Raw genomic sequence first — 57671 nt, 5'->3', positions numbered from 1 at the left:
GAAGACCCGAAGCTGGAACAGCTATATTTCGGAGGGGGCACACCGACGCTGCTAAATGATGTTCAGTTAAGCAGTATCTTAAAAGAAATTCAACAAAATTTTAACCTGATAAAAGACGGTGAATTCTCAATTGAAATCGATTCACGGCAAATGCCTGATCTATCCATGCAGGCTTTGAAAGAAATAGGTTTTAATTGCGCGATTATCGGCGTTCAGGATTTCGATGATCATGTGCAACAGTCCGTCCATCGCGTTCAGACAGAGAATGCCACGTTGCTTGCAATCCGTGACGCTCAACAAGCCGGTTTTAAAACGATAAGAACGGAATTGATTTATGGATTGCCCAAACAAACTGTAAAAAAATTTGAATACACGCTGGGAAAAATCATAACGGCCGACCCGGATCAAATCAACTTATTAAATTACCAGCACCTGCCAGAAAAATTTAAACCGCAACAAAATATAAATCCGGAAGATTTACCAGACATAGAAACTGCACTGGAAATGCTTTTGCTCGCTATTACCCGTTTAACGGCAGCAGGGTACCTGCACATCGGTATGAACCTGTTTGCAAAGCACGATGATCAACTGATCATTGCACAACGCCAAGGCCGGCTTTACTACGGTTTGCAAGGTTATTCGATCTATCCTGACAGCTACCGGGTCGCATTGGGAGTTTCGGGAATCGGCAGTATCGGTCCGGCTTTAAGCCAAAATGATTGCGACCTGCTGCAGTATTACAGCAAACTGGAACACAATATTCTGCCGATCAGACGCGGCATCGAATTAACTCCCGACGATTTAATCCGGCGCTCTGTCATGCAAGCGCTTATTTGTCATTCCGTGCTTTCATTTGAATCGGTGGAAGCGTATTTCCCCATTGAATTCAAAAACTATTTTGCTACAGAATTAGCAGAGCTTATTGTTTACGAACAAGCGGGCTTGGTCACGCTAAATGATCAGGAAATTACAGTGACGCCCAAGGGGCAATTAATGATAAGCAGTATTTGCGCGGTTTTTGATAAGTATCTGCGCGCTGTGCAACAACGTAAAAACCGCTCGATACCCATTTGAAATTTACCTGAGAATCGCTGGATTCTCAGGTAATTTGGAATTATTTGACTTGGCTATTCGTTAAAATATATTCAGCCAAACGGTCGGCAGATTCACCCTGAATATTCTTAAATGCCGGCATTCTCATACTGCCCGATTGAAATTTCTTGATAATTGCATCCTTATTGGCCACTTTCTCGCTTAATACCATTGCCACATTAGCGCTTAAAGGCTTATGGCATTCTGTACAAGCAGAGCTAAAAATCGTTTCTCCGGATGCATCTTTTGGCGGAGTATAGTCTTTGCTTGCGCCACAGCCGGCTAAAATGAATAGCGCCGATATCGTTAATGCAAAATTTAATTTTTTCATTCCCTGACTCCAGTTTATTTACTTCAATAAAAATACCGGGAGTAATCCCGACCCCTACTTGGTTGCTTATAAAATTTATCAGCTCCGCGCTTTAGAAGACCAACCATACCCAGTATCATAACAGCTTGCCAAACAAATGTTTTAAGACAGTTTCCCGGCATCCTAAGGTCATCCGGTGTAAATAAGCGCATTCAGCATTACTTACAAATCAAACACAATCAATGGGATAACGCATATTTGCCGAAGCTGCCAAACCGATTGAGGTCTCAGTTTCAATAGCATTGTTCACGTTAAGTGTAATTCTTAACAATTTCTTAACATTTCCCATGTTATTGTGCGCAGCAGTTCTGAATTATTATTAATTTAGGCTCTTCAATTTTAATAACAATTAATGGCAATAGCATCATTTACGTTAAGTGTAATTCTTAACAATTTCTTAACATTTACTATGCTACTGTGCGCAGCACTGTAGTAAAAGAATGGCAAAATTCTTTTACTACAAAAAATCAAGTGTTACGCTAAAAAATGAGGTTAGCAACCCGCTATCATCAATATAATAAGAAACAGTTGCATGCAGTAGAGTTTTTTCATTGGTAACATAACGTTAACAAATATTTTAGTAAAATCACATTGCATTAATAGGGAGATTGCATGTTTAAAAAGATAAGTACTGTTATTTTGTTGTCTGCACTTGGCTTGTCGCTGAGCAATCCAGCTGCTGCTGACGCTACGGCGGAAGACTTTGAAGTGTGGGGAGGTATTTTCTCACAAGGTAATTTTGGTTTCGTGAATCCGCAAAACCCTGAATTGAAAAAATTCAGATGGTGGATGGAAGGACAAGGCCGGTTTGGTAATGATGCTACGCAATTCTCGCAATCACTGATCCGTCCGGGCTTAGGTTATGCGCTAACCGATAAGATGGTAGCGTGGGTCGGTTATGCTTGGGCACCGACTGCTGAACCATTGGCACTAAAATCAGGACATCCATTCAACGAACACCGGATCTGGGAGCAAATAACCTGGGCGGATAATTTCTCGTTTGGCCGATTGTCATTGCGTAGCCGCTTCGAGCAACGCTTCTTTGATCATAATGCACCGCTTCCAGGTGCAAATGATGTAGCACATCGGTTCCGCCAATTGGTCAAATTGGCCGTTCCATTGCCCCAAGTCAATCCGAATTTAAGCTTCATTGTTCAAAGCGAGTTGTTTATTGCCATGACGACCATTGATAACAATCCGGGCTTTATTTCCCGCGGCTACGATCAAAACCGGGCATTCGTCGGATTGGGTTACAAAATCAATCAGTATGCGACCGTTGAAATGGGTTACATGAACCAATTCATCAACAGACCGCATAGCAAACGTCCGGATCAAATGATGCATAACTTTGTAGCCAGCTTGTTCCTGAACTTCTAAGACACACTAGTGATGCTAAGCAGTTAACACCTAGTTTGTATTCAAATGACCGGTTAATTTTCCTAACTTCAGGAAGTTAACCGGTTAATTTTTTCCGCAGTCACTGGATTGTATACGCGGATAAAAAATCTCGCTCTTCGTTTCGATTTTCCGCATTGAATATCAGCAGACACAAGAAGTAGTAACTTTTTCTTCGCATTCCATTACTATACTGCTCCTTTTCGACCACTCACAAAGTAACACATGCAAGATTTTAAGCCAGGCCAGCGTTGGATCTGCGATGTCGATCTGCAACTGGGATTAGGTACGGTGCAAACCGTCGAACACCGGATCGTCACCATTCTGTTTAAAGCAACCGGTGAAACCCGTTCATACGCCAAACAATCGGCGCCGTTGACGCGGGTCATCTTCAAATCGGGCGATACCGTCAGCAGTCAGGATGGCACCGCCATCAAAGTCACCGGCATGATCGAACGCGATGGATTGATTGTTTATACCGGTACCCATGCAGACGGCAGCCGGGTTGAGCTGGCCGAAGACCGGCTGGCACCGCAGGTACGATTGAACCGCCCGTCCGAGCGCCTGTTCACCGGCCAATTCGACCAGGACAAATGGTTCCGCATCCGTTATCAAACGCTGCTGATCCGCAACCGGCTGGCAAATGCCCCACTGTATGGACTGGTGGGCACGCGCACCAGCCTGATTCCGCACCAACTGTATATTGCCCGCGAAGTGGGCTGCCGTTTTGCGCCGCGCGTGCTGCTGGCCGACGAAGTCGGATTGGGCAAAACCATCGAAGCCGGTCTGATTTTGCACCAGCAATTGCTCACCGAGCGTGCCAAGCGCGTGCTCATCGTGGTGCCGGAAACCTTGATCCACCAATGGCTGGTGGAAATGCTGCGGCGTTTCAATCTGCAATTCAGTATTTTTGACGAAGAGCGCTGCTTGTCGCTGGAAGCAAGCGATGAAGACGATGAAGATGAGGAAGACGGCAACGGCAAAGAAAGCGAAAACGCCGAAAATCCGTTCCACAGCGAGCAACTGGTGCTGTGCAGCCTGCATTTTCTGCGGCAAAATCCGCAGCGCTTTCAGCAAGCGCTGGAAGGTCGCTGGGACTTACTGGTGGTCGACGAAGCGCATCATTTGCACTGGTCGCCGCAAGCTGCAAGCCCGCAATACGCCATGATCGAGCAATTGGCGGCGCGTACCCCGGGCGTGCTGTTACTGACCGCGACACCGGAACAATTGGGTAAAGCCAGCCACTACGCCCGCCTGCGCCTGCTCGACCCGCACCGTTTCAGCAGTTTTTCCGGATTTGTCACCGAAGAGCAATCGTACGAACCCATCGCCCGTGCCGTCGAAGCGTTGCTCGAAGGGAAAGACTTGACCGGAGACAGCCGCCAATTGATCGCGGACACGCTTGACCCGGCCCAAGCCCAAGCACTGCTGGCGGAACTGCAAGACCAGCAAGCCCGGAATAAACTCGCGGAATCATTGCTCGACCGGCACGGCACCGGACGCATTCTGTTCCGCAACACCCGCGCGGCGGTTAAGGGGTTTCCCGCACGCAAGCTGGTTGCCAGTCCGCTGCCGCTACCGGCAGAATACCTGCCATTCCTGGTAACATTCGAAACTACGCCTCTGTCCAAACCGCAATTGCTGCTATGCCCGGAACTGATCTACCAAGTGCGATGCGAAGACGATCAGCCGTACTGGAGCGAAATCGACCCGCGCGTGAATTGGTTGATTGCCACGCTCAAGCGGGTGAAACCGGAAAAGGTGCTGGTCATTGCCGCCAACGCGCAAACCGCGCGCGATCTGGCGCAGGCGCTGAAAGAAACCACCGGGCAATTTATTCCGGTATTCCACGAAAGCATGAGCCTGATCGAACGCGACCGTGCTGCGGCGTTCTTTGCCGACAAGGAAACCGGCGGCCAAGTGCTGATCTGCTCGGAAATCGGCAGCGAAGGCCGCAATTTCCAGTTTGCGCATCATCTGGTGCTGTTCGATCTGCCGCTCAACCCCGATCTGCTCGAGCAGCGCATTGGCCGCCTGGACCGCATCGGCCAGACCGACACCATCCAGATCCACGTGCCCTATCTGGAAAACAGCGCGCTGGCGGTGATGTTCCATTGGTATCACGAAGGCTTGAATGCGTTCGAAAAAACCTGCCCGGCCGGTCAAACGGTGTTTGTCAAAGTGGAAGAGCAGCTCATCGCCGCGCTGCATCAACGCCAGACCCAAGCCGAGACATTGGCCGGATTGATCGGTGTGACGCAAACGGCGCACCGGGAATTGAACGAAGCACTCGACCGCGGGCGCGACAAGCTGCTCGAATACAACTCGTTCCGGCCCATTGCAGCGGAACAGCTCACGCAAGCCGCACGCACGCAGGATAACGATCCGCTGCTACCGCAGTACATGGAAACGGTATTCGATTGCTGCGGCGTGCATATCGAAGACCACCGCAGCGGCAGCTTTTTGATCGAACCAAGCGAACACATGAGCATGCCGTTTCCCGGTTTGCAGGACGAAGGCTCGGTCATCACCTACGCGCGCGAAGTGGCGCTGGCCAACGAGGATATGCACTTCCTGACGTGGGAACACCCGATGGTCACGCACGCCATGGAACGGATTCTGAGCCACGAAAACGGCAACGCCGTGGTGGCCATGCTGAAACACAAACGCGTGCAGCCCGGCACCTTGCTGCTGGAAACGCTGTTTGTGCTCGAAGCCAGCGGACACAACGTGCAACAAAGCAACCGCTATTTACCGCCCGCCGTAATCCGCATTGTGCTCGACGAACACGGCAGCGGCGACTATCCGTTCCTGGACCACGACTCGGTCAATCAACACCTGCAACCGGTCGCAACCGGCATCGCCAAGCAAGTGATCCAATTAAAAGAAGACGCCATCCGCGAGCTGCTAACCGCCAGCGAACAACAAGCCAGCGCCCAAGCCCCGCAACTCATCGCCGCAGCCGAAGCGCGCATCCGGCAAACCTTCGTTCCAGAAATCGAACGCCTCAAGGCGTTACAGCAAGTAAATCCGAACGTGCGCGATGAAGAAATCCAGTTCTTTGAACAGCAATTGCAGCAACTGACCGGCGCGCTGAAATCCAGTAATCTGCGGCTTGATGCCGTAAGAGTGATTGTGGCGACTTGAAACAGACAACGATAAGATGTTGGGGGGATGTAAATTACATAGTAATTCTACATTTTCTATCTTAGTTTTTACCCGATTCTGTGATTTCTTCCACCACATTATATATGTTACTACTGGTAAGCCTGAGCCAGATGCATTAGAAGCAAACAGATCTGCCCCAGGATAGCACTGACAATTAGCATCATTGAAATGGCTGCTTCCGGCTAATAGCGGACATTTAGGCGCAGCGGCTTCTGTTTATTAAAGCTTAAATTCAGGGAAGGCTTTAAGGGCAAAATCTCCTACCATTGAAGAAAATAGTTCAAGAATCTCGATTTTTGATTTTCCTGCAGCTGTTACTTCAATAATCTCATTAAACGATAGATCAACAACATAATTCTTACGTGGATTAAGGAGCGTTACACTTTTCCATTCGAGAGTATTCTGCTCAATAGCGGAAGCATAGCTAAGCAACCAATACATTAAGACTTGCCTATAATCGGCAGATCCAAAATTACTACTTGAACATTTTACTTCAATAAGAGTTTGCCCTAGTGAAAAATCACCTTCTCCAGATGCAATCCATTGATATCCAGGTACCCTAGGAGAATGGATTAACTCATATTCAGGAGCGTTTAATTTCATATAGTGAAGCATGGCAGCAAGATTATTTGCGACATGTTCAGCAATCTTTCTGTCGGTTGGTAAAATTTCATCGGGTAATTGCGCATCAAAGTGACGACGCTGCCTTCGAATGGCGATATGTAAACAGTCATCCCAATCTGCTTCAGGAAGTCCATTTAGAATTTGTTCGCCTCTTGCAAAGGCAATCTCGAATAACATGGCTTTTTGAAGTATGCTGGACTGCACATTATCTTCAGAGAGGGCTTTTAAACCAGGAAAAATTACTGCTTTTTTGTTGAAATAAGCAACAGTACCCTGTGTCAACTGAGGAAATATAACATCAAAAATTCCCGGAATATCGCGTGCAACAGTGCGTGGGTCTTTCATCGGAAAGCGGCTATATACCATTTGCAGCCCATTCTTCATAGAGTTTGCAAAAAGTAAGCTTATCATCTTGCTCAATTCCTAATGCCCAAGCTTTCGGTAATGATAATTTAACTTGAGAACGTGAGCGTCGACCTTCATCTCCTAAATCTGCAAAAGCTAGCCATATTATGCGCTGCTCCTCTGTGCCAAGGGTATGCCATCGATTTCTAAGAGTAATAAACTGTGGACGATCTTTCCAGATACGCCAGCAATCTATGCATGCTCGTTTAACGGATTCCGATTTTGCAGAATCGTAGGTTCCAAGTACAAATTGCGCTCTTTTTTCAGTTCGCTTAAATCTGATAGTCTTGAGGTAGTGAAGACAATTTGATTCAGCCTGTAAAAGATGAGAGGAATGAATGGGAATCTGATCGAGCATTTCATCCAGCTCATTAAAGATAATATCGTTGTCATTATCAGAGCGAACGGCAGCAACGCCACGCATGATCGTCGACCAAGAAGCTCTGAATGAATGTAAGTTTTTTGAGTTTAGTAAGGTTGCACAAAGTTGAATCGCAATATTGGGAGAGTGAAATTTTAATGTCCGCCCAATTTGAGCCACCAAAAATGTGTCAGGCTGGGCCTTTCTCAGTTCTAAGTTCAGCAAAGTTTGAATATCCAAACTTTTTACAGTTTCCCGAAGCGCACTATAATTTTCATCAGGAGAATCAGAATATGGGTCAAAGTGTAAGTCAATCTCCCTTAAGGCTTTACTTTCATCATCAGTTACCCCTAACTGAGTATTGATGTAGTCCTTATAGTGCTTAGCATTTAGAATGGTCGTTTTGGATTTATTCAATGATAATCCGTAGTCGGCTAATGCATGAGATAAGATCGATAGAGCACGGTATGCATCCTCCTGTGACTTTGTAATAAGTACAAAATCATCAACATAACGATGCCAAATTATCTCTCTATCACTTAACATTTGATCAATTGACGACATTAGCAATTCCGCAAGTATTCTTGCGCATTGTCCACCAACAGGAAGGCCGAAAGAACGACCAGAGGCAAACTTACTCAAAAGTCGATCAATTTGAACAGCAACCGTTGAGTTATTGGAGAATAAATCATTGATACAATTTTCAAGGCGGTGATGATAAATATGTTCATAGAAACTGGAAATATCAGTTTGGACAATAACAGCACCATCATTCTTTAATGCTTTGTCGGCAAGTGTAGCCTCTCTGTAAGCACGCCATGATTTATTACGATCAAATAATCCCTCTTGGTCTTGAATATAACGATAGGAATGTGCGCGATCGCTACGGGATGGCTCATGCTTCTCTGCGATAGCGACACCAAGGCCATTAAAATATATATTCCAGAAGGGATGAAGCTTAGTTGTGATGCGAAATCCTGCAGGGCCTGTAGGAACAAGTAACCGCTCAGAAAAAATTTGTAGGGCATTAATTTTTTTTGCCGCTTCTTTACGATCTTTACTGTTTACTTCACAGAAATATTTATATGCCATTTTAGCAAGATCATCTTGTTTATCTTTAATAAAGCGATTGTCCATATCGAATGGAAGCGTATCATTATCACCGTGGGCGCCTATATCTGCTGCTGCGCGCTTAAAATGATCTAAACTAACATCAGGCATATAAATTTATTTCCCTCACGATAATTTTCCTTGAGCATTTCTGTACTAACACTCCACAGGCATCAAAGTAAGCTATGGGTCGAATACAGTCAGATTAAATGGAAGCTATTTCGAGTAGTTCTTTGAGTGCGGACATATCATGCATTTGCCATTATGGATAGGATGTCACGGCATTGTCATCCCGCGTCAGTAAATACATCAGCTTGGGATGAATAAAGAGTTTTTCGCGCCCGATGGTTCTTTCCTCAAGTACACCGATGTCTACCAGCTGTTTGAGATAGCGTGAAGCGGCTTGGCGTCCGGCAATGTTTTTTTCAACCAGGTTCTGAATCCGGCAGTATGGCAGATCGAAGATCAGATCGACCAATTCGCGGCTGTAGATTTTCGGTGCTCTCTGTTTCACATGTTCAATTGTGAATCCCGAGAGGGTACGGATTGCGGCGATCTTGGCCGTAGTCCAGTGCGCTGTGTCTTCGATGCCTTGCAGCAAAAAGACAATCCACGGTTCCCATGCTTGGTTTCGCGTGATATCGAGCAGCAGGCGGTAATATTCGGTTTTGTTCTTGATGATGTAGCGGCTGAGGTAAAGAATCGGCAGCGTCAATAAATCTTCCTGGATCAGAAACAGGCTATTCAGTACGCGTCCGGTGCGGCCATTGCCATCGGTGAACGGATGAATCGCCTCGAATTGATAATGCCCAACCGCCATGCGGATCAGCGGATCGATTTCGCGTGTTTCGTGCAGGTAGCGTTCCCAGTTGGCTAATTTGGCGCGCAGCAGGTCTTCCCCTGCGGGCGGTGTATATATCACTTCACCGGTGGCTTTATTTGCCAGTGCTGTTCCTGGTACGCGCCGCACCTGCATGTCCATGCCCTTGATGCGCGTGCATACTTGTTCTGCGGTGCGGGTGTTCAGCGGGTGCTGCTTTAATGCCTGAAACCCTTCCAGCAGTGCACTGCTATAGCGCAGGGCTTCGCGTGTAGCTGGGTCGGCATACTCGTTTGCGCTTTGAAACTGAAATAGCCGGTCCGTCGTTGTGACGATGTTTTCGATTTCCGAGCTGGCTTGGGCTTCAAGCAGCGGCAGGGCATTGATCAAAACGCCCTGATTGGGAATGAGTTCAGCAGCTTGTTTGAGTTCTGCCAGTGCTGCGCGGGCCGCGATGCATTGCTTCAGCACCGTGCGTGTTTCCAGCTCGGCTGCGGGAGGCAGCAGCGGTAGGTCGTTGTATGGTTGATCCGGACACCAGGCAATCATGGTTTAATTTTTGCATTTTTGCGACACGCCGTCAGTTTATGTCGTTCGCAGCGACAGGTCAACTCAATATGTCGCAAATTTCCGGTTTTTGCGACATATCGATTAAACGTTGAAGCGGAAGTGCATCACATCGCCGTCCTTGACGATGTATTCCTTGCCTTCGAGGCGCATTTTTCCGGCTTCCTTGGCGCCTTGTTCGCCGTTGTAAGTGACAAAGTCGTCGTAGCTGATGACTTCGGCGCGGATGAAGCCTTTTTCAAAATCGGTGTGGATGACACCGGCTGCCTGCGGAGCGGTGTCGCCTTTGTGGATGGTCCAGGCGCGGACTTCTTTGACACCGGCGGTGAAGTAGGTTTGCAGTCCGAGCAGTTCATAGCCTGCGCGCACCAGGCGATTGAGGCCGGGTTCTTCGAGATTCAGGTCGGCTAAGAAGATTTTCTTATCTTCGTCGGACAGTTCCGCGATTTCAGCTTCGAGTGCAGCACAAATGGCGACGACTGGCGCGCCTTCCTGGGCCGCATATTCTTGCACGCGGGTGAGCAACGGGTTATTTTCAAAGCCGTGATCGTCGACATTGGCGACGTAAATGGCCGGTTTGGCGGTCAATAAGCACAGCGGCTGCAATAAGAGTTTTTGCTCTTTATCCAAGTCCATGGTTCTGGCGGGTTTGCCTTGGTCAAGATGTGCTTGCACTTGCTCCAGCAGGGCGCATAACTTGATCGCATCCTTGTTGCCGGATTTGGCCACCTTGGATTCGCGCAGCAGCGCTTTTTCGACCGTGGCGAGGTCGGCCAGGGACAATTCGGTTTGAATGACTTCGATATCGGAGACCGGATCGACTTTACCGGCGACATGCACGACGTTGTCATCGTTGAAGCAGCGCACCATGTTGACGATGCCGTCGGTCTCGCGGATGTTGGCAAGGAATTTGTTGCCCAGCCCCTCGCCTTTGGACGCGCCCGCGACCAGTCCGGCGATATCGACGAATTCGACGATGGCCGGTTGTATTTTTTGCGGCTTGACGATGCCGCTGAGTTTTTGCAGGCGCGGATCGGGCACTTCGACAATGCCGACATTCGGATCGATGGTGCAAAAAGGATAGTTTTCCGCCGCGATGCCTGCTTTGGTCAAGGCATTAAACAAGGTGGATTTGCCGACATTGGGTAGACCCACGATTCCACATTTTAGACTCATGACCGGTTTCTCATTAAAAAGGGTTAAATAACAATGTGATGAATTATTGCTGGAATTTATGCTTTCGTGTGCAGTTTCAGCATCGCCGCTTCGCACGCGCCTTGCGCGATGAGCGGCCAGACTTCCAGGCTTTTTTGAATGGCTTCATCGATCAGCGGCGCTTCTTCTTTTCTCGGCGGGTGTAACACATAACCAACCACTGCGTTGCGGTCGCCCGGATGACCGATGCCGATGCGCAGCCGCCAGAAATCCTGCGTGCCCAATTTTGCGGCGATATCCTTGAGGCCGTTATGTCCGCCCAAACCACCGCCTTTTTTCAGTTTGGCGATGCCCGGGAGTAAATCCAGTTCATCGTGCACCACGATGATTTGATCCGGCAGGATTTTGTAAAACTGGCACAGTGCGACGACCGATTGCCCGCTTCGATTCATGAAGGTTTGCGGTTCCAGCAGCCACAAATCGGTATCTTTCTCCCGCACCTGCGCGCACAGCCCATGAAACCGGGCTTCCGGTCTCAGCGTGGCGTGCAGCGTATGCGCTAACCGGTCAACCCACTCAAAACCGGCATTATGGCGCGTACCGGCATACTCTCTGCCGGGATTACCCAATCCGACGACAAGTTTCATGAAATGATGTCAGGCTTCTGTGAGAATTTATCGGGTTACTGAGAGCATCCCCAGAAACGAAAAATCTGCCGGTGTATATTGCAACCCCCGGCAGATTTGTCCAATTTCCAGAACAGCTCAGTGTGTTGTCACTCAGCTTATTTTTTATCAGCGCCTGCGCCCTCAGCACCGGCTTCATCGGACAATACCGAGCGAGGAATGACGATCGTGACCACCGGCAAATTATCGCCTTTGCCCAGCGCCACGGTTTCTACGCCTTTAGGCATGACCAGATCACTCAAATGCAGCGTGTGTCCGGCAGTGAGTTCGGCCAGGTCGACTGAAATAAATTCAGGCAGATCATCGGGCAGACAGCTGATGTCCACTTCCGTCAGGATATGAGAAACAATACCGCCGGAGGTTTTTACACCCGGTGCAACTTCGGCATTGATAAAGTGCAACGGCACTTTCATGTGTATTTTCTTATTCTTGTCGACGCGTTGAAAATCCACATGCAGCACTTGCTGTTTGTAAGGATGCATTTGAATATCGCGCAGCAGCACGGACTCTTTTTTTCCTGCGACTTCCAGCGATAACACAGAGGCGTGAAAGGCTTCCAGCTTGAGTTTGTGATACAAATCGTTGTGATCCATCTCAATCGATTGGGCTACTTGATCGCCACCATAAATGATTGCCGGAACTTTACCGGAACCACGCAGGCGGCGGCTCGCACCCTTTCCCTGCAACGTGCGCTTATCGGCGCTGATTTCTATTTTCATTGTGATACTCCATAAAGATGATTTGTTCGCGACCAAACAAACCGGTTAAAAAAACGTAATCTATTCCATGAATAATGAGCTTAAAGAGCTTTCATTGCTGATCCGCAACATGGTTTCCGCCAGCAGGTTGGCGATGCTCAACTGACAAATGCGATCGCATGCCTGCGCGTCCTCGCGCAATGGTATGGTATCCGTCACCACCAGCTTATCCAACGCCGAATTCTGGATGCGTTCCACCGCATTGCCGGATAATACCGCGTGTGTGGAATACGCTATCACGGCTTTCGCGCCGTGCTCTTTTAATGCATTGGCTGCCTGACACAGCGTATTGGCGGTATCCACCATGTCATCGATAATCACACAGGTACGGTCTTTGACTTCACCGATGATGTTCATGACTTTCGCCTCGTTGGGTTTGGGGCGGCGTTTGTCGATGATGGCCAGATCGCATTCCAAGCGCTTTGCCAGATGGCGGGCGCGGACTACGCCGCCGACATCCGGCGATACCACGATTAAATTCTGGTAATTATGTTTCCAGATATCGCCGAGCAAAATGGGCATGCCATAAATATTATCAACCGGCATATCGAAAAAACCCTGGATTTGATCCGAATGCAAATCCATCGTGAGCAGCCGGTCAATACCTACGGTGCTCAGCATATTGGCGACCACTTTGGCGGTAATCGGGACACGCGCCGAGCGCGGCCGTCTATCCTGACGGGCATAGCCGAAATAGGGAATTGCAGCGGTAATACGGCTGGCCGATGCGCGTTTCAACGCATCCACCATGACCATTATCTCCATCAAGCTGTCATTGGTGGGCGCGCATGTGGATTGCAATACAAACACATCCTTACCGCGCACATTCTCGAGAATTTCCACCATGACTTCACCGTCGCTGAAGCGTCCGACAGTAGCGCGCCCCAGATGGATATTGAGATGCTTCACAGCATCCTCCGCCAATTTGGGATTCGCAGTTCCGGTAAAGACCATCAAACTGTCATAAGCCATGATATTTCTTCGCGCTAGCTAGCTGGAATAGGGAGTACAGGTTTCTCTGGTTAATAAGCAGCTGTGATGACCACAGTTTTGTTTTATTCCGCATCCATTCTCAATCAGAATGAATGAATAGTCTCCTCTCCGGAGTTACTACCAAGCCAAAATACTGGCAGGGGAGGTAGGGATCGAACCTACGAATGCCGGAATCAAAATCCGGTGCCTTACCACTTGGCGACTCCCCTAAATTCTTAATTCAAGGCTTTGTGCATCGGATGACAATCCAATCCTTTTGCGACAAACCCTTTCATATCGTCTGGAATCTGTTCAAATGCAGCCCGTGCTGCTTGTTCTGTGGCAAATTCTGCGAACACACAAGCGCCCGAACCGCTCATCGCTGCTATTGTAGTATTTTCTAGCCGCTTTAGCCACTCCAAGCATCTTGCCACTTCGGGATATGCCAGGCAAACGACTAATTCTAAATCGTTATGCCCTTGCCAGACAGAAAAGGGCGGTATTGTGATGGGTATCGTGTTGCGTGTCAATTCCTTACTGGTAAAAATCTCTGCGGTCGATACTTGCACCGGTGGCACAAGAACCAGATACCATGCCGGTGGCAGTTCAATGGCGGCGAGTTTTTCGCCGACTCCTTCAGCGAAGGCATTGTGTCCAAAAATAAATACCGGCACATCGGCGCCCAGTTGAAGTCCTAATTCGAGCAATTGCTCCGGGTTTACATTCACTTTCCACAAGTGATTCAGTGCCAGCAGTGTGGTGGCGGCATCAGAACTCCCGCCGCCCAGGCCGCCGCCCATCGGAATTTGTTTCTGCATAAAGATATCCACACCCTGCGTGGTCCCGGTTTTCTGTTGCAGCAGTTTGGCGGCGCGGACGCATAAATCTTTTTCTTCCGGCACACCGGCAATCGGATTGTGCAGTTTGACGATACCGTCATCGCGTAACTCGAAACTGATTTGATCGGAAAAATCGATAAAGCGGAAAACCGTTTGCAACAAATGATAACCATCGGGTCTACGGCCAACGACATGTAAAAAAAGATTCAGCTTGGCAGGAGCGGGAAATGTGAACATAAAAATAGGGATTAAGCGCTTATGCTTTAACGGCAGTAACGGTTATTCAACTTTCCAATCATCCACAACCAAGCGGATTTTCAGTTTCTGGTAGACTAAATTCAGCACCCGGGGAAGTGCTGTGGCGTTGGGTTGTGCCGCCGTAAAGCCTTGATAATGAATGTGCCAGCCATCTTGCCGGATCGCGATAATCTGATTTTTATTATCGAGATCCTTTTGCGACGCGTTTGCAGGCGAATGCATGCCCTGTATCCAGAATTGCAGCCCATTGAGCGGCAAGCGCCAGCCGAGAATTTCTTCCGTCAAACTCTCCACGTCGTTGGCATAAAAAGCTTCCAATTTAGAGGTGATCAGCCGCACGCCTTCGTGATCTTTGGAAATTTCCGCGACCGCTTGGCCTAACGGTGTGAATAGCAAAATTTCATCACTGGCGGCTAGATGTTGCCAGCGGAAGCTGCCGGAAAAACTTTGATTTTCGTCTTGAATCGCTATTCTGCCCAGGATGTTGAAATCAGGGGCAGCTGCGTTATGCGCACCCGCAACAGGCTCTGTCTGGATGGTCGTGACGGCCGCTTCGGGTTGCGTTTGAACGGGTAAAAGCTGGCAGCCGGAAAATAGCGGAAAAATACAACTGACCAGAATTCCCAGAGTAACTTTCCACGGCTGAATTCTGCATCCGTTTGCTGGTAATTCACTATTAAAACGGGCTGACATCAATTCGCAATTACCAACGGCAGTGAATGTGCTTAAACTTTTAACTGTTGATCGATTTATTGGTTTGTTGAAAATCAGGCAGCACGATGTTGAGTTCCAGCGTTTCCTGATTCTCGTCTTGTTCAAAGTTAACCGATATCGCGTCTTGATCAACGTTCACGTACTTCCGGATAACCTCTAGCAGCTCTTTTTGCAATTGCGGCAAATACGAAGGTTGATTGCGGTAGCTGCGCTCATGCGCAACCAGAATTTGTAATCGTTCTTTCGCCAGCGAAGCGGTTTTAGGTTTAGATGATCTGAAATAGTCCAGTAAACTCATTTTCTTCCTCCGAATAGCCTTCTGAGAAACCCTTGTTTACCATCGATAAACCGATGCGGCAGTTTTTCTCCCAAGTAGCGCGCAACGACATCGGCGTAGGCCTGACCAGCTTCGCTCTTTTCATCCAGAATGACCGGCATACCTGCGTTTGATGCGGATAGAACCGATTTCGATTCGGGAATAATGCCCAATAATTCCAGCGACAGGATTTCCTGCACATCCTCCAGACTCAGCATCTCACCCAGCTTAACCCTGTCGGCATCATACCGGGTCAGTAATAAATACTCTTTAATGGGCTCTTCATTTCTTTCGGCCCGGCGTGATTTACTGGATAGAATCCCCAACATGCGATCCGAATCACGGACGGAAGAAATTTCTGGGTTAGTAACGACAAATGCATCGTCGGCAAAATAAAGCGCCAGATTCGCGCCTTTCTCAATACCGGCGGGAGAGTCGCACACAATATACTCAAAATCCTTGGATAATTCGTCTAAAACCTTGCCCACGCCTTCCTGCGTCAGCGCGTCTTTGTCGCGAGTCTGCGATGCCGGCAGGATATACAGCAGATTGCAGTTCTTATCGCGGATGAGCGCTTGATTGAGACTGGCTTCGCCATTGATCACATTGATAAAATCATAGACCACCCGGCGTTCGCAGCCGAGAATCAAATCCAGATTCCGCAGGCCCACATCAAAATCGATGACCGCTGTTTTATGCCCTTTTTTCGCCAGCCCCATAGCAATTGCTGCGCTTGTAGTTGTTTTACCAACGCCACCCTTGCCTGATGTCACGACTATAATTCTTGCCAATTGAGCCTCCTTTGCCTGTTTGGTCTTAAGCGATCTCTTTTATGATTAACGCATGATTCTGCAAGTATATCTGTACGGGATTCTTGTATGTTTGTTTGTTCAAGTCCTCGCTGGTTTTATAATCGCCCGCGATGGAAATAAGCTCTGCCTGTAGATCAAAACAAAATATCCGGGCGGCTGTATTGCCATGAACGCCCGCCAAAGCGCGCCCTCTTAACGTATTATAGACGTGTATATTGCCTTCGGCCATAATTTCGGCGCCGGCGCTGACCTGCGACAAAATGATCAAATCACCGGCTGCGTAAATTCGTTGTCCCGAGCGGATCGGCTGCGTCACCAAGGTTGCCGTTGCGGCAACCGGCGGAATCGGGATAGGCCGGACCGGCTCTTTGATCGCGGCTGTTTCCGGTTGTGCGGCAGGCTGTGGAGCCGTTTCCTGTTTGGGTGCTTCCGCTCCGACAGTGATTGTATTTCCTTGTTCGCGCACCGTATCGATCGGAATGAATAAAGCGCGCGCCTGTTTATTCTGGTTCTCATTGCCGCCGCGGATACCGACCGGAAAAAAACTGACTCTGCGCAACAGCTGGATGATCTGCGTGAAATCGATATCCAGATTCTGTTTGTTTAATTCGCGCAAATCGATAATCAGCGGAGAGTCTTTGAAGAACTCCGGCGCCAGGTTGATTTTTTCATGCAGTGTCTGTTCGATTGCAGCCAGATCGTTGGTGTAAAGAATCAAGATGGGCGCGAAAAAAGTGCTGCTTTTGAATTCCAGTGCTGGAGTGGTGTTTAGCATTTTAATTGTTTGACAGGCTCACAGAGATTCATGGCAGGGATCAAAGCACTGTTTATGATGTTTGAAAAGATACCGGTCATGCCAATGAAAACCGGTTTAATCAATCGCTTTCTTTTTTGTTAAGCGTTGCAATGTTTCCAGCAGGATTTCGTTATCCGGATCTTTTTCCAAAGCGGTACGCCATATATTCTTGGCATCGTCTTTAGCGCCTTGTACCCAAAGCACTTCACCCAAGTGCGCCGCAATTTCCGCATCCGGGCGGGCGGCGAATGCCAAATTCAGAAAATTCAATCCTTCCACGAAATTTCCCATGCGGTAGTATACCCAACCCAAGCTATCCATAATATAGGGATCCTCTGGAGAGAGCTCAACGGCTTTCCTGATCAATTTCAACGCTTCCGGTAAATGCATGCCGCGCTCAGCGAAGCTGTAACCCAGCGCATTATAGGCATGTGCATTTTCCGGTTTCAGCTTGATCAATTTGCGCAAATCCTGCTCCAGGATTTTAAATTTACCCAGCTTGTCGGCTGCCAGGGCGCGATCATAAAGCAGCTCGGGATAATCCGGCAGTTTCTTTAATCCTGCATCGAGCAAATCGTAGACTTCTTGGTGAGCCTTGGAACGCCGCAAAATCTGCGCTTCTGCCAAGATCAAATGCGCTGCTTGCTGATCATTGGCGGCGGGTAGTTTTTGCAGATGCGCGCGCGCTTCCTGCAAATGACCTTTTAATGCCAATAAATCCGCATAACGGATTTGCGCCGGTAAATAACGCCCTCCGCTTTTTACCTGCTGATACGCTTCCATGGCTAAATCGGGACGATTGGTTTCTTCATAAATCTGCGCCAAGTGGAAGTACACCGCATTGGTATCCTTGTATCCCAGAGTCAGCGCTTTTTTGAAACTGGCTTCCGTAACATCAAAATCACCCATCTCCGTGGCCAATAATCCCGCTGCCAGGGTTATTTCCGCGTCTTCGGGATTTTTATCCAATAACCATTGCACTTGCTCGCGCGCCTGTTCAATCTCGCTTGCACCGATCAGTACCCGGGTATAAGCCACTCTGACTTCGTTGGATTCCGGATATTTATCGAGATAGCCGCGGTAAAATTCGCTTGCATCGGCAGCGGAAACGCGTTGCAGTATTCTGCCGTTATGCACGGCGGCGATTTCCCATTCGGGACGCAAAGCCAACGCACGCTGCATCTCATCCAGTGCCAGCTGATGCTGATTGGCGAACCATGCTGCCTGGGAAATGGCGAAATGAACTTCCGGAACATCCTTATACGGTTGTGAAAGCTGTTGTATCAATTGCAGTGTCGCGGTTTTATCCGGATTGCGTGACAACAATTGGTTGAGTTGCATGAAGGCATTGCCGACGCCCTCTTTTTCCGTAGCCAGCAGTTTTTCGAGATGGGGCCGCGCGGCATCCAGCTTGCCCAGATTGACCAGCAGTGCGGCGATGGTTTGGCGCGCATCGACGGAATCAGGCTCGAGTCCAACCCACAGCGTGGCCGCTTGTTCCGCCGCAAAGGGATTGCCGGCATGCAGGGAAATTTCCGTTGCGCGTTTGGCGATACGGGGATCGCGCGTCGTTTTGGCCAGCTTGACATAGCGGTTGACCGCAATATCCAAGCTGCCGCGCTGCAATGCGGTCTCTCCGACTAAAAAATCAAACAGAATGGGCGCAGTCAGCTCCTGCTTGGGTAAATTCAGCTGACTGACTTCTTCCGGATCGGCGGATTCCCCTGTTTTTTCTGCTTCCTTATTGGAAGGAAGCTGCGCGCAGGCAGTAAGTCCGGACAGCAATAACACGCATAGAATTTTAAATTTCATGAGAAATCCGATTGATTTTCAAATATAAGATAAAACGTACAACTTCCGTGCCGCATTCGCAGGATTCATTAAATCATTTAGCATTCAGTCATTTTTCGTGCAGCCGTGCGCTGGATTCAAGACCGGATGTTACGCAAAACAGTGCGCATATTCTACTTTTATACCGGCAATAAAGTGAATAAATAATTATTTAGCATAAGTCGTATGGAATGTCACCCGGAAAAGTAAGATTAAAATTGTACGCAAAGATGTCACGGGTTAATTTATGATAAAGCAAATGCTGAGAACACCATTAAAATATGAAAGTTCAGTGCAGTTTCTACGGTATCCGGTAATTTCCGGCGGCTGGCAGTTTTTCCCATCTTCATCGCTAATTGGACTCGATTGAAAAATCCTTTGTTAAAACTGGTTATTGTTTTTCTGCTGGGCATGCTGACCGTGCTCGGTTTTGCGCCTTTCTATCTTTTTCCGGTGCCGGTCATCACCGTGGCTGTATTACTGGGATTGTGCCACAAAAGCCAAAGCCCGCTGAAAAATGCCGCGTTGGGATTCGGTTTCGGCATGGGACTGTTCAGCGCCGGGGTCACCTGGATTTACGTCAGTTTGCACGATTTTGGCGCCATGCCGATGCCCATTGCGGTGGTTGCATTGATCGTACTCTGCGCTTACCTGTCGCTGTTTCCGGCTGTGGGCTTTTGGCTTCTGACCCGCTCCCGCCTGACTTCGCCTTTTCTTTGGGCATCGCTGGCTGCGGCTCTATGGGTGCTGTCGGAATGGTTGCGCGGCACGTTGTTTACCGGTTTTCCCTGGCTGGCGCTGGGCTATTCGCAAGCACCGTTCAGTCCCTTGGCGGGTTTTGCGCCGGTTTTCGGTGTTTACGGTATTTCGTTTTTGCTGATATTCAGCGCGGCCCTGCTTTTCTTCTGGTTTGATCAGGGGATTAAAAAATGGCGCTACGCCCTGCCTTTGCTGCTGATGTGGTGCGGCGGGTATGGCTTGCAGTTGATCGACTGGGTTAAACCGGAAGGAGAACCGGTTAGCGTGAGTTTGCTGCAAGGTAATATTCCGCAAGATATGAAGTGGCGTGAAGATCACCTGGAAAGCACCATGCAAACATACGCCAAGCTGATCGTGGAAAGCGATAGCCGCTTGATCGTGACGCCAGAAATTTCCATTCCGTTGTTCAGCGATACTGTGCCGCCACTGTATTTGTCGTATCTGGCCGAGCATGCCAGGAATAACAACGGCGACGTGTTGATCGGCCTGGCCGAGCGCACAACGCATAACGGCAACGAATATTACAACACCATGTTCAGCTTCGGTTCCGCGCCGGAACAGAGTTACCGCAAGCATCACCTGGTTCCCTTCGGTGAATACATTCCCTTCAAACCGCTTTTTGGCTGGGTGATTCAAGTGCTGCAAATTCCGCTGTCCGATTTCTCGCGCGGCGGTTTGGATCAGCAGCCGATGAATTTAGCCGGGCAGCGCGTCGCGATCAATATTTGTTACGAAGACGTGTTCGGCGAGGAAATCATCTATCAATTGCCGCAAGCGACGATGCTGGTCAATGTCAGTAACGATGCCTGGTTCGGCCGCTCGATCGGGCCGCAGCAACACTTGCAGATTTCGCAAATGCGCGCCTTGGAAACCGGACGCTACATGCTGCGCGCCACCAATACCGGCGTGACCGCGATCATCGACGAGCGCGGCAGGGTGTTGCAAACCATCGAAATTTTCACCACCGCGGCGCTGCATGGATTGGCGCAAGGCTTTACCGGCGCGACACCGTATGTGCGCATGGGAAATTACCCGGTGCTAGGGCTGGCCGGGTTGTTATTGTGCATCGGTTTGCTATCCGCCTTCCGCGCGGCATGGAAAACCCGGTAAAATCCGCATAATTTTTCTTTTAATGGCGATAAAACTCGACTTTTCATGCCGACATTGACCTTCCAGGAAATAATCCTGACCTTGCAACAGTATTGGAACGAGCAGGGATGCGCGATTTTGCAGCCATACGATATGGAAGTGGGCGCGGGCACCAGCCATACCGCCACGTTTCTTCGCGCCATCGGCCCCGAACCGTGGAAAGCCGCTTATGTGCAACCGGCGCGCCGCCCCAAAGACGGCCGTTACGGCGACAATCCCAATCGTTTGCAGCATTATTATCAGTTTCAGGTGGTGCTGAAACCGGCGCCGAAAAACATTCTGGATTTGTATCTCGATTCGCTGCGCTTATTGGGGTTTGATTTGACGCAGAATGACGTGCGTCTGGTCGAGGACGATTGGGAAAATCCGACCTTGGGCGCGTGGGGATTGGGCTGGGAAACCTGGCTGAACGGCATGGAGGTCACGCAATTCACCTATTTCCAGCAAGTCGGCGGTATCGATTGCAAACCCATCACCGGTGAAATCACCTACGGATTGGAACGTCTGGCGATGTATTTGCAGGGTGTGGAAAGCGTGTTCGATCTAACCTGGACCAAAGGATTGACATACCGCGACGTGTATCATCAAAACGAAGTCGAGCAATCCAAATATAACTTTGAGTACAGCGACACCGAATTTCTGTTTCTGGCGTTCGGCAAGCACGAAGCGCAAGCCAATCACCTCATTGAACAGCAATTGGCGCTTCCGGCCTACGAGCAAGTGTTGAAAGCAGCGCATACATTCAATTTGCTCGATGCGCGCGGCGCGATTTCCGTCACCGAGCGCGCCGCGTATATCGGGCGCATCCGCAATCTGTCGCGGCAGGTCGCCAAAGCGTATTACGACAGCCGTAAAAACCTCAATCCGCCGTTCCCGATGGCGCCGCGCGAATGGGTCGCACAAATGCCCGACATGCAGGAATCCGCATCATGAGCAAGAATCTGCTGGTTGAATTATTGGTCGAGGAATTGCCGCCCAAATCGCTGAAACAATTGGGCGCCAGTTTTGCGCAATTGCTGGCTGACAGCCTGAAAGCGCAAGGGCTGATCGCGCACGACGCAACCATCACACCGTATGCAACCCCGAGACGATTGGCGGTGCATATCGTCAATGTTGCCGATCAAGCGGCCGATCAAGCAGTCACGCAAAAACTGATGCCGGTCAAAGTCGGTCTGGATGCGGAAGGCCAGGCCACACCGCCGTTATTGAAAAAACTGGCCAGCCTCGGCGCGGATGCCTCGGTCGTGCCGCAGCTCAAACGTGCGCTGGATGGCAAAACCGAAACGCTGTTCTGGGATACCACCGTGACAGGCATCGCGCTGACCGATGGACTGCAAAAAGCGTTAGAGGAAGCGATTGGTAAACTACCGATTCCCAAAGTGATGACTTACCAATTGGCGGACGGCTGGAGCAGCGTCAATTTTGTGCGTCCAGCGCACGCGCTGACTGCATTGCACGGTGCGGACATCGTTCCGGTGAATATTCTCGGTCTGCAAGCCGGGCGGGAAACCCAGGGGCATCGCTTTGAGGCGAAAGTAAATCCCATCGTATTGCACAATGCCGATAGTTACGCGCAACAACTGGCCACCGAAGGCGCAGTGCTCGCCGGTTTCGCCGAGCGTCGCGCGGAAATCGCACGCCAGCTGGCAGCCGCTGCCGCGCAGCAGCATCTCACACCGGTCAACGACGAGGCTTTACTGGACGAAGTTACCGCGCTGGTCGAACATCCCAATGTGCTGGTTGGCACATTCGACGCGGAGTTCCTGCAAGTACCGCAGGAATGCCTGATTCTGACCATGAAAGCGAACCAGAAATACTTCCCGCTGCTCGACGCACAAGGAAAACTGGCCAACAAATTCCTGCTGGTTTCCAATATCCGCCCGTCCGATCCGGCCCACGTCATCACCGGTAACGAACGCGTAGTGCGCTCACGCCTTGCCGATGCCAAGTTTTTCTTCGATCAGGATCGCAAAAAAACGCTGGCATCGCGCTTGCCGGAATTGGATAAAGTGGTTTATCACAACAAAGCGTATACACAAGGAAAACGCATACACTCTGTTTGCGCCATCGCCAAAATGATTGGCGCACAGTTAGGAGGCAATGAGCTGGCCGATCAGGCCGTTAAGGCTTCTAAGTTGGCCAAGGCAGACTTGCTGACCGACATGGTCGGTGAATTTCCTGAACTGCAAGGCATCATGGGGCGCTATTACGCACAGCATGAAGGTTTAAGCGATGCTATTGCATTTGCCATCGAAGATCAGTACAAACCGCGTTTTGCCGGTGACGAATTGCCGCGTAACCCGGCGGGTATTTGTCTGGCGCTTGCGGATAAACTGGAAACACTAGTGATCATGTTCATAATCGGTGAAGTACCAACCGGCGACAAAGATCCGTTTGCGTTGCGCCGTCATGCATTGGGAGTCATTCGCATTCTGATCGAAAAAAACCTGGCTCATTTTGAATTGAATCAATTAATCGATCAGACTTATCGAGAAATATTGAGTATCACCGCGATTCCGAATCTACAAGGGGTTTTTCTGAAATTGCCCCCTAATCTGGAAGAATTACTGCTGCAATTGAAGAAATTTGTCTGGGAACGCCTCGTTGGTTATTTGCGCGAACAAGGCTACACCGCACAAGAAGTCGACGCCGTACTCAGTTTGAATCCTCAGCATTTAAGCGATATCCCGAAACGTCTTGCTGCCGTGCGGGCGTTTGCCGCACTGCCGGAAGCGGTCAGTCTGGCGGCGGCCAACAAGCGCGTCGGCAATATTCTTAAAAAGACCGAAAGCGCTATCCCTGATGCCGTCGATCCTGATGGGTTGCCGGAAGCCGATGAGCAAGCGCTTTATCAAGCGTTGCAAGGCATTGAACCGAAGACCAAAGAAGCTTTTGCCACTGGTGATTACACCGCTTCGCTGCAACTGCTGGCAACGTTGAAAACTCCGGTCGATACCTTTTTCGATCACGTGATGGTGAACGTCGACGATGAAAAATTGCGTAACAACCGCCTTGCTTTGCTGAAGCAACTGCACCAGACGATGAATCAAATCGCCGATCTTTCAAAACTGGCCAGCTGACATGAAACTGATCATCCTCGATCAAACCGGCGTAATTAATCAGAGCAGCGGCACGTTTATCAAAACGCCGGACGAATGGATCGCGATTCCCGGCAGCCTGGAAGCGATTGCCCGCTTGACGCATGCCGGGTATCGCGTGGTCATCGCCACCAACCAATCGGGCATCGGGCGCGGTTTGCTCGATATGGCGACTTACAACGCCATCAATGACAAAATGTACAAGGCCGTCCATCTCGCAGGCGGGCGCATCGATGCCATATTCTTTTGCCCGCATACCAACGCGGATAAATGTTCGTGCCGCAAACCGGCCACCGGTTTGTTTGGTGAAATCATGCAGCGCTACGGTGTTAATTTAAAAAATATCCCTGCCGTCGGCGATTCGTTGAAGGATTTACAAGCGGCTGCGGCAATCGGCGCGATACCGATGCTGGTGCTGACCGGCAATGGAGAAACGACACGCGCCGCTCAGGAAATTCCCGCGCATACGCAGATTTTCGCCAATCTCGCCGCCGTAGCGGATGCGCTGGCCGGAGAAGAATAAGAGTGGCCATTTTCCGTTCGGCGCTGTATATGCTGCTGCAAATCATCATTACGCCGCCGTATGCCATTTTTACGCTCGCTTGTTTTCCACTGTCGCCGCATAACCGCTACCGCGTGACTTCGAGCTGGACGCGCATCATGCTGTTTCTGCTGTGCAATCTGTGCGGCATCCGCTATCGCATCATTGGTGCGGAGAATATTCCGAAAACCCCGAGCATCGTGTTATCCAAACACCAATCGGCGTGGGAAACCTTGGCTTTCCAGGAAATCTTTCCGCCGCAAGTGTGGGTGTTGAAAAAAGAACTGCTGCGCATTCCGTTTTTTGGCTGGGGGCTGGCAATGACCAGCCCGATAGCGATTGACCGCAGCGCGCGGAAGAAAGCCTTGGAACAAATTGTCGAGCAAGGCAAGGACCGTTTGCAACAGGGATTCTGGATCGTGATCTTTCCCGAAGGCACGCGCATCCCGCCGGGACAACGCGGCAAATACCGCATCGGCGGCGCCTGGCTGGCGACGCACACCAATGTGCCGGTGGTGCCGGTCGCGCACAATGCCGGTGAGTTGTGGGGAAGGAATTCTTTCGTCAAACACCCTGGCACCATTACCGTCAGCATCGGCCAGCCGATCGATCCCACCGGCATGGAAGCCGGGGAACTAAACGCGCAAGTGGAAGCCTGGATCGAGGCTGAAATGCTGCGTATCGGCCGGAAAAACCCGCAAGAACCGTAACCATGCTCGTGCAAGCCACCACGACGCTCAACGGCCGGGAAATTACCTACACACTCAAACGTTGCCAGCGCAAATCGATCGGTTTACAAATTGATCACCACGGTTTGCGCATCAGCGTGCCGCTGCAAACCGCACTCCCGCACATCGATACCGTTCTGCGGGAAAAAGCCGGCTGGATCACAAAAAAGCTCGATCAATGGCAAACCAAAAAAAGCCTCGCATTGACGTGGACGCATGATGCGGCCTATCCGTTGCTCGGCGAACCGTGGCGCATCGCACTGAAACCATCCGGCGAGATCGAAATGGTGCGGCAATTTACCTGTGAAGCAGCGCAACAATCCCTAGTGCAACTCAGTCTCCGCCAAATCGAGCGATTCGTCATGGCCTGGTACGGCCAGCAAGCGATTGCCTGCTTCAAAGAGCGCATTGCCATCTACGCCCCGGCATTGCATGTACCCCCGCCGCCGTTCCGCCTGTCTCGCGCCAAAACCCGCTGGGGCAGCTGCAACAGCCGTGGTCTTGTCACGCTCAACTGGCGCTTGATCCAACTGCCACTGCATTTGATCGACTACGTCGTCGTACATGAACTGGCGCATCTGATTGAAATGAATCACTCGAAGGCGTTTTGGGGACTGGTCGGAACGATTTACCCCGATTATCAGGCTGCCCGGAAAATGCTCAAAAACTATGGTTGATCTCTTGTTTTGCAGGAAAAAAATAGCTTTATGCGTATAATGGGCGCCTATTCAATACAAGTTTTAGTAACCAATAATCATCTTGATTATTAGAAGTTTTCTAATTTTGCAATCACCAAAGCGAGGATAAACATAACATGCGCGTTTTAAAAGATACCGTGGTCTCACTCAACTATGAATTGTCGGACGCTTCGGGAAAAGTTCTGGAGAAAACCGATACACCGATCAGTTATTTACACGGTGGTTATGGCGGTATTTTTCCCTTGGTTGAAGAAGCGTTGCATGAAAAGGAGATTGGTCATTCCTGCACGGTTTCGATGGAGCCGGAAGATACTTTCGGTGAGTATGACGCTGAATTAATTCGCGTGGAACCACGCAATTCATTCCCCGATAATGTGGCAATCGGCATGCACTTCGAAGGCGGCGCGGAAGATTCCGATGATTTTATTCTCTACAAAGTCACTGACGTCACGGAAGACTCGGTTATTGTCGACGGTAACCACCCCTTTGCCGGGATGCGATTGAATTTTGCCTGCACCGTGACAGATGTGCGTCCGGCTACGGAAGAAGAAATCGCGCACGAGCATGTTCACGGTGCGCACGGGCATGAGCATTAATGCAGCAAAAATTGCACTGGGGTGATAAAAGTCAGCTGTTATCCGCAGTACCCAGGGCTTCTTTCAATAAATAGAGTTGTTCCAATGCCTGCCGGGGATTCAATTCGTCCGGCGAAAGATTTTGCAGCATGGTAATGACGGGATGTTCTTGCACGCTTTCCTCTTGCGGCCCGGCAATCGAAACAGAAAACAGATCCAATTGCGGTTCTTGCTTCACACTTTCCTGTTCCAACTTGATCAAGTGTTTCTTCGCCAGCTTGATCACCGCTTCGGGAACGCCTGCAAGTGCAGCCACTTGCAGGCCGTAACTTTGACTGGCGGGTCCTTCGGCAACTTTGTGCAGAAAAACAATGCGGTGCTTATACTCGACCGCATCCAAATGCACGTTTTGGAGCTGCTTGAATTCTTCCGCAAGCTTGGTCAATTCAAAATAATGCGTGGCAAAAAGAGTAAAACTGCGGTTCTTGACCAGTAGATGACGCGCAATGGCAAATGCCAGAGCCAAACCATCAAATGTCGACGTGCCGCGCCCGACTTCGTCCATCAACACCAGGCTGTGCGCGGTGGCGTTATGCAGAATATTGGCGGTTTCGGTCATTTCCACCATGAACGTCGAGCGTCCGCTGGCCAGATCGTCGGCAGCACCGATGCGGGTAAAGATTTGATCCAGCATTCCAATGTGCACTGCTTTCGCCGGCACATAACTGCCGCAATGCGCCAGCAAGGCAATCAGCGCGATTTGCCGCATGTAGGTTGATTTACCGCCCATGTTGGGACCGGTAATCATCAGCATACGCGGTTTTCCACTATGCTCGCCACCCAGTTGCACATCATTGGCGACGAAGTTTTCCACCTGCTGTTCCACCACCGGATGGCGGCCGGTGTCGATGGTAAACACATCCTCACCGGTTAACTGCGGAGCGGCATAATCGAGGGCTTGCGCACGTTCGGCAAATGCGCACAGAACATCGATTTCCGCAACGCTCGCGGCGATTTTTTGCAGCGCATGAATATACTGGGCGAGCGCGTTCAATAATCCCTCGTACAAATATTTTTCCCGCGCCAGCGCCCGGTCCTGTGCAGACAAGGCTTTATCTTCAAAGGTCTTCAATTCCGGCGTGATGTAGCGTTCGGCATTCTTTAATGTTTGCCTGCGCCGGTAATCGGCGGGGATTTTCTCGCTGTGCGCATGCGTAACTTCGATATAAAAACCATGCACACGGTTATATTCCACCTTCAGATTGGGAATGCCGGTGCGTTCCTTTTCGCGTATTTCCAGTTGCAACAGAAATTCACCGCAATTGTTTTGCAGCGCACGCAGCTCATCCAGCTCGGCGTCAAAACCGTCGGCAATGACATTACCTTCGCGCAACACCACGCCCGGCTCCGGCAGCAACGCTTTGCTCAGTAACTCCACCACCGCCGGTTCAATCTGCATGTCGTGAAGCAATTGACCGATGCGCTCGCTGTTACAGTGAGCGGTAGCCAGGATGACTTGCGGCAGCAGCTTCAAACTGTCACGCAAACCCGATAAATCCCTTGGCCGCGCCGATTTCAGCGCAATACGCGCGGTTATCCGTTCGATATCGGCACATTGCCGCAGCAGAACGCGCACTGCCGCAAAATGATGCTGCCCGTTTTCTCCGGTCAATGCTGCCACGCTATCGAGCCGCTGTTGAATGACGGCGCGATCGCGTAGCGGATGATGCAGCCAGAATTGCAGCAAACGGCTGCCCATATTGGTGGCGCAAGTGTCGAGCAACGACAGTAACGTCGGCGATCGCTCGGCGCGTATCGTTTCGGAAATTTCCAAATTGCGGCGCGTTGCGGCATCCATGCGCACATAAATGCTTTCCCGCTCCGCTTGCAACGACGAAATATGGGGCGCGGCCGATCCCTGCGTCAGGCGCGTGTATTCCAATAATGCCCCGGCGGCGCACAGCGCGGTGGACAAATCCTCGCAACCGAAGCCGCTGAGATCATGGGTTGCAAATTGCCGCGTCAGCGTATTGCGCGTGCTGTCATGATCGAACTGCCACAGCGGCAAACGCTTCAACGCCCAGTTTCTTCCTTGTATTTCGGGCAAATTCAATGACTCGGGCAAAAGAATCTCCGCCGGTTGCAAGCGTTCCAGCTCGCTGAGCAGATTGTGCGGCGCCGTTTCCAGCACGCGCAACTGCCCCGCCGCGAGATTCAACCAAGCCAACCCCAAGGCCGATTCCTGTATCGACAGCGCCAATAAGATGCAATCGCGCTTATCTTCCAGCAATGCCGCATCGGTCAGCGTTCCCGGCGTGATGATGCGCGTCACTTCACGGGCTACCGGCCCCTTGCTCGTCGCCGGATCTCCGACCTGCTCGCAGATCGCAATGGATTCACCCGCTTTAACCAGCTTTGCCAGATACTGCTCGGCCGCATGGTATGGCACACCCGCCATTTTGATCGGCTCCCCGGCGGAAGCGCCGCGTTGTGTCAGCGTGATTCCCAGCAGCTTTGCCGCTTTCTCCGCATCGTCAAAAAACAATTCATAAAAATCCCCCATGCGGTAAAACATCAGCATATCCGGATGCTGCGCCTTGATGCGCAAATATTGCTGCATCATCGGCGTGTGCTGTTCCTTTGGGGTTTTCATTTATTCGTGTCAGATTATTATGGTATTGGAAAATGTATCATCCGGATGGATAAATGGAGTAGAACTGCTTAGCGCCACCTCAACATTTGTACTCCATTATAGGCAAAATTATTGAGAAAATTCCGGGAAATTGACCCGCCGGATCGTATCAAAAATGAAGCAAAGTTTAAGTGATTGAGTAAATCGAAATAATCACTATTCCAGGTATTGAGGATTATTGAAATATTTCAATCAACAAGACAAACAAACTCACAAAAAAGCTGGCTGACGCATTACACTGAAGCAATCGCAAGCGGCACGCCATTAGCGCATCGAATCAACCGGCGTGTAGAATGGAAGATGCTGCTTTGTGGCGTGAAACACTCGCAGTAATTCTTCTTTTGAATAGGCACGTATACCATGCGGACAATTCTTTTTTTGCTGGCACTGACTTTTTCCATCGCGACTTGGGCTAATGAGGATAAGGGTATGACGGATACGGAAAAACAATCACGTCAGCTGGAAAAAGCGTTAGCTCGCATACAGCAAGAATCTCAATCCATTCAACAGCAATTCATGATGATTCAAGAATTACGCCGCAATGACATGGCTGAGCCTCCCATGAATATACCGTTGCCGAGCACACCCGGGCAAAGTATTCCGGTGCCTAATTACAATAATTTAATGCAGCAGAAACAAGAAAGGGATCAACGGATTGAAAAATATACAGCCGACTTAAACCGGCTGTATGCGCGCTTCACGGAACTGGAAAATGAAAAACAGGTTATCCTGGAACAAATAAGATCACTGGAACAAAAAACGGAAGAATGACTATCATCAGCGGTGCTACTGCTACTTTCCTTCAAAATTCTTGAACCAGATGTCATAAATTTCGTCCGACCATAGGGATTTGATCCAGACAATCACATCATCCACCTGCTGTTCGGTCAGCTTACCCTCCCATGCTGGCATGGAACCAATTTCAAGCGGTGTTCCTTTGAGTATCGTTTTTTTCAAAACATCGGTCGAATGATGCCAGGCATGCGCGGTGCTATCCAATGGCGGTGGCGGATATTTTCCATCCGGGCCAGGTTTACGCCATTCCGGAGTCGCTTCACCGTTAGGCCCATGGCATCCAATGCAATTGGCGTTGTAGACACTCTCACCGCGTTTGATTTGCGCTTGATCCAAATTCCGCTTTATTAAGCCTGTCTTGCTATCGACCTGATGCTGACCGGAAGAAACGCCGGGCAGCGGAGAATTACCGCAGCCCAGCATCGTTGCAGCAAAAATGCAGAGCACCACATTACGGACGATCATGAAAAAGCCGCTGCTACTTCAAGCGCATCACAGAACCGCTTTTCTCCGGCTCAGCATTAACCGGTTCGGCTTCTTGCGAGGCTTTCTTGGCAAAAGGGTCGTAGCGGTGATAGATCTTCGTATCCTTGCGCGCTTGATCCCGTTCTTCGATCAGCAGAACATTATAGGGATCGACCCGCCCGCTGCCTTCCATGCCCGGTGTACCATGCGGCATATCGGGAACGGATAATCCAACCGCCTTCGGTTTTTCTTTCAATAAGCGGATGATGTCCGGCGCCGGTACATGCCCTTCAATCGCATAACCGTTGATCAACGCGGTATGGCAAGAGCCGAGGGATTCGGAAATACCCGATTTTTTGCGGATTTCCTTATTGCCCACATCGTGCGTTTTTACGGTAAAACCGTGATCGCGCATGTGATCGACCCATTTAGCGCAACAGCCGCAGGTCGGGCTTTTATAAACATCAACCGTGGTCGTAGCGGCTGCTTGCGCAGCAACACCCAACAATCCGGCTGCCAGTATCGCACCTATTCGTAATTTCATTTTTTCTCCACAATGATTGTTCCATGCATCTTCTTAAAATGGCCCGGCAACGGGCAGGCAAAATCAATCGTTCCTACACGCGTGAATTGCCAGATCAATTCTTTTTGCTCGCCCGGCTCCAGTTGCAGCAAATGAGCTTCGGAGTGCTCCTTATCAGGATACATGCGCCGCATATTAGCAACTTTTTTCAACTCTGCCATCGAACCCAGCAACATTTCATGCGGGTGATTGCCACCATTTTTCACCACAAACCGGATCGTTTCGCCTTCACTTACTTTGACTTCAGCCGGTAAAAACATATTATCCACTTGGGTCAGCTTGATGATACGGGATACTTTGTCGGCATCACCCAGCCTGCCAATATCCACTTCAACATTGGAATAGTTAGTATTCGAGTAACTACCGGTTGAAAACAAGACCAGGACCACAAATGGTATAATCCCGTTCATAGAATGCTCCTGAAATAATTCCCGAACCTGTTTATCCGTCTTGATTAGAATCCGGCTATGCTAAATTGTTCCACTTTATTTGTCTAATATTCCGCCACCAGTATCGTGCATTTTACCGGGTTAAGAAGGTCATTTTCATCCACTGGAATCTCATAAAGTATGCAACAAAAACAACAATATAATACCAATAAGCTGCAAAAACGCTTGCGGCGGCTGACCGGTACTGCAATTGCTGATTTCAATATGATCGAGGCCGGTGACCGGGTGATGGTCTGTTTGTCCGGTGGCAAGGATAGTTATGCTTTATTGGATATCCTGCGCAATCTGCAAGCGCATGCGCCATTGGAATTTGAGCTGATCGCGGTCAATCTGGATCAAAAGCAACCCGGTTTTCCCGAGCAGGTACTGCCCAACTACCTGACGGAAATCGGCATGCCTTTCCGTATCGTCGAACAAGATACTTACAGCGTTGTAAAGCGCGTCATCGCGGAAGGGAAAACCACGTGCAGCCTTTGCTCGCGTTTGCGCCGCGGCGTGCTTTACCGGGTTGCCAGCGAATTGGGCGCGACCAAAATCGCATTGGGGCATCATCGCGATGATATCCTCGTAACCTTGTTTCTGAATATGTTTTATGGCGGAAAACTGAAAGCGATGCCACCCAAACTGGTTAGCGACGACGGCAAGCATATCGTTATCCGCCCGCTAGCTTACTGCAAGGAAAAGGATTTGGCGGCATATGCGGCAATGGCGGGTTTTCCGATTATTCCTTGCAACTTATGCGGATCACAACCGAACTTGCAACGCCAGGTCATCAAAGAAATGATGCAACAATGGGACAAAAAATTCCCCGGCCGCCTGGAAACCATGTTCCGTTCCTTACAAAACGTTCAACTATCGCATCTGGCCGATACTTCCCGCTATGATTTCTTCAATCTGAAAGCGCAAGACCAACCTTTTATCGACGGGGACACGGCGTTCGATGAAGAAACTTTCGAACCCAATATCGAAGAAATGCTAACCCCTGGCGCGGAAGAAGCAGATGATCGTTCGCTCGTTTCTTCATCGTGACCGGCGATTTCCGTGCACGGGCGGCACCCATTTGAACGTCATCGCGACCAAACCGGCAAACACAATATAAATCGCTGTTAACACACCCTCCGGTACATCGTAAAACATAATGCGATGCAGCCAATGCTGAATAAAACTGCCGCCGGTTTCAACCTGGCGCAAGCTATTTTCCCATGCGGTCAACGGGCAAACGACACCCATCAAAGATTCCATCACGACCAATACAATCGCGCCAAGATGTAAATAACGAAACCACGGATTGCTGACAAAGCGCAGCTTAAACCACGCGCCCAGCCAAATGACGGGCAGGCTTCCAACCACAAACAGCACATACAAAAAATGGACGATCAGTACAATGTCAGCCAATGGCGTGTTTGATTGGGTAATTTTGCATTAACGATGACCGGCGCAACAACTCATCGCGCCATTGAGACAGGAATGAATTGCAAGTTGTATGGAAAACAAAAACTTGCAATTCATTGGCACAAACAAAATTAATAATCACCGGTTCCTTGGGTTCGCATATCATTCTTGATAAACCGGATGCCACTGACACCGCGTGCAACCGCCATCGCTCTATCGATATCGTCGCGAGAATTGACGGTACCGCTGAGTTCGACCACGCCCTTCACGGTTCTGACATTGATTTCGAAAGGCCGCAAGGAGAGCTCATCGATAATGGCTTCGTGAACCTTGGTGGTGATGACAATATCATCGTATTGCTCTGTGCTTCCCTCATACTTAGGCACCGACGTGCAAGCCGGGAAGAAAGCCATCTGCGCAATTAAAAAGAAAACAACGAAACAACTATTACGATCAAGTTTTACCATGATGAGGTTCTCCTAAATGAATATTGGAAAAATATCCCTCGTCACATTTAGATTAAAGACCCTTGCGTTACTGCCTTCTGAACTTGATTCAATTCAAAATTAACAGTGTTATTGAATTCCGGTAAGTATTCGCAAAATCAGAATGCGAGGTTTTGTATGGACAGAGTAGCTCGCGCGCATATCAGTATAAAAAGCATTCCATTCCTGCAATAAATATTACCTGAATATCACGGCTAGCAATTGTTTTTTTGGAATGCTTGCGCAATAGATGCCAAACTATTAACTGGTTTTTTCTGACGGCTGCGCTGGTGAATTTTCCTTGAGTAACGGCAGAACCAATTTTTCCAGTTTTTTCAGATTGACCCGGCCTACATAGGTTTCCGCAATTTCACCGGAACGGTTAATGACCACGGTATAAGGCAATACCGACATGCGGTTGCCAGCCGCCGCAGCCAGCGACCATGCATCCATGCTGCCGACTAATACGGGATAGTTGATGCCGAATTCCTGGCTGAACATTTTCACTTTGTCAGCTTGATCCAGCGCGATGCCGACAAACACCAATCCTTGCGCGCGGTATTTTTCCTGCGCCTCGACAAACTCGGGGATTTCCTCTTGGCAGGGTGTACACCAGGTCGCCCAGAAATTCACCACCAAGACTTTTCCAAGCCACTGCGAAACGGCCTGATTTTCGCCGTGAATATCCGGTAAATTAGCTTCCAGAATGGCTTTCGCACCTTGCTGGCTCTCTGCGCTGGATAATTCAACCTGGTACGACTCCGTTAATACGGATCGCAGAAATGAACCCGCTCCCAATGCAAATAATGCGACACAAACATACAAAAAAATCTGCTTAAATTTTGACATCACGAAATCCTTTGATAGTTTTCCAGCTTGAAGAAACTTGATATTGGGTTTTAGTGCGCGCAAATACAACGCAAGAAGTTTAGATTTTGGCATCGCTACTTCACTTCCTTAGATAATTTTCAATCTGCAGAAACCTGCGGTGAGGTTTGATGCATGCCTAAATCAAAACGGCGTTCAGCACGGTTAAGAAATCGTTTTTATTCAGAAAACCGATCACTTTAATATCAGAAACATCGTTGCCCTGAGGATCGATGAATAGAATGCCCGGTGGCCCGAACAGCTTGAATCGTTTCAATAAAGCCGCATCATCCGGTGTACCGTCGGTCACATCGATTTGCAGCAGCACGACATCCTTCAAGCGCGATTGCACTTTGGCATCGGACAACGTAAAACGATCCATTTCCTTGCAGGAAACGCACCAATCCGCATGAAATCTGACCATAACGTGCTTGCCTTTGGATTGGCGGATTTGTTCATCCAATTCCGCAACTGTTTTTACCCCCTGGAAAGGTAAAGCCGGATAGCTTGAAACTGCTGTCTCTTGACCGCTTGCCGCATCCGCTGCCAAGTTTAGTTTTGACAACGGCTGCAACACATCGCGGCTGCCGGATAACACGCCGATTAATAGTGCTACACCCACCAGCAAAGCAATAACGCCAATGCCTTTGAGAAATTTCTGCAAACCCGAAGCGCGTTCCGGCAGCGGATCGATCGCATGCAGATAAATTGCCGAGATAATCAGCAACGCCGCCCACAGCAGCATATGCACCACGTCGTTAATAACCGGAGAGATCAACCAGATGGCGACGCCGAGCAGTAATACGCCAAAGAACCGCTTGATCGATTCCATCCATGCCCCGGCTTTTGGCAACAACGCACCGGCGGAAGTGCCCAGCAACAGTAAGGGCACGCCCATCCCCAGCGCCATGACGAACAGCGCGGAGCCACCCAGGATCACATCGCGGGTCTGGCTGATATACAGTAAAGCACCGGCCAAAGGGGCCGCGACGCAAGGCCCGACGATCAACGCCGACAATGCGCCCATGCCGAACACACTGGTCAAATGCCCGCCTTTAAGGTGACCGGCTTCCTCGGATAGCTTGGTCTGCAACGCGCCGGGCAATTGCAGCTCATAAAAACCGAACATGGAAAAAGACAGCAGCACAAAAATCACTGCAAACGAACCCAGCACCCAGGCATTCTGCAATGCCGCCGACAGCATTGAGCCCGACAACCCAGCCGCCACACCGGCAATGGCATATGTGATCGCCATGCCCAGCACATACGCCAATGCCAGGATAAATCCATGACTTTTAGTCACGTGTTTGCCACGATTGGCAATAATTCCCGACAAAATCGGAAACATCGGAAACACACAGGGGGTAAAGGACAGCAGCAGGCCAATGCCGAAAAATCCGGTCAGGATCAGCCAGAAATCACCGGTTTGAAACATTTGGTCAATCTTGTACGCCTCGGTTTCAATGGCAGGCGCTTTGGACGGCATGCGGAACAATTCCGCGGTAGCATCCACCCCGGCCGCAGCCGCCGGGTTGCTCACGGCGTTAGCAACCGCGCCGATAGCGGCCTTCACCGCCGGTAACGTCAGATCGATGGCTTTATGAATCGGCGCGTAACAAACCCCGACCGGCTCATTGCAACCCTGGTAAGTCGCCGATAGCGTCAGCGGTTGCTCGCTTGCGGAATCCTCACGTTTTAGCGAAATGATGGCTTGTACCGGGCTGTAATAGACTTCCGTTTGACCAAACGTCGCGTCTTCTTTCATTTTACCCGGCGGCAATGTGATTTTTTCAATGACCATGCCGTCTTGCTTGGGCTCAAACACGATTTTATCGCGATACAAATAATAATCCTTGGCCGGTGTCAGGCTCGCGATCAACGTGTGGCCATCGCGCACTTCCACCGATAGCTTGAAGGCTTCGTCCGGAGGCAGAAGCTCTTGCGGATTGCTTTGACCCAGCTTGATCCCCAGTCCCTGCAGTTTCTGGAATAAGCTGAAAGAACTGCCTTCCTCGGCATGAACCTGAGTACTGGCCAAACATAAAATCAGTAACAAAAATTGGATTGATCGCATCGGTATTCAGTCGTGTTTAATCGGAATCGGATAGTAGTGTTGTGTCGGCGATCCACTGCAAATAAGCAGGCAGGCCACCGGTTATAGGAACCATAATCACTTCAGGAAGTTCATAAGGATGCATCATCTTGATCAACTGTTCAACCCGGTCATAGTGCTGCTTCCGGGTTTTGATCAAAACCGGAATTTCTCCGGCCGATTCGATTTTACCTTGCCAGCGATAGACGGAAGCGCACGGACTCAGCACATTGACGCATGCAGCCAGTTGCTGATGAATTAAAGCTTCCGCCAATTGCATCGCCGACTTTTCGTCAGGAAAATTGGAAATGATCAGTACCGCTTCCATTGGCGTTATCAGTTAATACACAATAAATAAGCTGATTTTACCTCGCTTAGCGCTGCAATGGACAGTTGTGATAGCAAACGCGCGCACTGGGCATGCCGCGCCAATACGCATATACTTAAAAAATAATTAATCGCAAGGAGTAGAGCAAATGAAAGGACTATTTAACTTGGTTATAGCGCTATCGATCATTACCCCGGTCTCGGTATTTTTTGGCTACATCATCATGGATGAAGGCGATCAATTCACGGCCGAGCATTATATGGTGACAGGATTAAGCACAATTCCCTTCGTTTTCGCGCTGCTCGTCAAATTTCTGATGACAGGCGCCGAGAAAGAATAGCAAACCATTCTCACCAAAAGGCCCTGATAAACTCTAGCAATTCCAATGACAAAGTTGCGCGAAAATTCTTTGCATCAATCTCAATAACTCTCCCGGTTACTTACATTTCTGTGGTTGAACTTAGGATCAGTATTAAAAATAGGTGCTTGCTAAAAGCTTTAAAGAGCTGTTTCTATTTTCCGTAAGAAGTTACTTACAGTAAAAGCTTGCTTAAGTTTACAAGAGTAAAAATCTCATCAAAGATGATTTTCCTCCAGCAATTACTAGGGCCTGTTAACACAATCTGATTGCTTCGACGATGAGAGCGAAGTGGATAAAGGAGATGAAGACGACATCGAGCTTATCGAACCTGGAGAAGATGCGGCGAAATCCCTTGAGCCTTCTGAACAATCGTTCGATCTCGTTGCGTTTTTTGTACATGGCACGGTTGTATTCCCAGGGTGACAAGCGATTTGCTTTGGGCGGAACAACCGGGATGTAACCCAAATCTAGTGCCAGTTGCCAGGTTTGGTCGCCCTCATAAGCACGATCCATCAGCAGGTAGGTGGGCGTATTGACGGGACCGAGGGAAAGCAAAAGCTGCCTGCCCTCTGGCGCATCGTGGGCGTGACCGGGCGAGAGGGCAAAGCCTATGGTTGTTCTGGAATCTGCGGCAACCAGATGAATTTTGGTGGTCCATCCACCTCGAGATTTTCCGATGGATTGGGGGCCGTTTTTTTTAACGCACCCGTACCGTCGGGATGGACTTTGATGCTGGTGCTGTCCAGCGAAACAGTTTCAATACGGATACGGATGATTTGCTGATGCTGAAGTTGCCCAAATACATGGCTCAGTACACCACTCTTTGCCCAGCGATTCATGCGGGTATAGATGGTATGCCAGTTGCCGAATCGCTTGGGCAGTCCTCGCCACTTGCAGCCATGCTCGGCAACGTAAAGAATGGCATTGAGAACTTGCAGATTGGAATGGCTGACGTTGCCACGCTGACGCGGCAGGCAGTGCTCGATCTGTTGATATTGAGTTTCGGTGATTTCCATCACCAAATTATATCAAATAGCGTTAACAGGCCCTAGACTGTTTATAGCTTCGGTTTGATACCAAGCTATCTAATCGAAACAACTACACAAAAATGGAGAAAGCGCCATGATGCTTCTGAATCACATGAACATGCCACAGAAACTGACCATCCTGACAGTATTTTTATTGCTGATAGCCGCAGTGCCGGCAGCACTTTACATTAACACAGTGATCACCGAACTCGATACCACAAAACGGGAAGCTGCGGGTACTCAACCAGTCATTGCGTTACAGAAAGTGGTGCAATTCACTCAACAACATCGTGCTCTATCTGCTGCATTACTCAACGGCAATGAATCCGTAGCCGGTCGCTTGTTAGAAACTCAGAACGAACTGAATAAAGCCATCAATTTAGTAGATACCAAGCTTAAGGAAGCAAATATATCTCCTCAAAATGTGTCATTTTGGTCAGCTGAAAAACAGCGCATCACCGAAATTCAACAAGCTGTTCCTGCGCGTCGGCTCAAAGCTCCGGAAAGCACAGCGCAGCATACCAAAATAGTTCAGGCCCTTATGCTTATCAGTGAGGAAGTGCTCATTGAATCCAATCTGTTACTGGATCCGGCCAAAAACACCTACTTCCTGATTAATGCAACCATGCTCAATGCGCCTAGATTAGCTGAAAACTTGGGTCAAATGCGTGCAGCCGGTACAGCTTTCTTGACTTTGGGACATATAAATGACGAAGGTCGAACTAAACTGGGGGGGCTGGCCAGTAATGTCAATCAGTTTTCCACGGAATTCTTGCGTAATGTCGAAAAATCAATGCACTCCGATCCAAAAATAAAAGCTGCTCTGGAAGCTAGAGGTAATGAAATCAAAACTTTAGTCGAAAAGACATTGCTCATGGTAACCCAAGAATTATTACTAGCGAAGGAACTAAAACTGCCCGCGACTGAATATATTGCCGAGCTTACGCGCACAATCGACACCATCTATGATTACAATTTCACTGCTGCTGAGATTCTCACGCAAGCGCTGCATACCCGCGAAGAAAATCTGCAGCAAACAGTTTATTTGATGATTGGTTTAATAGCGGCTTTACTGACTTTTGCGATTATGTTCGCAGTCTTTATCGTACGCAGCATCACACAGCCGATGCAGGAAGCGATCAGTATCGCCAATGCCATAGCGACCGGTGACCTCACCAAACGGATAGAAGCGACATCCACGAATGAAACCGGGCGGCTGTTGCAAGCACTGAAAGCGATGAATGAGAATCTGGTCGACCTGGTCGGTAAAGTGCGTTCGGGAACCGACCAAATCGCAACGGCATCGGGAGAAATCGCATCGGGCAACTCGGACTTGAGCCAACGCACGGAAGAGCAAGCCTCCAGCCTGGAAGAAACCGCATCGTCGATGGAAGAATTGACCTCCACCGTCAAACAAAACGCCGACAACGCGCGCCAAGCCAATCAACTGGCTGCCGGTGCCTCGGAAGTTGCGATGAAAGGCGGCTCGGTAGTAGGTCAAGTGGTGCAAACCATGAGCTCGATCAACGAAAGCTCGAAGAAAATTGTCGACATCATTAGCGTGATCGACGGCATTGCGTTCCAAACCAATATTCTGGCGCTGAATGCGGCGGTGGAAGCGGCGCGCGCCGGTGAACAAGGCCGTGGCTTTGCGGTGGTAGCGACAGAAGTACGTACACTGGCGCAACGTTCCGCAGCAGCAGCGAAAGAAATCAAGGAACTGATCAGTGATTCTGTAGCGAAAGTAGAAGATGGCACACGCCTGGTGGATGAAGCGGGTGCAACCATGGACGAAATCGTCACTGCGGTAAAACGCGTTACCGACATCATGAGCGAGATCTCCGCGGCATCGCAAGAACAAAGCTCCGGTATTGAACAGGTTAATCAAGCGGTAACCCAAATGGACGAAGCCACGCAACAGAATGCCGCCTTGGTGGAAGAAGCTTCAGCCGCAGCGGAATCGATGCAAGAACAAGCCCATGCATTAACGCAAGCGATAAACACCTTCAAATTATCGGAAGGTTACTCAGGAACACCGGCGGTGATCAAAAGAAACAATCGCTCCGCCAGCATAGCCAAACTGCCGAATCGCGGCCCTGCGCGGAAAAAGCCTGCGGTGAAAGCCGTAACAAACACTGAAGCCGTAACGGCTCAACCACGCAAAGTTGCAGCTGGAGGTGGCGCTGAGGATTGGGAAGAATTCTAAAATCCCGGCAGCGGCAGGCTGATCAATTCAATCAACTTGCTCTATCCTGATAACCGGACAGCGCGCCTTGCGAGCATTCGCGGGCGCGCTGGTAAGCCAACCCGGCCACCGCCAAATCCCCCAACGCCAACCCCCGGAACACAAATGCAGTGTGCTCATCCGCTGCGCAACGCCCAGCGGCATCGCCCGTCACCAATCCGGTCAGATCGCCACGCACCAGCGCCGGATCAACCAGCGGTTTGGGCATGCTGGCTTCCTGTTCCAGGTCGTCAACGATAATCCGGTCAAACGCCGCCATGCTTCCAGCCAGCCACGGCGCGGCCAGATCGGTCATGGTGACGAAAGCACCGGGCTTCAACCAGCGCGCATCCAGAAAAGGAACCAGTTGCGGCGACAAAGTCACGGACGTAACGATCACGTCCGCATCGCGTAACGCTTCCTGCACAGTTTCACTGGCAATCGCCGTCAGTCCCATTTTTTCCGCGCTGCGGCAAAAAACATCGCGGCTCCCGGCTCCACGTCCGAGTGCGTGAATGCGCTTAAGCGGAAACAGTGCCGCGAAAGCCTGCAAATGACTGTGCGCCTGCACCCCGCAACCGATAAACGCGGCAACGGATGCATCCGGCCGTGCCAGCCGCTTGGCGGCAACCGCGCTCAATCCGGCGGTGCGCATCGCGGTAACCCAGTTGCCGTCGATCACCGCGAGCGGCAATCCGTTGCGGCTATCGAGCAAAGTCACCAGCGAATTAATACTGGCCAAGCCGTTTTTAGGGTTATCCGGGTTCAACACCAAAGCTTTGACGGCGAGAAAAGGCGGATCGTCGGCCGCCGCCAGCGTAGCCATCATATAGCGGCCATCCGGCGGCGTGATAACCGCTTTGGGCGCATTCCAAACCTGCTGCCGCTTACGGCCGAGCAACAGATGCTCAATACTGAGCGCAATTTCCTGCGGCGTTAATTGCAGCGATTGCAATAAATCCCAAGATAAATACCGGATGTCAGAACTTTGCCGCACGGAACGTTGTCTCTGAAGATTCTATTAAGTTAATGGAAAATTAGCCATTTTCACGCTACGGCTGCTATAATGCTGCCCCCGCCGCAACAACTAAAAGCTTATTTTTTGAGGAATTATTTATGTCTCGCCCAATCCGCAATATCGCCATCATCGCTCACGTTGACCATGGCAAAACCACAATGGTTGACAAACTGTTGCATCAAGCCGGCACCTTTGCCGCGCACCAACAAATTTCTGAACGTGTGATGGATTCCAACGATATTGAACGCGAGCGCGGCATTACCATTTTAGCCAAAAATTGCGCTATCGACTACGAAGGCGTCCACATCAATATCGTCGACACCCCGGGTCATGCGGATTTCGGCGGTGAAGTCGAGCGCGTGCTGTCGATGGTCGACGGCGTTTTGCTGCTGGTTGATGCCGTTGAAGGCCCGATGCCGCAAACCCGTTTTGTCACCAAAAAGGCACTGGCGTTGGGGTTGCGTCCGATTGTCGTGATCAACAAGATCGACCGCCCCGGCGCGCGTGCCGATTGGGTAGTCGATCAAACATTCGATTTGTTCGACAAACTGGGCGCCAGCGACGAGCAACTTGATTTCCCAGTTGTATATGCTTCGGCGTTAAACGGTTTTGCCACGCTGGATATTGAAAAACCCAGCACGGACATGCGCCCGTTGTTTGACACCATCCTCAGCTACGTCCCCGCTCCCGATGAAAACCCCGATGAACCCTTGCAACTGCAAATCAGCGCGCTGGATTATTCCAGTTTCGTCGGCCGTATCGGCATTGGCCGTATCCGCCGCGGTAAACTGCGGCCCAGTCAGGAAATCATGGTGTTAATGGGCGATAAGCCGCCGAAAAAAGCCAAAGTCAATCAAGTACTCGGTTTTCAGGGTCTGGAACGGGTGCAAATGAAAGAAGCCTTGGCGGGTGACATCGTACTGATCAACGGCGTGGACGAACTCAGTATCGGCGCCACACTGGCCGATGTCGACAAACCTGAGGCGCTGCCGGTTCTCGCTGTTGATGAACCAACCCTGACCATGACATTCCAGGTCAACACGTCACCGTTTGCCGGACAGGAAGGCAAATTCGTCACCAGCCGCCAATTGCGCGAACGTCTGGAAAAAGAATTGCTCACCAATGTCGCCTTGCGCATGGAAGAAACGGCCGAGACCGATTCGTTCCTGATCTCCGGGCGCGGCGAATTGCACCTGACCATTCTGCTGGAAAATATGCGCCGCGAAGGTTACGAGCTGGCAGTATCGCGCCCGCACGTGGTGATCCGCGAGATCGACGGCGTCAAATGTGAACCGTTTGAAATGCTCACCGTCGACGTGGACGAGGCCAATCAAGGCGCAGTGATGGAAGCCTTGGGCGCACGCCGCGGCGATTTACAAGACATGGTGTCGGATGCCAAAGGCCGCGTGCGGCTCGATTACCGTATTCCGGCGCGCGGTCTGATCGGTTTTCAATCCGAATTCATGACCATGACGCGCGGCACCGGCCTGATGAGCCATGTGTTTGACGAATTCGCCCCGATGCGTCCGGAAATTCCGCCGCGCAGAAACGGCGTGCTGATTTCCGCCGAACTGGGGGAAGCCGTCGCCTATGCGTTATGGAAACTGCAAGACCGCGGCCGCATGTTCGTCAGCCCTGGTGACCGCCTGTATGAAGGCATGGTGATCGGCATTCACACCCGCGATAACGATCTGGTCGTCAATCCGATCAAAGGCAAGCAATTGACCAACATCCGCGCCTCCGGCACCGATGAAGCGGTGACGTTAATCCCACCGATTCAACTGACGTTGGAATCCGCGATTGAATTCATCGCCGACGACGAGCTGGTAGAAATTACACCGCAAACCATCCGCATCCGTAAACGCTTTTTACTCGAGCACGAACGCAAACGCGCATCGAGAGCGGCAGCTTAATCACGATTTTCAATCCATTGCGCCGGTATGAGGTAATACCGGCGCAACCTTAAAGCTTCACTGTTTCACCGCTTGTCCGTCATCCGCCTGTTTTACTGTTTTTCAGCAGATTGGGCGGCGGACCAATCGGCTCAAAGTCCTTCAACAGCGGCACATCGTCCTTATTCACCCAGCGCAGATCCATGTCATACGTGCCGTGCGGCCCCCAGCTGCCGGTGAATTGCTTACCGTCCGGCGTGAATGTCCAGCACATATCTTCCCCGCCGGTATTGATTGTGTCACCGAGATTGACCGGCTGCTGCCATTCACCATTGGCATTTTGCCGGGCAATCCACTCGTCATGACCGCCGCGCGAACCCAAATCGGTGCGCATGCTGGTGATGATCAAGCTTTTACCGTCCTTCGATAACCCCGTCCAATGCATATGGTCGCGCTGCGGTGAATTGATCTTCGGCCCCAGGCTTTCCGGCTTTTGCCACACACCGTCTTTCTTTTCGACCTTCCAGATATCGCTATCCTGCGTCTCGCCCGGCTGATGATAACTGAAGTAAATCAAGCTATCGGACGCGATGATCGGACAATGTTCCTCACCGGTTGAGGTATTGATGCTCGGCAACTCCGGCACATCGTTCCAATTTCTGGCCGCTTGCCACACGCCATCGACTTTCTGCACCACGTACAAATCGCCGGACAACATATTGCCCGCTTCGTAGCGGGTAAAATAAATCACGTTGCCGTCATCGGAAAAACTCGGCTCCAGCTCCCACGCCGAAGTATTGATGTCCGGCCCCACCTTGGGATCGATACCCGGCCCCAAATGAATCGGCGATTGCCATTCACCGTCGACTTGATGCGACATCCAGATATCGAAACTGTAAGTATCGCCGGGAGACTGGATACCGCCTTCGCGCGTCGACACAAAAATCGCCGTCTTGCCGTCGGCACTGTAAGTGATCTCCATCTCAGAACCGGGTGAATTGATTTTCCCGCCGATGCTGTTCGACACTCGCGGACGCTCCGTCGCCGCGCCGCTACCGGAATCGTGCATGCCGGGCATGGCGTGGGAAACACCCTGCGCCAGGATAAGCGCCAGCGATACGGAACAGATTTTTGGAATAAGGGATTTAGCTTTCATGCGCCGACCTCCTTTTTTAGATAAATAATAAGATGTTTTCATTTTAGCTTTGACAATAACTTTAATTATCTCTGTAGCGGTGTTTTGGCATCCATTTGCAACAAGCTGAAGCCACTTCGCTCAAAACTATAATCATAGCGGCGATTTAAAAAGACTTTATATTCCAAAGCGACCATTAATAATAAATCTCTGAAGTAAGTGATGAACTTTCATCTTCACTCTGGATGCAGAAAGTGACTTGCCCTCTAATTTTTCAAAATAGGCCTTTGCTTTGCAAATATCAACTGTACTTTTTAAGCTATCAAAGCGCCCATATTCATTAAGGTTAGCCTCGGTGATACCAGTATTCATCATCGCTCTTAGCTTGGTTTCATCTAAGCCAAGATCCTGTGCAATCTCATGTATTTCTGTATCTTTAGCCGTAAATTGATACTCGGTTATATAGTCCCTAAAGGTTTTTTGGATATCTATGGTGATATTGCCACTCTGAACATCATGCAGAAAAATATTGGCATATTTTTGTTCTTCTTGCGTGAGCGAAGCAAAAGACTTGTGTAACTCATCTAACGTTTTTTGAACTTCCCCGCTATCGTCACCTGCTTGCCGGAGTGTCTTTAAGAACTTCTCAAATCGGGAATTCATATAATCCGCATCAATAATCCCGGTATCGATCTGCGTTAGATAGCCATCAATTTCAAAAGGCACATCACTGCTACCACCGCCAGCTCCGCTACTAAATAGCTCTTTATAACGTAACGCCAAAATCAGGTAGGTGTTTTCATCAAATTTTAAGGTCACGACAGATTTGGAATTACCAAATTCATACGTTAACTGGCTCCATTTAAAGCCTTGAATTTTTGCAGCTTCTAAATAATCATTTAATGCCTTAAACAGCTTGGCAAACTTGCCTCGTTCAGTTAAATCGTTAGGTAGTTTCTCAAAATTAGCAACGCCCGCATGGATGAACAACTCAACAATTTCTTCATAAATCGCATTTAACTTATTCAGGTTACTTTCCAGCCGTTGCGCAAATAGCGCAATCGGTTTGTCGCCTGAATACAATTTAACTGCACGGTTGATATGCTGTTCCATCGTATGTGGCTTACGATAATAGCGAATCGTGCCAAACGGTTTATCAGGCCCAAACAGTCGATTAGTGCGTGAGAATGCCTGAATGATGTTTTCGTACTTAATCACTTTATCCAAGTACAAAGTATTGAGCCATTTTGAGTCAAAGCCAGTCAGCATCTGGTCAACCACTATCAGCAAATTGATTTGCTGCTCGGGTGTTTTGGCAATTTGCGCATAGGGTTTTTTGTGGCCGAGTCTGGCAGCAATGTCTTTTTTAAATTTATCATGCGCCGCAAAGGTAAAGGCTTGGCCAAATTTCTGGTTGTAGTCCTCAACAATTTCCAGCAAACCGGCTTCCTTATCGTGCGCATTGCCGTTGTTATCAATGTTGGGGTCAAACAGCGCGGTGATGTTTAAATCACACTTAGCCTTTAACAATCTGTAATACTCAATCGCTTCTTTAATGCTACTGGTTGCCAAAATCGCGTGGAATTTCCCGTTTTGGCTTAACGTGACCCAGTGCTCCAAAATATCCTCAACCACTTTTTCTTGATGTTCAATACGTTCGTATTGCACGCTCGATATGTAATCTTCAATGCCTTTTACATATTGCCCAGCCTCGTCCAAATGCCCCGCCATGCTCACTTTGCGCATAGTGTGGTTAAACACTTCTTTTTTCTTGGGGTCAGCCAGCGCTTCGGCTTCGCTGCTGGCTTTGGCTTTTTCAAGCGCCACCGCTTTGCGTAACTCATTGTCTTTGTAGGTCATCACCTTATAAGGGTCAAACCCCAATACGTTTTTATCGCGAATGCCATCGGCAATGCTGTACCGGTGCAATTCATCGCCAAACACCGTGGCGGTGGTGTTCATTTGCCGTTGGTTTTCATCATGAATCGGCGTGCCAGTAAATCCAAAAAACAAGGCATTGTTAAAGGTTTGCTTAATCGTAATCAGCATATCGCCAAAAGTGGAACGATGCGCCTCATCCACAATAAACACCACTCTTTTTGCCCGCATGATTTCTACATCATGCGCTGTTAGTCCCTCTGCCTCATCTTTGATATTACTCATCTTTTGAATCGAGGTGACAATCAAGGTATTGGCAGGGTCGGTGCTTTTTAGTTTGGTGACTAAAACACCTGTATTTTCGGTGGCTTGCACGTCTTCGTTTTCATCGGCAAAGCCTTGATACTGAAGCAACGATTGCGTGCCCAGCTCGATCCTGTCCATCAAAAAAATCACCTTATCGGCATCTTTTGAGTTGGCTATCAGTTGAGCAGATTTAAAGCTGGTCATGGTTTTGCCTGAGCCTGTGGTGTGCCAAATATAGCCGCCTAGTTGGTTGGTATTTTCCCAATCCGTTTTGGCTACCTTGGTCGAAATCGCATTGGCAGCGTAATACTGGTAGCTACGCATCACCTTCAGCACGCCATCGGTATCATCCGCCACGGTATAAAAACCAATCAGTTGATGCGCCATCGGGATAGAGAGCAAATCAGCGGCGATTTTTTTCCAGTGGTTAATCGGCTCGTTATTAAAATCACCCCAATGAAAAAAATAATCTTTGTTAAATTTGCCGTCTGGCCCAGGGTTAGCAAAATACAACGTTTCTTCTGGCTCCATCGCCACAAACAACTGCAGCAATGAAAAAATGCCCGTAAACAAACCCTCATGGGCATATTTCTCAATTTGGTGGCAAGCTTGGCTCACCGCTACCCCGCTTTTTTTAAGCTCTATGTGAATCACGGGCATGCCATTAATTAACAGCAGCAGGTCGCCGCGACGGTCATTCAGAATTTTGGAATGGCTCTTAAATCTCGGTTGTTGCACAATCTGGTAACGGCTTTGCCCGGCGGCAATTTCGCGGCGGTCGTATATCTTCAAGCTGATTTCTTTACCCAAATGCAAAGTGTCGGCCGGGTTATCCCGTGTAATTGCCACCGTCTTGCCATTGATAAAGCCATTGAGTTTTAGCGGCGTGCGTAGCTCGGCAATCTGCTCCATGATTTGTTGCATTTCGCTGTTCGTTAGTGGTGTATCGTTTAAGCGGTCACGCTCTCGATTATTCTCAAATAAAATCTGTGCCCAGTTGTTGAGTAAATCCGCCTCCGCCGGGTTTTTTAGCACAGTCTTTTCCCACCCCTTGTTTGAGAGTTCTTCAATCAAGGCGGCTTCAAATCGGGCTTCAGAGGGGAAGGTCATAGGCTCCAGTTTTCAATGCTCAAGCTATGCACACGTTCGAATTCGCCTACATTATTAGTCACTAAAGTGGCATCCACTGCCAGCGCATGGCAGGCAATCCACAAATCATTCGCGCCAATCGGTGTGCCAGAAGTTTTAAGCTGGGTAAACTGCGCCGCGTAATGCTGGCAAATTCTTGCATCAATCGCATATTCCACAGGGATGCTCAGCGTCAGCTGTTTAATCTGTTTAAGTACCTGCGCTTTACGCACACTGCGCTCAGCACCTTTTAACAACTCCGCGTAAGTAATATAAGACATACACAACACATCATCGTCACTGAGTGCATTCACCCGCTCTGCAACCGCGACGGGCTTATTTTTCAGCAAATAGATGATGATATTGGTATCCAGCATATACCTCATAAAGCATCTCTATCTTGCATCGTTTGCGCAGTTGAAACATCCTCCGACAATGCCTCAATAAAATCATCGTCAAACTGCGTGAGTGCCGCTAGCAAGCTATCGCCCCGTTTAGGTTTTATGGGGTGAATCACAAGGTCGCCATTCTCCGCACGGCTTATTTCAACTTGCTGAACATCCAGTTGAAAAGCCTGCGGAATGCGCACCGCTTGGCTATTGCCATTCATAAACACCCGTGTCGTTAGTGTTTGCATAATGTTGATCTCCCGCAATAAATGTGTGTACTAGACTGTATGTATTTTAGACAGGGCTAAGCGATAATGCAACGCTACGTTCGCACGGTGTGCTGGCTTAAAAATAGAATCAAAAAAGCCAATCATTTCCTTAGACAAACATCTTTTCCAAGCAGGCTTTTTTGAGGTTGTTGAGTTTATCTAACTCGGTTTGGTGGAGGAAAATCAGCTTGTCGAGGTTTTGGAAATAACTGCCTACTTTCTTTTGCTCTTCTAATTTTGGTAGTGGTACAACTAATTTAAAAAAGTCACCTAAATTGTAATTTGTTCGCCCATCACCTGTGGACATTTTGATAGCAAAATATTTATGTGTGTCTGTGTTTAAAAACGTTGATAAATAATTTGAATCAATTATTTTTTTGTTGGGTCTAGTATTAATTGTAGCAAATCCAATTGAACCCTCTTCTCTTTTGGCAATAACAGCAGAAGTGCCGGCTTCGCCAGTATGTACTGTTACAACATCCCCAATTTGAAGTTTACGGTTTGAGTTATCGTTCGCAAATTGCTCATCAAGAAAAATTGGCGAATCTGCAAATTTAAAGTGATTATTTTTAATATCAGAATTTCTTATGAGCAAAGCACCAGATTCGCGATAATACTTGGTCATAGTTGTCACTAAACCAATAAATATTTGACCTAGTTCTGTAATATTTTTCTCTTCCCAGGCCAATTCAAAACCTTTAAACCGAATTTCAGGGACATTAGCACCATCTTTGGGAAACATTTTTTCAAGCATGGCTTTTTTGAGGTTAACCAGCTTATCGACCTTGGCTTGATGCAAGCTAATCAGCTTATCGAGGTTTTGGAAATAACTACCTATTTGGGTTTGTTCGGTTGGGTCTGGAACACTGAATTGCATTTTTTTAAATGCACTAGTCGTAATTTGATTTATTGTTGCACCAAGATTTTTTTCTACTTCCTTATTGAATTGTTGGGTATCGAGAAGTACATTAATGAAGTTTGGTTGCTCCGAACGTATTCCAGTCATAAAAGCACCTATGACGGTATTGTTCATCTTTCTTTTGATTTGGGCATGTTTCCCAATCAAAGAACGAGATCCATTTCTTACTACAACAGCAATATCACCTGCTCTTACATTGTCGCAGTTAACAACTTCAGAATTCACAAACACATCATCTGCATTAACTATTTCCCCATTTATCACATTTGATGAACGAAGAACTAATGTTCCATCGCTATCGACTACATCTTTTGGGGAGTAAGTAAGTCCACTAAAAAATTCAACAGCCTCTCCCAATGGACCATCTATCCACTCTTCATTAAATCCCTTAAACCGAATGACTGGCACTTTTTTTATGTCAGCCATCTTAATCAGCCTTCAAGAACGTCTTAAACTCAGCCAAACCTTGCATATCAAAGGCGTTGCCGGTGAGTTCGTCTATCATGCTGGCGAGTTCACCCTCTGTGCTAGCAATCTCTTTTGCCACATCTGCATAGGTGGTGGCGTATTTATCCGCCAGCACTTGCACCTCGGTGGTGAGGGTGTGTATCAGCACGGTAGGCAGTAGGTCGAGCGCGGCGACCAGTGGGTTAATCCATTTCAGTTCTAGCATTGCGCACACTTGTGCGTCTGTTAACGCCTCAATGGCGATTTTGGTTTTTAAGTGAAGCGCGGCAGTTTCAGCTTTGAGTCGTTTTTTGAGTTCTTTTTCTTCCGCAAGCAGCGCGTCTACTTTTAATGTTTTGATTTCTATCGTTTCTTCTGCAAATACAACGCCTTTTTTAACTTCAGCTTTGAGTTGTTTGGCTTCTTTGGCTACCTCGCTTGCCACAAAAGCGTCCATCGCTACGTTAACGATTGCGCTGGATTTTTCTTCCTCAGTCAGTGAATCGAGTATTTCCTCAACTTCTGCGCTTATTTCTGCCAAGCGGTTTTCTTTGCTTTGAATCTGTTGCAGTTCACCGCTTAAGTAGGTTTGTTGCACCAACTCAAACGGCATAATGTGGCCTAGCCAGCCTTCTTGCACTTCTTGGTCTTTGCCGTCTTTTTTCTTGCTGACGATATTGGGGTCAACCTGTTTGGTGGCGGCAAAGCCTTCGCTTTGGATGATTTCTAAATCCACCGCGATGCTGGTCCAATGGTCGTCGAGCAGTTGATAGGCCTCGTATTTGTCGATGAGCGGGATAGGCTTTAGACGGCTAAAAATATCGTCACTGATCACGGTGAGTTGTTTTTGAATGTTCACCGTTTGCATGTTGGTGAGTAGCCCTTGCTTTAAAAAACCATCAAAATCCGCAAAAGCGGCGTTAAAGCGTTGCGCAAAGGCTTTGACATCGGCGTGCTGGGTAATGGCGGTTTTAATGTCTGCCACATTGAGCGCGGAATATTCACTTGAAGTTGCGGTGAATAGCGCCGCCCTTAAATTGGGGAAAGCCTGCCAAAAATCAGCCAGCGCATTGATTTCTTTATCGGGAATACCGCCAAACATGGTGGCGTATATATCCCAGCTCTCTGCCGGTTCAGATGAATCGACATACCTTGGAATATTGAGGTTGTAATCATTTTCACGGATTTGGTCACGGCTCACCAGCTTGGAATATTTGGGGTGGGTTTGCCGCTCGATTACGGTATCGGTAATACGTTTAATATCGGAGGCTCTGAGCTTGTTGTTTTTGCCAACCTTAATAAAGCCTTTGGAGGCATCGACGATCAGCACATCGGGTTGCGCACGTTTTTGTTTGAGCACCATGATGATGGTCGGGATACCTGTGCCAAAAAAGATATTGGCGGGCAAGCCGATAATGGCGTCGATATGGTTGGCTTCAATGAGTTTTTGACGAATAACGCCTTCTTCACCGCCACGGAACAGCACGCCATGAGGCAAGACAATCGTCATCATGCCATCCGGTTTAAGGTGATATAAATCATGCAACAAAAAGGCGTAGTCGGCCTTGGTTTTGGGTGCTAAGCCAAAGCGGGCATAACGCGGGTCGGTGTCTTTATGCTCGGAATCCCATTTTTGTGAATAGGGCGGGTTAGAAACCACCGCATCCAAATACAGCGGGTTGTAGGAGTTGGTGGGGTCACTTTCATCAAAATAGGGCCAGTCATCTTCTAAGGTATCGCCATTACGCGTGATGATGTTGCTGGGCAAAATGCCACGCATCACCAAGTTCATGCGCGTGAGGTTGTAGGTATTTTGCTTGAGCTCCTGCGCGTAGTATTTGATGTTGTTTTCATCATCGATATGCTTGGCAACGGATTGGCCTATATTGATGAGCAATGAGCCTGAGCCACTGGTTGGGTCATAAATCTGAATCTCTTTTTTGTCTTTGACATGGTGCGCAATGAGCTCGGACATGAGCAACGATACTTCATGCGGCGTATAAAATTCGCCTGCTTTTTTACCCGCATTGGCGGCAAACATGCTAATCAGGTATTCATAAATAAAGCCAAGCACATCGTAATCTTGCTTGCCATCCATCGGGATGTCTTTAATCAAGTGAATGAGCTGGCTAATGGCTTTGGTTTGCACCGCTGCGCTTTCGCCTAACTTGCTGAGGCCTGTTTGCAGGGTGTCAAAAACACCATCAAACAGCTTTTTGTGTACTGGAATTAAACGGCTAAAGGCAGAGAGCGCATCGCGTACATTGGAAACATCGAAGTCTTTTCCCTTTGCAATCCAAGTGGAAAAAAGGTTTTCATGGGCAATAAAGTAGCCAATGTTGCTTTTAAAATATTCAACGGTTTCTGCATCATCCTCTGACAGCGCTTTAATATCTTCGGCAGAAAAGTCTTCTTTTTTGGCAAACTGTAATTCTTTATCTGAAAGATATTTGTAAAAAATAAAGCCAAGAATATAGTCCTTATATTCATTGGCTTCGATTTTTGAACGCATCTGGTTGGCGGATTCCCAGATTTTGGCTGCTAATTGTTGCTTATTCATCGGTGAGCTTTATTCCCAAAATGATCCCTACATAGCCTACAAGTCATTTGATGAACAAATGTAATTCAGTCTTAAAAAAAAGGGCTCTTGACGAGCCCCACTTACTCACTACCCATACTTTCATTCATTACGTTATTTAAATTTCAATAACTTATACTAAATTTCACTTATTTTGACATTCGATAGCTTTCCTAAATATCAATATTTGTCGCCCTCAACGCATTCTTCTCAATAAACGCCCGGCGCGGTTCCACCACATCGCCCATCAGGGTAGTGAAGATTTCGTCGGTGAGAATACTGTCTTCGATTTGCGCGCGCAGCAGGCGGCGGTTTTCCGGGTCCATGGTGGTTTCCCAGAGCTGGCTGGGGTTCATTTCGCCGAGGCCTTTGTAGCGTTGCACGTTCAGGCCTTTTTTCGCTTCTTCCAGCAGCCATTCGAGCGCGTGCTTGAATTCGCTGACTGTTTGTTTGCGTTCATTACGCTGAATATACGCGCCTTGACTCAGCAGGCCGTCAAACACTTGCGCGGTTTTCTGGATTTGCGCGTAGTCGCCGCTTTCGAGGAAATCAATGTCGAGGTAGCTGGTCAGCACGTTGCCGTGCGACATACGCATGATTTTGAGGCGGTAACGTTCGTGCAGATCGTCGTATTCCGCAACGATTTCCACGTCCTTGACGCGCGCAGCCAAACGGATTGCGCTGTCCGCCGCGGCTTGGCCGTTGCTTAAGTCGACATCGGGCTGGCGCAGCAGTGCGTGCATGACAGTGCTGTCGATGGCTTGGCTCATGCGTTCGATAACCGCTTCCGCCAGGATGTATTCATTGGCGATTTTTTCCAGCGTTTCGCCGGTTAATGCCGGTTTATCGCCGCCGGTATGCAGCTCGGAACCGTCCAGCGCGAGGCTCAACATATATTGTTTCAATTCATGGTCGTCCTTGACGTAGCGTTCCTTTTTGCCGTGCTTGATTTTGTAAAGCGGCGGTTGCGCGATGTAAATGTGGCCGCGTTCGATCAATTCGGGCATCTGGCGGTAGAAGAACGTCAGCAGCAGCGTGCGGATATGCGAGCCGTCCACGTCCGCGTCGGTCATGATGATGATGCGGTGGTAGCGTAGCTTGTCCGGGTTGTATTCGTCCTTGCCGATGCCGGTACCGAGCGCGGTGATCAGTGAAATGATTTCCTGCGACGAGATCAGTTTGTCAAAACGCGCTTTTTCCACGTTCAGGATCTTACCTTTGAGCGGCATGATGGCCTGGAATTTACGGTCGCGCCCTTGCTTGGCGGAACCGCCTGCGGAATCACCCTCGACCAGGTACAGTTCGCACAATGCCGGATTCTTTTCCTGGCAATCGGCCAGCTTGCCCGGCAGTCCCATGCTATCCAGAACGCCTTTTCTACGCGTCAATTCGCGGGCTTTGCGCGCCGCTTCGCGCGCTCTAGCGGCATCGATGATTTTGTTGCAAATGGTTTTGGCGTCGATGGGATTTTCCAGCAAATACTCGGTCAGTTTTTGCGCCACGACTTCTTCCACCACTGGGCGTACTTCCGAAGACACCAGTTTTTCCTTAGTTTGCGACGAAAACTTAGGCTCGAACAATTTCACCGATAGAACGCACGACAAACCTTCGCGCATGTCGTCGCCGGAGGTTTCCACTTTGGCTTTTTTCGCCAGTTCGTTTTTTTCGATGTAATTGTTGAGCGTGCGCGTCATCGCCGCGCGCAGGCCGGTCAAATGCGTGCCGCCGTCTTTTTGCGGAATATTGTTGGTGAAGCACAGTACCTGCTCGGTGTAACTGTCGTTCCATTGCATCGAGACCTCGACGGCAATGTTGTCCTTCGCACCAGCTGCATAAAAAATACTGGGGTGCAGCACCGTTTTACTGCGGTTGATGTATTCGACAAAGTTTTTGATACCGCCGGTGAAAGCGAATCTCTCATCCTTACCGGTGCGTTGATCGATCAGGTGGATTTTCACGCCATTGTTGAGAAAAGACAGTTCGCGCAAGCGCTTGGCGAAAATATCGTAATGGTATTCGACGTTGCCGAAAATGTCCTTGCTGGCGAGAAAGTGCACTTCGGTGCCGTGGCGTTCGCTTTCGCCGGTGACTTCCAGCGGCTTGACCGGAACACCCATGCGAAATTCCATCTGGTTGATTTTTCCGTCACGGCGGATGGTCAGTTTCAACCATTCCGACAACGCATTGACCACCGATACACCGACACCGTGCAAACCGCCGGAAACCTTGTACGAATTGTCGTCAAACTTCCCGCCTGCATGCAGTTCGGTCATGACGATTTCCGCCGCGGAGCGTTTCAGATCGTCGTCATGCTTAATACCGGTTGGAATACCGCGGCCATTGTCGATGACGCTGACGGAATTATCCGGATGGATGGTGACGGTGATTTCGTCGCAATGACCGGCCAACGCTTCATCGATGGCGTTATCGACGACTTCGAACACCATATGATGCAGTCCCGTGCCATCGCTGGTATCGCCGATGTACATGCCGGGCCGTTTACGCACGGCGTCCAAGCCTTTCAGGATTTTGATGCTTTCGGAACCGTAATCGCTCGAACTGTCTTTAGGTACGTTGGGATTTTGATCGCTCATGGGTCAGGATTTTCAGGGTTATGTAAGTTGCAGGAAATGACTTCGATAGTTGCCGATTTTGCTGAGTGCTTGCGCACATGCGCTTAAATTCTCATCGGCATGACGATATATTTAAACGCATCGTTCCCAGGTATTGTGATCAGCACGCTGCTGTTGGCATTTTCAAACGCGCATTGCACGGTTTCGCTATCCACATTGTTCAATAAATCGAGCAGATAAGTGATGTTCAGGCTGATATCCACCGATTCTTCAGTGTAGTTGATTTCCAGTTCTTCTTCGGCTTCTTCCTGTTCGTTGTTTTTGCAAACGATACGCAAGTTATTTTCACTGACGATCAAGCGCACACCGCGGAATTTTTCGCTTTGGTTAGACAGTATCGATACCCGTTGCAACGCTTGCAAGAAGGTTTGGCGGCTAATTTCAAACTGTTTGTTGTTCCGGGTCGGGATAACGCGATTGTAGTCGGGAAACTTACCATCGATGACTTTGGACGTCAGGACAATGCCGGAAAAGGAAAACCGCACCTTGTTCTGGAAGTATTCAATGGTTACCGGTTCTTCGTTATCTTCGAGCAGTTTGGACAGTTCATACACGGCCTTGCGTGGCAGGATGACTTCCTGCTTTTTCTGTGCTTTGTCCAGTGCCGCCTCGATGTAAGCCAAACGATGTCCGTCGGTGCCAACGCTGATGAATTTCTTGTTATCCGTCAATAACAACAGACCGTTCAGGTAATAACGGATGTCTTGTTGCGCGACGGCGAACTGGACATGGTGCAATAAATCTTTTAATTCTTTTTGTTTCAGCGTGATCGCATTTTCCGATTCAGCTTCTTCCGCAACTTCTGGAAAGTCTTCCGCCGGAAGTATTTGCAGGTTGAACGCGCTTTTGCCGGATTTGACGTAGAGATGATCGTCCTGCCGGGTTAAGGTTACTTCGGCGTCGGCGGATAGAGAACGCAGAATATCCTGAAGTTTTTTCGCGGAAACCGTTAAGGAAAAATCCTGTTTGGGCAACAAATCAATGGTTGCAACCGTTTTGATTTGTATTTCCAGATCAGTGGTCAAAAAAGAGGTCTTTTCCGCAGTTTGCCGGATCAGCACATTCGATAAGATAGGCAATGTCTGACGGCGTTCGACAATTCCGGTGACTGTCTGCAGCGGTTTTAACAAGGTATCCCGGTTGGTTTTAATTAAAAGCATTTATATAAAAGTAATAGTAATTTAATAATGTCCGCCAATCTTCTGTATAGTTTCTAACATCTGCTGAATATCAACAAGATAGTTTAAAATTTTGCTTTGTATGGCGAGTGTATACTGCTTGGATAGTTTGTGGATAAAAATGGCGGATTTTTTAAAACAAGAGTTATACACAAACTGTTCAACTGTTATCAACCTCTCAAAATGAGTATCAGCGCGTTGAAATCGCGGTTCACCACCGGATCGGAAATGCGCAATTCGTTAATTTTGCGGTAGCCATGCAGCACGGTGGTATGATCCCGGCCGCCGAACGCCTCGCCGATATCCGGCAAACTCAATGAAGTCAGTTCCTTGGCGATGGCCATTGCCATTTGCCGTGGCCGTGCGACGATACGCGAGCGCTTCTTGGAATACATTTCCGATACTTTTATTTTGTAGTAATCGGCGACGGTTTTCTGGATGTTCTCGATCGAGATTTGCCGGCTTTGCACGGCAAGCAAGTCCTTTAATGCCTCCTTCGCCAGATCCAAGGTGATTTCCTGACCGATGAAGCGCGAGAAAGCCAGCACGCGTTTCAATGCGCCTTCCAGCTCACGCACATTGGAGCGGATATGCTTGGCAATGAAAAACGCGACATTTTCGCCCAGACGGATTTTTTCCTGCTCGGCTTTCTTTAGCAAAATCGCCACGCGCATTTCCAGTTCCGGCGGCTCGACCGCTACCGTCAATCCCCAGCCAAAACGCGATACCAGACGTTCTTCCAGTCCGGTAATTTCTTTCGGATAAGTATCGCACGTGATAATCACTTGTTTATGCGTTTCAATCAGCGCGTTGAACGCATAGAAAAACTCTTCCTGCGTGCGGTTCTTCCCTCCAAAGAACTGCACATCGTCCACCAGCAACAGATCGAGCGAATGGTAGTACAGCTTGAACTTGTCGAACGCTTTGTGCTGGTAAGCGCTGACGACATCGGACACGTATTTTTCCGCATGCACATAGCGGATCTTGGCGTTTTTGTCGTTTTTCTGCACGTAATTGCCGATGGCTTGAATCAAGTGCGTTTTTCCCAGCCCCACGCCGCCGTAGATGAACAGCGGGTTGTACGCGATGCCGGGCGATTCCGCCACCTGGATCGCACCGGCGCGCGCGAGTTGATTGGCTTTGCCGGTGACGAAATTATCGAAGGTGAAATTAGGATTCAGACCGCTGGGATTTTTCCTGCCGGGCTGGTATGCGGCCTTGGGTTCCGCTGGCGGCTCCTGTGGTGCTTCCACCGGCGCGGCTTTGACTATCACGGTTTTTGCATCGTTTTGCTCGGCCAGTTTCAGGTGAAACTGGATTTTCTTGTCGAAGTACATCAGCGCCATGTTTTCAATGTGCCCGATGAAATTATCTTTAACCCATTGCGACACGAAACGGTTAGGTGCAATCAACACAACCTCATCGTCGCTATTCAGTTCCGGATCAATCTGTAAGGGTTTGATCCAGGTGTTAAATTGCTGTGCGTTGAGTTCTTTTCTAAAATGATCAAGGCAGGATAACCAGAAAGTGTTCAGTGATTGCAT

The 57671-nt window shown here is 49.2% G+C and carries 49 protein-coding genes and 1 tRNA gene (1 of these 50 running past the window's edge); 15 read left to right on the top strand and 35 right to left on the bottom strand.

Going from position 1 to position 57671, the window contains the following annotated elements; all coding sequences use genetic code 11:
* On the top strand, positions 1-1074 hold the 3' portion of the coding sequence (hemN, locus tag R2083_RS00250) for an oxygen-independent coproporphyrinogen III oxidase (protein WP_317537124.1). It extends 339 nt beyond the left edge of the window; 1074 of the gene's 1413 nt are visible here — the last part of the coding sequence; its start codon lies beyond the left edge, outside the window; the stop codon is at positions 1072-1074.
* A 40-nt stretch (positions 1075-1114) separates the two neighbouring features.
* Here the strand turns inward: hemN and R2083_RS00245 are convergent, their stop codons facing one another.
* Positions 1115-1423, bottom strand: a complete 309-nt coding sequence (locus tag R2083_RS00245) for a c-type cytochrome (protein ID WP_317529593.1) — start codon at positions 1421-1423, stop codon at positions 1115-1117.
* A 651-nt stretch (positions 1424-2074) separates the two neighbouring features.
* On the opposite strand from R2083_RS00245, the gene R2083_RS00240 reads away from it, so the two are divergent.
* Both R2083_RS00240 and rapA read left to right on the top strand, forming a co-directional pair.
* Positions 2075-2839: a DUF2490 domain-containing protein gene (locus tag R2083_RS00240; RefSeq protein ID WP_317529592.1), complete on the top strand. Its 765-nt coding sequence runs from the start codon at positions 2075-2077 to the stop codon at positions 2837-2839.
* Positions 2840-3082: 243 nt separating this feature from the next.
* Entirely contained in the window at positions 3083-6004 is a 2922-nt protein-coding gene (gene rapA / locus R2083_RS00235; protein WP_317537123.1) for an RNA polymerase-associated protein RapA, read from the top strand.
* Positions 6005-6244: 240 nt separating this feature from the next.
* Here rapA and R2083_RS00230 read toward each other — a convergent pair whose 3' ends face one another.
* The 14 genes from R2083_RS00230 to R2083_RS00165 form a co-directional block, all read right to left on the bottom strand.
* A complete protein-coding gene (locus R2083_RS00230) occupies positions 6245-6994 on the bottom strand; it encodes a hypothetical protein (protein ID WP_317537122.1) in 750 nt (249 codons plus the stop codon).
* Positions 6995-7004: 10 nt separating this feature from the next.
* A complete protein-coding gene (locus R2083_RS00225) occupies positions 7005-8636 on the bottom strand; it encodes an RNA-directed DNA polymerase (protein ID WP_317537121.1) in 1632 nt (543 codons plus the stop codon).
* Positions 8637-8787: 151 nt separating this feature from the next.
* Complete coding sequence (gene fic, locus R2083_RS00220; protein WP_317537120.1) at positions 8788-9894, bottom strand: protein adenylyltransferase Fic; 1107 nt, start codon at positions 9892-9894, stop codon at positions 8788-8790.
* A gap of 102 nt (positions 9895-9996) precedes the next feature.
* The gene (ychF, locus tag R2083_RS00215) at positions 9997-11088 is read right to left on the bottom strand and encodes a redox-regulated ATPase YchF (protein ID WP_317537119.1); all 1092 of its coding nucleotides are present in this window, start codon (positions 11086-11088) and stop codon (positions 9997-9999) included.
* A 56-nt stretch (positions 11089-11144) separates the two neighbouring features.
* Positions 11145-11714: an aminoacyl-tRNA hydrolase gene (gene pth / locus R2083_RS00210; RefSeq protein WP_317529585.1), complete on the bottom strand. Its 570-nt coding sequence runs from the start codon at positions 11712-11714 to the stop codon at positions 11145-11147.
* 137 nt (positions 11715-11851) lie between these two features.
* On the bottom strand, positions 11852-12472 hold the full coding sequence (locus R2083_RS00205; protein WP_317537118.1) for a 50S ribosomal protein L25/general stress protein Ctc: 621 nt from the start codon (positions 12470-12472) through the stop codon (positions 11852-11854).
* Between the two features lie 60 nt (positions 12473-12532).
* On the bottom strand, positions 12533-13483 hold the full coding sequence (locus R2083_RS00200; RefSeq protein ID WP_090315077.1) for a ribose-phosphate pyrophosphokinase: 951 nt from the start codon (positions 13481-13483) through the stop codon (positions 12533-12535).
* 155 nt (positions 13484-13638) lie between these two features.
* Positions 13639-13713, bottom strand: a tRNA-Gln gene (locus R2083_RS00195).
* Positions 13714-13719: 6 nt separating this feature from the next.
* Positions 13720-14559: a 4-(cytidine 5'-diphospho)-2-C-methyl-D-erythritol kinase gene (gene ispE, locus R2083_RS00190; RefSeq protein WP_317537117.1), complete on the bottom strand. Its 840-nt coding sequence runs from the start codon at positions 14557-14559 to the stop codon at positions 13720-13722.
* A 42-nt stretch (positions 14560-14601) separates the two neighbouring features.
* A complete protein-coding gene (gene lolB, locus R2083_RS00185; protein WP_317529582.1) occupies positions 14602-15273 on the bottom strand; it encodes a lipoprotein insertase outer membrane protein LolB in 672 nt (223 codons plus the stop codon).
* A gap of 40 nt (positions 15274-15313) precedes the next feature.
* Positions 15314-15592 carry a cell division topological specificity factor MinE gene (gene minE / locus R2083_RS00180; RefSeq protein ID WP_317529581.1) on the bottom strand — a complete coding sequence of 93 codons (279 nt, stop codon included), beginning with the start codon at positions 15590-15592 and terminating at the stop codon, positions 15314-15316.
* The gene (gene minD / locus R2083_RS00175) at positions 15589-16401 is read right to left on the bottom strand and encodes a septum site-determining protein MinD (RefSeq protein WP_090315069.1); all 813 of its coding nucleotides are present in this window, start codon (positions 16399-16401) and stop codon (positions 15589-15591) included. Before minD ends, minE begins: the two co-directional genes overlap by 4 nt.
* 25 nt (positions 16402-16426) lie before the next feature.
* Complete coding sequence (gene minC, locus R2083_RS00170) at positions 16427-17197, bottom strand: septum site-determining protein MinC (protein WP_317529580.1); 771 nt, start codon at positions 17195-17197, stop codon at positions 16427-16429.
* Positions 17198-17293: 96 nt separating this feature from the next.
* Positions 17294-19030: a tetratricopeptide repeat protein gene (locus tag R2083_RS00165; protein ID WP_317537116.1), complete on the bottom strand. Its 1737-nt coding sequence runs from the start codon at positions 19028-19030 to the stop codon at positions 17294-17296.
* Between the two features lie 429 nt (positions 19031-19459).
* On the opposite strand from R2083_RS00165, the gene lnt reads away from it, so the two are divergent.
* The 7 genes from lnt to R2083_RS00130 all read left to right on the top strand — a co-directional run bounded on the left by lnt (position 19460) and on the right by R2083_RS00130 (position 26617).
* Positions 19460-20917 carry an apolipoprotein N-acyltransferase gene (gene lnt, locus R2083_RS00160; RefSeq protein WP_317538955.1) on the top strand — a complete coding sequence of 486 codons (1458 nt, stop codon included), beginning with the start codon at positions 19460-19462 and terminating at the stop codon, positions 20915-20917.
* Between the two features lie 45 nt (positions 20918-20962).
* Positions 20963-21889, top strand: a complete 927-nt coding sequence (gene glyQ, locus R2083_RS00155) for a glycine--tRNA ligase subunit alpha (RefSeq protein ID WP_317537115.1) — start codon at positions 20963-20965, stop codon at positions 21887-21889.
* On the top strand, positions 21886-24036 hold the full coding sequence (gene glyS / locus R2083_RS00150) for a glycine--tRNA ligase subunit beta (protein WP_317537114.1): 2151 nt from the start codon (positions 21886-21888) through the stop codon (positions 24034-24036). The genes glyQ and glyS overlap by 4 nt, the downstream gene beginning before the upstream one ends.
* 1 nt (position 24037) lies before the next feature.
* A complete protein-coding gene (gene gmhB / locus R2083_RS00145) occupies positions 24038-24577 on the top strand; it encodes a D-glycero-beta-D-manno-heptose 1,7-bisphosphate 7-phosphatase (RefSeq protein WP_317537113.1) in 540 nt (179 codons plus the stop codon).
* A gap of 2 nt (positions 24578-24579) precedes the next feature.
* Positions 24580-25305 (top strand): lysophospholipid acyltransferase family protein, encoded by a 726-nt coding sequence (locus R2083_RS00140; RefSeq protein ID WP_317537112.1) that lies wholly within the window; start codon positions 24580-24582, stop codon positions 25303-25305.
* Positions 25306-25307: 2 nt separating this feature from the next.
* The gene (locus R2083_RS00135; protein WP_317537111.1) at positions 25308-26000 is read left to right on the top strand and encodes a SprT family zinc-dependent metalloprotease; all 693 of its coding nucleotides are present in this window, start codon (positions 25308-25310) and stop codon (positions 25998-26000) included.
* A gap of 137 nt (positions 26001-26137) precedes the next feature.
* Entirely contained in the window at positions 26138-26617 is a 480-nt protein-coding gene (locus R2083_RS00130; protein ID WP_317529572.1) for a peptidylprolyl isomerase, read from the top strand.
* 31 nt (positions 26618-26648) lie between these two features.
* Here R2083_RS00130 and mutS read toward each other — a convergent pair whose 3' ends face one another.
* Complete coding sequence (mutS, locus tag R2083_RS00125) at positions 26649-29249, bottom strand: DNA mismatch repair protein MutS (RefSeq protein ID WP_317537110.1); 2601 nt, start codon at positions 29247-29249, stop codon at positions 26649-26651.
* A 399-nt stretch (positions 29250-29648) separates the two neighbouring features.
* On the opposite strand from mutS, the gene R2083_RS00120 reads away from it, so the two are divergent.
* Positions 29649-30059, top strand: coding sequence for a hypothetical protein (locus R2083_RS00120; protein ID WP_317537109.1), 411 nt, complete (start codon positions 29649-29651; stop codon positions 30057-30059).
* Positions 30060-30080: 21 nt separating this feature from the next.
* On the opposite strand, the gene R2083_RS00115 is transcribed toward R2083_RS00120, so the two are convergent.
* The 3 genes from R2083_RS00115 to R2083_RS00105 are packed head-to-tail and all read right to left on the bottom strand — an operon-like array spanning position 30081 to position 31541.
* Positions 30081-30548: a cytochrome c gene (locus R2083_RS00115; protein WP_317537108.1), complete on the bottom strand. Its 468-nt coding sequence runs from the start codon at positions 30546-30548 to the stop codon at positions 30081-30083.
* Between the two features lie 13 nt (positions 30549-30561).
* Positions 30562-31092 (bottom strand): DUF411 domain-containing protein, encoded by a 531-nt coding sequence (locus R2083_RS00110; protein ID WP_317537107.1) that lies wholly within the window; start codon positions 31090-31092, stop codon positions 30562-30564.
* Positions 31089-31541: a plastocyanin/azurin family copper-binding protein gene (locus tag R2083_RS00105; RefSeq protein ID WP_317529567.1), complete on the bottom strand. Its 453-nt coding sequence runs from the start codon at positions 31539-31541 to the stop codon at positions 31089-31091. The genes R2083_RS00110 and R2083_RS00105 overlap by 4 nt, the downstream gene beginning before the upstream one ends.
* A gap of 159 nt (positions 31542-31700) precedes the next feature.
* Here R2083_RS00105 and ttcA point away from each other — a divergent pair, with 159 nt between their 5' ends.
* Complete coding sequence (gene ttcA / locus R2083_RS00100) at positions 31701-32609, top strand: tRNA 2-thiocytidine(32) synthetase TtcA (RefSeq protein ID WP_317529566.1); 909 nt, start codon at positions 31701-31703, stop codon at positions 32607-32609.
* Here the strand turns inward: ttcA and R2083_RS00095 are convergent.
* The 5 genes from R2083_RS00095 to cutA form a co-directional block, all read right to left on the bottom strand.
* A complete protein-coding gene (locus R2083_RS00095) occupies positions 32601-32975 on the bottom strand; it encodes a DUF2784 domain-containing protein (RefSeq protein WP_317537106.1) in 375 nt (124 codons plus the stop codon). The genes ttcA and R2083_RS00095 overlap by 9 nt on opposite strands.
* A 128-nt stretch (positions 32976-33103) precedes the next feature.
* Entirely contained in the window at positions 33104-33439 is a 336-nt protein-coding gene (locus R2083_RS00090; RefSeq protein ID WP_317529564.1) for a BON domain-containing protein, read from the bottom strand.
* A 279-nt stretch (positions 33440-33718) separates the two neighbouring features.
* Positions 33719-34306, bottom strand: a complete 588-nt coding sequence (locus R2083_RS00085; RefSeq protein WP_317537105.1) for a TlpA disulfide reductase family protein — start codon at positions 34304-34306, stop codon at positions 33719-33721.
* A 157-nt stretch (positions 34307-34463) separates the two neighbouring features.
* On the bottom strand, positions 34464-36398 hold the full coding sequence (dsbD, locus tag R2083_RS00080; protein WP_317537104.1) for a protein-disulfide reductase DsbD: 1935 nt from the start codon (positions 36396-36398) through the stop codon (positions 34464-34466).
* A gap of 16 nt (positions 36399-36414) precedes the next feature.
* A complete protein-coding gene (cutA, locus tag R2083_RS00075) occupies positions 36415-36744 on the bottom strand; it encodes a divalent-cation tolerance protein CutA (protein ID WP_317529561.1) in 330 nt (109 codons plus the stop codon).
* Between the two features lie 148 nt (positions 36745-36892).
* On the opposite strand from cutA, the gene R2083_RS00070 reads away from it, so the two are divergent.
* Positions 36893-37084, top strand: a complete 192-nt coding sequence (locus R2083_RS00070) for a hypothetical protein (RefSeq protein WP_317537103.1) — start codon at positions 36893-36895, stop codon at positions 37082-37084.
* A 273-nt stretch (positions 37085-37357) separates the two neighbouring features.
* On the opposite strand, the gene R2083_RS00065 is transcribed toward R2083_RS00070, so the two are convergent.
* Positions 37358-38121, bottom strand: a protein-coding gene (locus R2083_RS00065; RefSeq protein WP_317537102.1) for an IS5 family transposase whose coding sequence is annotated in 2 segments (ribosomal slippage) — positions 37358-37806 and positions 37806-38121 — 765 coding nt in all. Because the reading frame shifts where the segments join, the coding sequence is not laid out codon by codon here.
* 106 nt (positions 38122-38227) lie between these two features.
* Here R2083_RS00065 and R2083_RS00060 point away from each other — a divergent pair.
* Positions 38228-40339 (top strand): methyl-accepting chemotaxis protein, encoded by a 2112-nt coding sequence (locus R2083_RS00060; protein ID WP_317537101.1) that lies wholly within the window; start codon positions 38228-38230, stop codon positions 40337-40339.
* 31 nt (positions 40340-40370) lie between these two features.
* Here R2083_RS00060 and R2083_RS00055 read toward each other — a convergent pair whose 3' ends face one another.
* Positions 40371-41354 (bottom strand): ornithine cyclodeaminase family protein, encoded by a 984-nt coding sequence (locus tag R2083_RS00055; RefSeq protein ID WP_317537100.1) that lies wholly within the window; start codon positions 41352-41354, stop codon positions 40371-40373.
* Between the two features lie 119 nt (positions 41355-41473).
* Between R2083_RS00055 and typA the strand changes: the two genes are divergently transcribed.
* Positions 41474-43288 (top strand): translational GTPase TypA, encoded by a 1815-nt coding sequence (gene typA, locus R2083_RS00050; RefSeq protein ID WP_317537099.1) that lies wholly within the window; start codon positions 41474-41476, stop codon positions 43286-43288.
* A gap of 79 nt (positions 43289-43367) precedes the next feature.
* Here typA and R2083_RS00045 read toward each other — a convergent pair whose 3' ends face one another.
* The 9 genes from R2083_RS00045 to dnaA all read right to left on the bottom strand — a co-directional run bounded on the left by R2083_RS00045 (position 43368) and on the right by dnaA (position 57662).
* Positions 43368-44423, bottom strand: coding sequence for a hypothetical protein (locus tag R2083_RS00045; RefSeq protein WP_317537098.1), 1056 nt, complete (start codon positions 44421-44423; stop codon positions 43368-43370).
* Positions 44424-44579: 156 nt separating this feature from the next.
* Positions 44580-47696 carry a type I restriction endonuclease subunit R, EcoR124 family gene (locus R2083_RS00040; protein ID WP_317537097.1) on the bottom strand — a complete coding sequence of 1039 codons (3117 nt, stop codon included), beginning with the start codon at positions 47694-47696 and terminating at the stop codon, positions 44580-44582.
* The gene (locus R2083_RS00035) at positions 47693-48100 is read right to left on the bottom strand and encodes a type II toxin-antitoxin system VapC family toxin (RefSeq protein ID WP_317537096.1); all 408 of its coding nucleotides are present in this window, start codon (positions 48098-48100) and stop codon (positions 47693-47695) included. Before R2083_RS00035 ends, R2083_RS00040 begins: the two co-directional genes overlap by 4 nt.
* Positions 48097-48351 carry an antitoxin gene (locus tag R2083_RS00030; protein WP_317537095.1) on the bottom strand — a complete coding sequence of 85 codons (255 nt, stop codon included), beginning with the start codon at positions 48349-48351 and terminating at the stop codon, positions 48097-48099. The genes R2083_RS00035 and R2083_RS00030 overlap by 4 nt, the downstream gene beginning before the upstream one ends.
* A 130-nt stretch (positions 48352-48481) precedes the next feature.
* On the bottom strand, positions 48482-49717 hold the full coding sequence (locus R2083_RS00025; protein WP_317537094.1) for a restriction endonuclease subunit S: 1236 nt from the start codon (positions 49715-49717) through the stop codon (positions 48482-48484).
* Between the two features lies 1 nt (position 49718).
* Positions 49719-52298, bottom strand: coding sequence for a type I restriction-modification system subunit M (locus R2083_RS00020; protein WP_317537093.1), 2580 nt, complete (start codon positions 52296-52298; stop codon positions 49719-49721).
* 191 nt (positions 52299-52489) lie between these two features.
* The gene (gene gyrB / locus R2083_RS00015) at positions 52490-54910 is read right to left on the bottom strand and encodes a DNA topoisomerase (ATP-hydrolyzing) subunit B (protein ID WP_317537092.1); all 2421 of its coding nucleotides are present in this window, start codon (positions 54908-54910) and stop codon (positions 52490-52492) included.
* An 83-nt stretch (positions 54911-54993) separates the two neighbouring features.
* Positions 54994-56109, bottom strand: coding sequence for a DNA polymerase III subunit beta (dnaN, locus tag R2083_RS00010; protein WP_317537091.1), 1116 nt, complete (start codon positions 56107-56109; stop codon positions 54994-54996).
* 188 nt (positions 56110-56297) lie between these two features.
* On the bottom strand, positions 56298-57662 hold the full coding sequence (dnaA, locus tag R2083_RS00005) for a chromosomal replication initiator protein DnaA (protein WP_411172533.1): 1365 nt from the start codon (positions 57660-57662) through the stop codon (positions 56298-56300).
* Positions 57663-57671: the final 9 nt, after the last annotated feature.

Source organism: Nitrosomonas sp. Is35, from assembly GCF_033063295.1.
GTDB lineage: Bacteria > Pseudomonadota > Gammaproteobacteria > Burkholderiales > Nitrosomonadaceae > Nitrosomonas.
This window is presented reverse-complemented; position numbering and strand designations above follow the sequence as displayed.

Bases quoted from the DNA above. Each gene is read 5' to 3' on its own strand.
- minC (WP_317529580.1), bottom strand. From the start codon at position 17,197: ATGCTAAACACCACTCCAGCACTGGAATTCAAAAGCAGCACTTTTTTC.
- R2083_RS00205 (WP_317537118.1), bottom strand. From the start codon at position 12,472: ATGAAAATAGAAATCAGCGCCGATAAGCGCACGTTGCAGGGAAAGGGT.
- R2083_RS00120 (WP_317537109.1), top strand. From the start codon at position 29,649: ATGCGGACAATTCTTTTTTTGCTGGCACTGACTTTTTCCATCGCGACT.
- gmhB (WP_317537113.1), top strand. From the start codon at position 24,038: ATGAAACTGATCATCCTCGATCAAACCGGCGTAATTAATCAGAGCAGC.
- R2083_RS00090 (WP_317529564.1), bottom strand. From the start codon at position 33,439: ATGGTAAAACTTGATCGTAATAGTTGTTTCGTTGTTTTCTTTTTAATT.
- mutS (WP_317537110.1), bottom strand. From the start codon at position 29,249: ATGAAAACCCCAAAGGAACAGCACACGCCGATGATGCAGCAATATTTG.
- R2083_RS00040 (WP_317537097.1), bottom strand. From the start codon at position 47,696: ATGACCTTCCCCTCTGAAGCCCGATTTGAAGCCGCCTTGATTGAAGAA.
- R2083_RS00240 (WP_317529592.1), top strand. From the start codon at position 2,075: ATGTTTAAAAAGATAAGTACTGTTATTTTGTTGTCTGCACTTGGCTTG.
- minE (WP_317529581.1), bottom strand. From the start codon at position 15,592: ATGAGTTTACTGGACTATTTCAGATCATCTAAACCTAAAACCGCTTCG.
- R2083_RS00165 (WP_317537116.1), bottom strand. From the start codon at position 19,030: ATGAAATTTAAAATTCTATGCGTGTTATTGCTGTCCGGACTTACTGCC.
- typA (WP_317537099.1), top strand. From the start codon at position 41,474: ATGTCTCGCCCAATCCGCAATATCGCCATCATCGCTCACGTTGACCAT.
- R2083_RS00035 (WP_317537096.1), bottom strand. From the start codon at position 48,100: ATGAGGTATATGCTGGATACCAATATCATCATCTATTTGCTGAAAAAT.
- R2083_RS00020 (WP_317537093.1), bottom strand. From the start codon at position 52,298: ATGAATAAGCAACAATTAGCAGCCAAAATCTGGGAATCCGCCAACCAG.
- rapA (WP_317537123.1), top strand. From the start codon at position 3,083: ATGCAAGATTTTAAGCCAGGCCAGCGTTGGATCTGCGATGTCGATCTG.
- R2083_RS00200 (WP_090315077.1), bottom strand. From the start codon at position 13,483: ATGGCTTATGACAGTTTGATGGTCTTTACCGGAACTGCGAATCCCAAA.
- R2083_RS00105 (WP_317529567.1), bottom strand. From the start codon at position 31,541: ATGAACGGGATTATACCATTTGTGGTCCTGGTCTTGTTTTCAACCGGT.
- dnaN (WP_317537091.1), bottom strand. From the start codon at position 56,109: ATGCTTTTAATTAAAACCAACCGGGATACCTTGTTAAAACCGCTGCAG.
- ychF (WP_317537119.1), bottom strand. From the start codon at position 11,088: ATGAGTCTAAAATGTGGAATCGTGGGTCTACCCAATGTCGGCAAATCC.
- R2083_RS00115 (WP_317537108.1), bottom strand. From the start codon at position 30,548: ATGATCGTCCGTAATGTGGTGCTCTGCATTTTTGCTGCAACGATGCTG.
- dsbD (WP_317537104.1), bottom strand. From the start codon at position 36,398: ATGCGATCAATCCAATTTTTGTTACTGATTTTATGTTTGGCCAGTACT.
- R2083_RS00130 (WP_317529572.1), top strand. From the start codon at position 26,138: ATGCGCGTTTTAAAAGATACCGTGGTCTCACTCAACTATGAATTGTCG.
- R2083_RS00230 (WP_317537122.1), bottom strand. From the start codon at position 6,994: ATGAAAGACCCACGCACTGTTGCACGCGATATTCCGGGAATTTTTGAT.
- R2083_RS00045 (WP_317537098.1), bottom strand. From the start codon at position 44,423: ATGAAAGCTAAATCCCTTATTCCAAAAATCTGTTCCGTATCGCTGGCG.
- R2083_RS00110 (WP_317537107.1), bottom strand. From the start codon at position 31,092: ATGAAATTACGAATAGGTGCGATACTGGCAGCCGGATTGTTGGGTGTT.
- fic (WP_317537120.1), bottom strand. From the start codon at position 9,894: ATGATTGCCTGGTGTCCGGATCAACCATACAACGACCTACCGCTGCTG.
- R2083_RS00245 (WP_317529593.1), bottom strand. From the start codon at position 1,423: ATGAAAAAATTAAATTTTGCATTAACGATATCGGCGCTATTCATTTTA.
- lnt (WP_317538955.1), top strand. From the start codon at position 19,460: ATGCTGACCGTGCTCGGTTTTGCGCCTTTCTATCTTTTTCCGGTGCCG.
- cutA (WP_317529561.1), bottom strand. From the start codon at position 36,744: ATGGAAGCGGTACTGATCATTTCCAATTTTCCTGACGAAAAGTCGGCG.
- glyS (WP_317537114.1), top strand. From the start codon at position 21,886: ATGAGCAAGAATCTGCTGGTTGAATTATTGGTCGAGGAATTGCCGCCC.
- R2083_RS00135 (WP_317537111.1), top strand. From the start codon at position 25,308: ATGCTCGTGCAAGCCACCACGACGCTCAACGGCCGGGAAATTACCTAC.
- R2083_RS00070 (WP_317537103.1), top strand. From the start codon at position 36,893: ATGAAAGGACTATTTAACTTGGTTATAGCGCTATCGATCATTACCCCG.
- glyQ (WP_317537115.1), top strand. From the start codon at position 20,963: ATGCCGACATTGACCTTCCAGGAAATAATCCTGACCTTGCAACAGTAT.
- lolB (WP_317529582.1), bottom strand. From the start codon at position 15,273: ATGTCAGCCCGTTTTAATAGTGAATTACCAGCAAACGGATGCAGAATT.
- gyrB (WP_317537092.1), bottom strand. From the start codon at position 54,910: ATGAGCGATCAAAATCCCAACGTACCTAAAGACAGTTCGAGCGATTAC.
- ispE (WP_317537117.1), bottom strand. From the start codon at position 14,559: ATGTTCACATTTCCCGCTCCTGCCAAGCTGAATCTTTTTTTACATGTC.
- R2083_RS00085 (WP_317537105.1), bottom strand. From the start codon at position 34,306: ATGTCAAAATTTAAGCAGATTTTTTTGTATGTTTGTGTCGCATTATTT.
- ttcA (WP_317529566.1), top strand. From the start codon at position 31,701: ATGCAACAAAAACAACAATATAATACCAATAAGCTGCAAAAACGCTTG.
- R2083_RS00025 (WP_317537094.1), bottom strand. From the start codon at position 49,717: ATGGCTGACATAAAAAAAGTGCCAGTCATTCGGTTTAAGGGATTTAAT.
- pth (WP_317529585.1), bottom strand. From the start codon at position 11,714: ATGAAACTTGTCGTCGGATTGGGTAATCCCGGCAGAGAGTATGCCGGT.
- R2083_RS00225 (WP_317537121.1), bottom strand. From the start codon at position 8,636: ATGCCTGATGTTAGTTTAGATCATTTTAAGCGCGCAGCAGCAGATATA.
- R2083_RS00030 (WP_317537095.1), bottom strand. From the start codon at position 48,351: ATGCAAACACTAACGACACGGGTGTTTATGAATGGCAATAGCCAAGCG.
- R2083_RS00060 (WP_317537101.1), top strand. From the start codon at position 38,228: ATGATGCTTCTGAATCACATGAACATGCCACAGAAACTGACCATCCTG.